Here is a 42,317-nt window from a genome sequence, read left to right as displayed (position 1 = left end):
CGTCCTTTTCCAGATGCACTTCCAGAGCCGGCCTACGACAGCAGCGAAACCATCCGATGCGTCAGCTCAACAAAGGGCTATGTCAGTTTCAAGGGCAAAGCCTGGCGGGTGCCGAACGCCTTCCGGAACGAACGTCTCGCCATACGATCCCTCAACCAGACCGGCCTCTATGGCGTCTTCTTCGGCGCAACTCAGGTCGCAGAAATAAACCTCGAAAACCCATGAAAACTGTCAGGGATGTCTCCGAACATCTGTCAGGGACGTCTCCGGTCTTTACAACAAGCCCGAGGATGACGTCGAGAGTGGGTGACTGTCGGCCGTGATCTGGTTGCAGTAGCGATCCGGCCAATATTGTCTCCCCCTCAAGCGGCGCGCCCATATTCCGCCTGCCGCCGGGTGGCCGTGGCGAGCTGGAACTGCGCGAGCAGCTCGTTGAGCGCCGCCGCTTCCGAGGCGAGCCCGTGGCTTGCGGCCGTCTGCTCCTCGACCATGGCGGCATTCTGCTGCGTGCCCTGATCGATGGTGTTGATGGCGGTGTTGATTTCCTGAAGTCCGGTCGACTGTTCGCGCGACGACGTCACGATGGCGTCGATGTGGCGATTGATCTCCTGCACTTCGCGAACGATGGTTTCCAGCGCCTTGCCGGCATTGCCGACGAGATCGACGCCGGACTGCACCTGCGACGTTGAGGCGTTGATCAGCGTCTTGATCTCCTTCGCCGCATTGGCGGAGCGCTGGGCAAGCTCGCGCACTTCCTGGGCGACGACGGCAAAACCCTTGCCGGCCTCACCGGCGCGGGCGGCTTCAACGCCGGCATTCAGCGCCAGAAGGTTGGTCTGGAAGGCGATTTCGTCGATCACGCCGATGATGTTGCTGATCTCGGACGACGATTTTTCGATGCCCTCCATTGCGCGCACCGCATCTTCGACGATGACGCCGGACTGTTCGGCATTGTTGCGGGCGCGGTCGACCAGACGACCCACTTCTTCCGCACGGCGGGCGGAGTCCTTGACCGTGGTGGTGATTTCCTCAAGCGCCGCCGCGGTCTCTTCCACTGAAGCGGCCTGCTGCTCGGTGCGTCGCGCTAGATCGTCGGCGGACTGGCGGATTTCGCCGGCCCCGGCGTCGATGGCGCGGGCGTTCTGGCCGACGGTGCTGAGCGCTGCGTTCAGCTTGGCGACGGAATTGTTGAAATCGTCGCGCAGGCGGTCGATACGGGTCACGAAAGGTGTGTCGATGCGGTAGTTGAGGTCGCCATCGGAAAGATGCGCCAGTCCCCGGGCAAGCGAATCAACCGCGAACTGGATGTCGGCGGCGTCCTTTGCCGCCAGTCTTTCGCGCTCGCTGCGCTCCCGTTCGGAAAGCGTGCGGTTTTCTTCGGCATCGCCCTCGAGGCGCAGGCGTTCCATGGCGTTCGACCGGAACACGGCGACGGCTGCGGCCATGGAGCCGATCTGGTCGGTGCGCTCCTGACCCGGAATCGCGACCTCGAGATTGCCGGATGCGAGGCCTTCCATGGCTGACGTCATCTGCGTCACCGGGCGAACGATGAAGCGGGACAGCACGGTGGCCAAAAGACCGATCATGATCGCGGCGGCGAGAATTGTGGCGATGGTCGCCGCCAGGCGGAACTGGCCAATGGCGCCATAGGCAACATCGGAATCAACGACAAAGCCGAGATACCAGTCGACCGAGGGCAGGCCGGCAACCGGAATGAAGCTGGCGATCTTGCCCTTGCCGTCGATTTCCGTCTGCGAAATGGCGGAGGAAATGGCCGGCGCATTGACCTTGAAGAGATCGGTCAGCGGCTTGTCGACGAATTTCGGATCGGGGTGAATAAGGATCTTGCCGTCCTTGCTGACGAGGAACGCATATCCGTCCGTGCCGGCATCCACCGACTTGATCATGTTGACCAGCGAATTGAGCGAGAAGTCGCTGCCCGTCACGCCGGCCAGCTTGCCGTCGATGGAGACGGGAATGGCGGCGGTGATGATGAGCCCGCCGGTTGAGGCGTCGTTATAGGGTTCGGTCAGAACCGTCTTGCCGGCCTTGACCGCATCCAGATACCACGGACGCTTGCGCGGGTCATATCCTTCCGGCAGCGGCGTTTTGGGGAAGGTGGTGAAGCTTCCCGTTTCGGCATTGCCGAAATAGGTCGACATGAACTGCGCGGTCAGAACGTCGTTTTCCAGAAACCGCAGCTTCGCCTCTTCCTCGGGAAGCTTGGCAAGCGTCTTTGCCACTGTTTCCGTCAGCATGATGCGGCCATTCAGCCAGTTGGCGATGCTTTGCGCGGCCTGCTTGCCGGAAGAATCGATATTTTCCGCCACCGCTTCCGTCGTGACGCGGTGCTGAAGGCTGTCGATGTAGAAGGAAAATCCCGCAAAGGCGGCGACGACAAGCGAAGACGCCGCAAAGAGGATGCGTGTCATGAGGTTGGTTTTTTTGGGCAAGCTACACGTCCTTGGAACAGGATGTACCGTTCGGCTCATCTTGTGAAATGGTGGGAAAGACATGCCAGAAAGGCGGGAATATTCTGCATCATGCAGCTTGTGATTTAAAAGAACTACGCGATGTTCTAATGAATAAAGCGGAATGGTAAAATTCAGCTAAATTTATCTTATGTCATGTCGTTTACGCCAAGGCCGGCGCGGGGCCATTCCTTTGCGTAAATTTTGATCACTCATCCGCAAAGGTTGCGTGCAGGAAGGGAATATTTTATTCATCACCATGCTGCCGTTGCGCAATTCGCGGGCAACGGCCAAAGTTCAGGTGAATTACAATGTCTTCGTCGGTTGTTGCAGAAACCGTTCCGTCCGGATCGGGGTCGTGGTTTTCGCATTTTCAGGCTACGCTTGCGCTGGGAATTCCGCTCATCGGTGCGCAGCTCGCACAGCTTGGCATCCATACAACGGATATGGTCATCGTCGGACAGCTTGGCGCTGAAAAGCTGGCGGCCATGGTGCTGGCCGGGCAGTTCTTCTTCGTCGTCTTCATTTTCGGCTCCGGCTTTTCCGTGGCCGTGGTGCCAATGGTAGCGCAGGCCTACGGGCAGGGAGACGCGACGGCGGCCCGTCGCTCGCTGCGCATGGGCATGTGGGTGGCAATCGCCTATTGGGTGCTCGCCCTGCCGATCTTCTTCAATGCCGAGCGCATTCTCATTTCTCTTGGGCAGAACCCCAATGTGGCGGCGCTGACCGGTCATTATCTCGCCATCGCCAAGTTCGGCCTTTTGCCGGCGCTGCTGTTTTATGTCCTGCGCGGGCTCGTCAGCGCCATCGGGCGCGCCGGCATCATTCTTTATGTCACCATCATCATGCTGGTGATGAACGGCGTGCTCGCCTATGCGCTGGTGTTCGGCCATTTCGGATTGCCGGCCATGGGCATGAACGGTGCTGCCGTCGTTGCCGTCATCGTCAATGCCTTCAGCTTCATCTTCATCGTCGCCTATGTGCAGACGCGGGAGGAAACCAGGAAATACGAGCTGTTCGTGCGTTTCTGGCGGCCGGACTGGCATGCGCTCTTCGAAGTGCTGCGCCTCGGTCTGCCGATCAGCATCACCATCCTTGCCGAAGTGACGCTGTTTGCCGCCGCTTCGATCCTGATGGGGCAGATCGGCACCGTGCAGCTTGCGGCGCACGGCATCGCCCTGCAGCTCGCCTCCATCGCCTTCATGATTCCGCTCGGCCTCTCGCAAGCGGCGACCGTGCGGGTGGGCATCGCCCGCGGTCAGGGGGACTTCAAGAACCTCATCCGCGCCTCCATCATGGTCTATGCGATTGCCTGCGGCATTGCCATTTGCGGCGGCATTCTGTTTGCGGCCGTGCCGGAATTTCTGGCGAAATGGTTCCTGGATGCGAAATTGCCAGAGGCGGCGGAAGTGCTTGCCTACGCCAGCAGCCTGGTGGTGATTGCCGGCATCTTCCAGCTTGTCGACGGCATTCAGGCCGTCACGGCGGGCCTGCTGCGCGGATTGAAGGATGCGCGCATTCCGGCGATGCTGGCGCTGATTTCCTATTGGCCGATCGGGCTGGCGCTTGCCTGGACCATGGCCTTTCCGCTTGGCTTTGGCGGGCGCGGCGTCTGGTTCGGCTTCGTGATCGGCCTTTCGACGGCTGCCGTTCTGCTCACCATCCGCTTCGTCATTCTGGTGAAGCGTGAAATGCAAACGGCCCGCTGAAAAGCGGGCCGCATAATCTTTCCTGATTTTACGAGGTATCAGCGCTCGGCGAGCGCTGCCTCGCCTTGTCTCTCGCGCAGCAGGTTGACGAAGCGGCGGAAGAGATAGTGGCTGTCCTGCGGGCCGGGCGATGCTTCCGGGTGGTGCTGGACGGAGAAGACCGGCTTGCCGACGATGCGCAGGCCGCAATTGGTGCCATCGAACAGCGAGATATGGGTCTCTTCGACGCCTTCGGGCAGCGACTTGGTGTCGACCGCAAAGCCATGGTTCATGGAGACGATTTCAACCTTGCCGGTGGTGAAGTCCTTGACCGGGTGGTTGGCGCCGTGGTGGCCCTGGTGCATCTTCTCGGTCTTTGCGCCGACGGCGAGACCGAGCATCTGGTGGCCGAGGCAGATGCCGAAGATCGGCAGCTCGCTCTTGATGAGGTTCTGGATGACCGGCACGGCATATTCGCCCGTCGCGGCCGGGTCTCCCGGGCCGTTGGACAGGAACACGCCATCCGGCTTCAGCGCCAGAATGTCTTCGGCCGACGTCTGGGCCGGAACGACCGTGACCTTGCAATCCAGACCGGCAAAGAGGCGCAGGATGTTGCGCTTGACGCCGAAATCCACGCAGACGACGTGGTACTTGGCATCGGCTTCGCCGAGCGTGCCGTAACCCTTGTTCCAGACCCACGGCGTTTCCGTCCAGGTGGAGGACTGGCCGGAGGTCGCTTCGATGGCGAGATCGAGACCGACGAGGCCGCTCCAGGCCTTGGCTTCTGCCTTCAGCGCTTCGATGTCGAAGACGCCGTTCGGGTCATGGGCGATGACCGCGTTCGGCGCGCCGTTTTCGCGGATCCATGCGGTGAGCGCGCGGGTGTCGATGCCGCAAAGGCCGATGACGCCGCGGGCCTTCAGCCAGGCATCGAGATGCTTGGCGGCGCGGAAGTTCGACGGATCGGTGATATCGGCCTTGAAGATGACGCCGACGGCGCCGCGACGGGCGGCGGGCGTCAGGTCTTCGATGTCTTCCTCATTGGTGCCGACATTGCCGATATGCGGGAAGGTGAAGGTAACGATCTGGCCGAGATAGGAAGGGTCCGTCAGGATTTCCTCGTAACCGGTCAGCGCCGTGTTGAAGCAGACTTCGGCCTGAACCTTGCCGGTTGCGCCGATGCCCGTTCCTTCAATCACCGTGCCATCGGCAAGAACAAGCATTGCGGTCGGTTTGCGGGTAGTCCAGGGCGCTGTCTCGGTCATCTCGTTCCGTTTCTGCCGCTTCGCACCCCGCCTCTTGAAAGGCAGGGGGTAAGGGGCCATTTTTGTCGCAGGCTTCGTGACATAAAGGGGCGCGCGATAAAGCTCGCGTTCCGACCCTTCGTTAAAATCTCGTGCAGGTGCCGGAAAATAACGAAAGCAGCCCAAGCGGTCAACCGCAGGGCCAAGATTTACGTGGAATTAAACCACCGTATTTTCAAGGCCTTATGCATTTGATTTGCTTGAGCGTGTCTGCTCGTTTATGTCGTTTCGCAAAATGAGGTGGAAAGTTTCCGTATCGAGAAGCTGCGGAAAGCGCTTTCCCAAGGAGAAGAAAAATGATGCGCGACACGTTCGCAAACGCTTTGAAGGACGCATTGAAGGCTCGTGATGCACGCCGCACCTCGACCGTGCGCCTCATCCAGACCGCCATCAAGGATCGCGATATCGCCAATCGCGGCGTGGGCAAGGACCCCGTCAGCGATGAGGATATCATGCAGATCCTGACGAAGATGGTGAAGCAGCGGGAAGAATCCGCCACCATCTATGAAGGCGCCGGCCGCCCCGAGCTTGCCGCTCAGGAGCGCGAGGAAATCGTCATCATCAAGGAATTCATGCCGGAAGAAATCCCGGCCGAGAAGGTGCGCGAACTCTGCCAGGCCGTCATCACCGAGACCGGCGCCTCGGGCCTGCGCGACATGGGCAAGTGCATGAATGCGCTGAAGGAGCGTTATCCCGGTCAGATCGACTTCGCCAAGGCTTCCGGCGTCGTCAAGGATTTGCTGAAGTAAGTTCGGGCATCCTTAAAAAGTAAAGGCAGGGCAGATGTGGGCTGCCCTGCCTTTTTTCTGTCGACGAAAACGCATTCCGGCGGATCAAAATGCGATCCTTCACAGGCTTTTTTCGGGGGACGTGCCTGCGGGCGTCGGCAGATTATACGGAGGTCAATTGCTGCCTTCGCTGATGTTTTTACATCGCCGCTTCGGCTTGCTCAAATTACAAAAACATAATTTTTGGTGATGCTGCGGTGCCATAAATTTGCCCGAAGCAGGCGCAATGGCGATTTGCTGTCTTCAACCCTGCCGCTTTTTCTGTTCATGCACATAATGGCGCAGAACGGCGTTCATACGTGTCTGATATCCTTTGCCGGTGGACTTGAAAAAGTCCACGACGTCCTGATCGACACGGATGGAAATGGATTGTTTGGCTGTGGGGAAAACCACCTCAGCCTTTGACCAGTCGATATCCTCAAAGCCCGCCCAGTCCGGGTCGTCACGTGTGGCGCGTTCGATGTCCTCGTCGGTCATGGCGTCGACGCGCGCCCAGTCGGTTCCATCTTCGCCCTTGGCGATCTTTTTGCGGATTTCATCCGGAGAATATCTGACGATACGTTCTTCGCTCATTTTTCCTCGTCGCCCTTGCTGATATGATCCGGCAAACCTCGCCCCGCATCGTATAAATGATGGCGATGAGATCGTCTGTATCCGGGCATATCGCCAGAATACGACTTTCCCCGTTTTGATCGGAGCGACTTTCCAGATGGGGTTGCGAAAGCGCCCGCGCCGCCCGTGGAAAGTCGATGCCGTGCTTCTGAATATTAATCTGCCGCTTGTTTTCATCCCATTCAAAGGAAATGAAATCTTTCGTCACAATGTCCATGAGCAGCCTGAAACGGGTTCCACTTCAAAGGCCCTCATGCGCCACTTTTGTATGTTCATCTGTATATACATCAATGTCAACACCGCCTGTGAATAGTGGGTATTATTTACCTGCCCGTTTTGTATTGCGGCTTTTCTGCGCTTATATGAAAGACTGGCCTCGAATAGGTAACCCATGCGCTTTTCCAATTCTTTCCTCGATGAGATACGCGACCGCGTGAACATCTCCGATGTGATCGGCCGACGTGTGTCCTGGGACAAGAAGAAGACCAACACGTCGCGCGGGGATTATTGGGCCTGCTGCCCTTTCCATGGCGAGAAAAGCCCGAGCTTTCACTGCGAGGACCGCAAGGGGCGCTATCATTGCTTCGGTTGCGGCGTTTCCGGCGATCACTTTCGCTTTCTGACCGAGCTTGAGGGCCTGAGTTTTCCGGAGGCCGTGCAGCAGATTGCCGATATGGCCGGCATTTCCATGCCGCAGCCCGATCCGCAGGCGGAAAGGCGCGAGCGTGAGCGCACCTCGCTTCAGGACGTCATGGAAATGGCGACGCTGTTCTTTCAGGACCAGTTACAGACCGCGCTCGGTGCGCGGGCGCGGGCTTATCTGCGCGATCGCGGGTTGACCGGGCGCACCATCGAGACTTTCCGACTGGGTTATGCGCCCGATAGCCGCAATGCGCTGAAAGAGCATCTGGCGAGCAAGGGCGTGACGAAGGAACAGATGGAGGCCTGCGGGCTGGTGGTGCATGAGAATGTGCCGGTCTCCTACGACCGCTTCCGCGACCGCATCATGTTCCCGATCCTGTCGTCGCGGGAAAAGGTGATCGCTTTCGGCGGCCGTGCGATGGCCGCGGATGCGGTGGCGAAATATCTGAACTCCAACGAAACGGAGCTCTTTCACAAGGGCAATGTTCTCTACAATTTCGCCCGCGCCCGGCGCGCCTCGCAGGCGGCCGGCGGTTCGGTCATCGCCGTCGAAGGTTATATGGATGTCATCGCGCTCTATCAGGCGGGTGTGGAAAATGCCGTCGCGCCGCTCGGCACGGCGCTGACGGAAAGCCAGCTCGACCTTCTCTGGAAAATGTCGCCGCAGCCGGTTCTCTGCTTCGATGGCGATGGCGCCGGCATTCGCGCCGCCAACCGTGCGGCCGATCTTGCCCTGCCGCATATCAAGCCGGATCGTTCTGTCAGCTTCGCGCTTCTGCCTGACGGAAAGGACCCGGACGATCTCGTGCGGTTGGAGGGACGTGCACCTTTCGACCGGGTGCTGTCTGAAGCCAAGCCGCTGGCCGCGATGATCTGGAGCCGCGAGACCTCCGGCGTCACTTTCGATACGCCGGAAAAACGCGCGCAGCTTGAAAGCCGGTTGCGGCAGATCGTGGCCGTGATCGGCGACGAGACGGTGCGCCGTTTTTACCAGCAGGATATGCGCGACAGGCTGAACGGCTTTTTCCAGCCGCGTTTTCAGCAAAGCGGGGCTCAGAACGGCAATTTCCGCCGCAACGGCGCGCAGCCGGCGGGACGCGGCTTCCAGCGCAATGTGCCGGGACGGGGCGGGGCGATGGCCGCGCCGGCCAGCAGCATTTCAGACCGGCTGGTGCAGTCTGGCCTTGTCAGGGGCTATCAGACAAAGCCTTCTCTCCGGGAAAGCGTTCTTGCCATCACTATCGTCAACCATCCCGAATTGCTGCTCGAGGAATATGACGAGATTGCCGCCATCGACTACGAGAACCGCGATCTGCAGCGCCTGTGGTCGACGGTGCTGACCTATGCGGCGGAAAGTGCGGCGGAGATTTCGCGGGCAGGGCTGATCGAGCGCCTGTCGCAGCAGGGTTTCGAGGTGCTTTTGAAGGCCATGGATCAGCAGGTTCGCAATGCCCGCCTGTGGACGGCGACGGAGCAGGCGGCGATGGAGGATGCGCGCGAGGGTTACGTGCAGGCGCTTTCCCTGCATAAGAGGACGAAATCCCTGCTCTGGCAGAAAAAGGAACTCGAGCGGGAAATCGCCGAGGCGACGGATGACGAACGCGGTACATTGCTGGTGCGGGCGCTGGCCGAAGTGCAGCTGGAAATCGGCCGTATGGAAAATCAGGAGGCGATAATCGATGGTTTCGGGGTCATGTCCGGCCGGGTGAAGGGGCCGGCCGTCGGCCATGGCTGAGGGCGGTCGGCAGAATTGAAAGGTGTTTGGGGTTGCCTTTTGCGGCAGGCGTCCTAAATAGGGGATAGTCTGGTGATAACCCGCAAAATGCGGCTCTTTTTAAGAATTTCCTTGGCTGTCTCGCCCTCAAAGGCTTGACGGGGCGGGAAATAGCGGGAATCACCATTTCAGGAAAAGTAAGGTGGAATGAGCCTTGGCGGATAGAAATTGCATGAGCAAGCATTTCCGGGTGCACTGTCTTTGCATTCTGCCTGAGGCTGCCGTGGTTAATCGGCAATTAAAGATCACTCCGTTAGGTGTCTGACAGTGATTCGCGGCAATGCGCCGGATGCTCAAGGGGCGGACGGCGATGCTGCGGAACAGGTGTTAGCGTCAGGGAAAGCGACGAGATAGATGGCAACCAAAGTCAAAGAAAACGAAGAAGCAGAAAACGAACGCGACGGTGCGACGGACGGCCCGCTTCTCGACCTTTCGGATGACGCGGTCAAGAAAATGATCAAGGCCGCCAAGAAGCGCGGCTATGTGACGATGGACGAGCTGAATTCCGTCCTGCCGTCCGAAGAGGTGACCTCCGAGCAGATCGAAGACACGATGGCGATGCTGTCCGACATGGGCATCAACGTCATCGAGGACGAAGACGCCGAGGAAGCGACCGCGAGCGACGACGACAGCGATTCCGACGGCGAAGAGTCCGAAGGCGGCGAACTTGCGCCTTCCGGCGGAACTGCGCTTGCAACCGCCAAGAAGAAAGAACCGACCGACCGTACCGACGACCCGGTGCGCATGTATCTGCGCGAAATGGGTTCCGTGGAGCTTCTGTCGCGCGAAGGCGAAATCGCCATCGCCAAGCGCATCGAGGCCGGCCGCGAAACGATGATTTCCGGCCTGTGCGAAAGCCCGCTGACGTTCCAGGCGCTGATCATCTGGCGCGACGAACTGAACGAAGGCACGACGCTGCTGCGCGAGATCATCGATCTCGAAACCACCTATTCCGGTCCTGAAGCCAAGGCGGCTCCCCAGTTCCAGAGCCCGGAAAAGATCGAGGCGGACCGCAAGGCCGCCGAAGAGAAGGAAAAGACCCGCAAGCTGCGCGCGCCGACCGGCGATGAGGATGTGACGGACGTCGGCGGCGATGGCCTTCCCCCGGAAGAGGAAGAAGAGGACGACGACGAGTCCAATCTTTCGCTTGCCGCGATGGAAGCCGAACTGCGCCCGCAGGTCATGGAAACGCTCGACACCATTGCCGACACCTACAAGAAGCTGCGCAAGCTTCAGGATCAGCAGGTTGAGGCGCGCCTTGCCTGCACCGGCACCCTGTCTTCCGGTCAGGAACGCCGTTACAAGGAATTGAAGGATCAGCTGATCACGGCCGTCAAGTCGCTGTCGCTGAACCAGAACCGTATCGACAGCCTCGTCGAGCAGCTCTACGACATTTCCAAGCGCCTGATGCAGAATGAAGGCCGCCTGCTGCGCCTTGCCGAATCCTATGGCGTCAAGCGCGACAGCTTCCTTGAGCAGTATCACGGTGCGGAACTCGATCCGAACTGGATGAAGTCGATTGCCAATCTGGCCGCCCGCGGCTGGAAGGAATTCGCTCGCGAGGAAAGCAACACGATCCGGGAAATCCGTCAGGAAATCCAGAACCTCTCCACGGAAACCGGCATTTCCATCGCCGAATTCCGCCGCATCGTTTCGATGGTGCAGAAGGGCGAGCGCGAAGCGCGCATCGCCAAGAAGGAGATGGTCGAGGCCAACCTGCGTCTGGTGATCTCGATTGCGAAGAAATACACCAACCGTGGCCTGCAGTTCCTCGATCTCATTCAGGAAGGCAATATCGGCCTGATGAAGGCGGTCGACAAGTTCGAGTACCGTCGCGGTTACAAGTTCTCGACCTATGCGACCTGGTGGATCAGGCAGGCAATCACCCGTTCGATTGCCGACCAGGCCCGCACGATCCGTATTCCGGTGCATATGATCGAAACGATCAACAAGATCGTTCGCACCTCGCGCCAGATGCTGCACGAGATCGGCCGCGAGCCGACCCCGGAAGAGCTGGCCGAGAAGCTGGCCATGCCGCTGGAAAAGGTGCGCAAGGTTCTGAAGATCGCCAAGGAGCCGATTTCGCTCGAAACCCCCGTGGGCGACGAAGAGGATTCGCATCTCGGCGACTTCATCGAGGACAAGAATGCGCTGCTGCCGATCGACGCCGCCATTCAGGCGAACCTGCGCGAGACGACAACCCGCGTTCTGGCTTCGCTGACGCCGCGTGAAGAGCGCGTTCTGCGCATGCGCTTCGGCATCGGCATGAACACGGACCATACGCTGGAAGAAGTCGGCCAGCAGTTCTCGGTCACGCGCGAACGTATTCGTCAGATCGAAGCGAAGGCGCTGCGCAAGCTGAAGCATCCGAGCCGGTCGCGAAAGCTCCGCAGCTTCCTCGACAGCTAAGCGTTCCGCTTCCTTTAAAATTGAACCCGGTCAGTCAGCGCTGGCCGGGTTTTTTGTTTCCCGCACTGGCGAACTCTGCGACAAGCCTTATGTGTGAAAACGGGCGTTCCGCTTTTGCTGGATAAGCCCGGGTTCGATTTGGTTCGATGAGATGCAACAGATTTCGGCAGGCAAATGGCGGAGGGGAGGATGGGCTGTGCCCGTCTCCGTGCTGCTGCATCTTGCCGTCGTCGCGCTTTTCTTTTTCGAGCTGCCGGAGCGGATAGCCGAGCCGCAGGAGCCGGAAAGCATCAGCGTCGATCTCGTGTCGCCACCCGAGGAGAAAAAGGCGGAGGAGGCCCCGCCGCCGGGTGAAGAGAAGGCGAAAGAGGAAAAGCCGCAACCCCCACCGCCGCCGCCCGCTCCTCCGGCGGAAGAGGCAAAACCTTTGCCGCAGCCGCAGGCGACGTTGCCTGCCATCGCCATGAGGCCGGAGGAAACGCAGGCGGACCCCGAGGACAAGCCGGGCAAGACGGAGGAAGCGGAAAAGACCGAGCCTTCCGAGGAGCCTGCAAGCCAGCCTGAAAAAACGGCTGAGGAAAAGCCCGCAGCTCCTGCCGCCAACAGCGATCTTCAGGCTTCCGCCGCACAGGGGGAGATCGCGGTTTCACCCGTGAAGGAAGAAGCGCAACCGGATCAGCCGCCCGTGCCGCAGGCAAAACCGGCTGAGGAAAAACCCGCGGACGTAGCTGAAGAGAAGCCCGCGAAACTTCCGGCGGCCAAAAGCTTATTGTCGTCCGCTGTGTTAACGCCAGCTCAGCGACGCCAGATTTTTGGCGATCTACCGCCCCGTCGTCGTATTGTGCAGCTTTGCCAGGCGGAAGCATTGGCCCAAATAAGGGAAGTTTATACGGCCACCCGAGGCATGTACGGCTTTTCCGACACCGGTGGACGCATATCCGGCAATGTACTTGACGCTACCGGCGGTGCATTCAACGTCGGCGACGTCTGGCGCGATGTCACGTTTCAATGTGAGGTGGATGTCGAGAATTATGCGGTGACGGCCTTCAGATTTAAAATAGGTGATGTCATCACGGCGGCTGAAGCAAAGAAACGAGGTTTTACGGGGCGGTAGCAGACCATGGTCCCTCGCGGGGCAAGTGAAACAACGGTTCCTTTCGTCGATTCCATCCCTTCTCCCTCATTCCTGTGCTTGTCACAGGAATCCAGCCGGCGCGCGTCCGCGCGGCGAAGAGAGTCCTTTCAGCCCAAGGACTTGGGCTGGCTGGATCTCTGTGACAAGCACAGAGATGAGGGAAGGGAAGCGCGCTGGAAACCCATACACCAGCCGGGAAGCATCGTGTCGCACTCCATGTGGCTGCAAGGGGCTTCATGCTTAGAGAGCTACCTCACACCCGCTCCGCATCCCCCACCAGTAGCCCAATCCCCGCCATAAGCGCATCCTCATCATAGGGCTTCCTGATCACCGGTACGGTACCGAATTCATCCGGCACCATGCTGCCATCCGCATAACCGGTGGCGAAGAGGAAGGGGACGCCGCGGCGGTGGAGTTCCCGGGCGACGGGGATCGAGGTATCGGAGCCGAGATTGATGTCGAGAATGGCGACATCCGGCACATAGGTCTTCAATTTTTCAATGGCCATTGCCGACGAGGTTGCCGTTTCGATTGCCTTGATGCCGTTGTCTTCCAGCATGTTCTCGACATCCATGGCGATCAGCATCTGGTCTTCGACGAGTAATACTTTCAACGGCTCCTCCCGGTTATAGCGTCTGGGCTGCGGCGCGGTTTCATCTTCGGTTTGCGTGTCGGCGACTGCCGTGGCCGAAGAAACGTGACGGGAGGGCAGGAGAATTTCCGCCTCCAGCCCATCAGGCAAATAGCGTAACGTGCTGCGTCCGCCGAGATCGTATGGGATGCTGCGGCTGATGAGTGCTGTGCCGAAGCCCGCGCGCGATGGTGGGGGCAGTTTGGTGGGCAGGATTTCGCGCCACTCAATCTCGCAATCGCGGTTCTCGTTGATGGTCCAGCGCACATGCAATTGCCCGCCATTTTGCGAAAGCGCGCCATATTTGGCGGCGTTTGTCGCCAGCTCATGCAGAACAAGAGCCATGACGGAAAAAGCGCGCGAATCGAGCGTCACCTGCGGGCCGGTCAGTTTCACAACCGTTTCCGGCGAGCGATGCGGCGACAGTTCGGCATCCAGAAGATCGCGAAGCGCGCCGCCGCCTTCACCGCGAATGATCTGGTCATGGGCAAAGGACAATGCCTGAATGCGGCCCTTCAGCGCTGTCACATATTCCTGCAGGGTCTTGCCCTCCTGCGAGGGATTGCCGACCAGCGATTTGATGATGGCCAGAACATTCTTGACGCGGTGGTTTAGCTCCTCGTTCAACATGCGCTGGCGCACTTCCGCGCGTTCTCTTTCGCCCGCCATCAGCTCACTGTGGTGGAATGCCACCTCGACCAGCGCGATCCTCGCCGCTTCCGCGATCTCCCGGTCGGCTTCCGACCAGGGCTGCGCCTGCAGGCGGACCGTCTCTTTCCAGATGGCGAAGCTCTTGCGCGGGGTAAGGCGGTCGCCCATCGGGCCGGTCTCGTAGGATTTTTCCGGATTGCCAGCCCAGTTCAGGTTTTGCACGATCTCCTTGCGGAAAAACAGCAGGTAGTCGTTTTTCACCTGCGACAGCGGGATGGCGAGCATTCCGGCTGCCGTGCCGGCATAGATTTCGGCCTCCGGTATGGCCTGCGACAGCGCGTGCGTCGCCCAGACCTTACCTTCCGACGTTGAGGCGACGAAGCGCGCCAGCCTTGGAATGGCGTCATGCGGCGGCGTTGCGCCATGGCCGTGCCAGTTGTTTCCCACCCACAGGCCGACGCCATCGCAGGGCATCAGATCGGCAAAATCCTGAAAGCTGTCGATCAGCAGTTCTTCGATGTTGGCGTGATGGGCGGCAAGCCGAAGGAAGCGGTCAAGCGCGGCATGGGCATGGTGGACAGTATCGAGCCTGCGCTTCTGTTTCAGAACCTGCAAATGCATGGAGAAAAACTCTCCGAACATTTCAGCGGCGATCCGGACCGGCATCGTCAGCACGCGCGGGGAATAATGATGGCAGGCGATCAGGCCCCAGAGCGCCCCGTCGACAATCACCGAAATCGACATGGAAGCCGCAACACCCATGTTGCGAAGATATTCGCAATGGATGGGCGAGACGCTGCGCAGATGGGCAAAGGACATATCGAGAGGTTCGCCCGATGCGTCGAGCGCCGGCAGGACGGAGACCCGGGCGCCACTGGCATCGGAGATGATGCGCAATGTGTTCTTGAGATAGAGCGCGCGGGCCTGCTGGGGTATGTCGCTGGCGGGGAAATATTGACCGAGAAAGCTTTCCAGCTCCGGCTGCTTCGCTTCCGACACGACCTTGCCGGCGCCGTCTTCCTCGAAACGATAGATCATCACCCGGTCGTAACCGAGCGTCGCCTTTATCAGCCGTGTCGTTCTGGAGATCAGGCTTTCGACACTGTCCGCCTCGCGGATGCGGTCCACCATCTTGCGCGCCGTGCCGAGCGGCTGCGTTTCGTTACGGGAGGGTTCGAATTCAATGATCGTGGTGGATTTGTAGCGGTGCAGGGAAATATCGAAACTGCGGCCGTCGCTCATTTCCATGGCGGGCAGCATGGCGGGGCGCGTGGTTCTGCCGGTGACGGTGAGCGCATTGCGAAGATCGTGGACGAGCTTTTTGCCGAGCACCTCCTCGGCGGTCCTGCCATTGATATCGCCCTCGACGCCGAGCAATTCGCGGCAGTTTTCAGAATGCCGCAGCACCATGCGCATGGCGTTGTCGCAGGCGATGAGACAGCCGTGCGGTTGAATATAGCCTGGGATGTGGATGGGTTCGCGGTCGCAATTGGTCAGGTCGACATGATAGTCACTGGGGGCCATGAATAAGTCTTTCGCACCCTGTGCCTGTCTTGTACGGGGAGTGTTTTGTTCGTCGAGGAACGGGTAAGCTTGAATAATTCATTCTGATAGTGCCAACCCTTCCCCGTTTTTTGCAACTGTGACGCCGGTTTTCCGTTCTGCTTTTATAAGCCGTTGTCACGCAATTGTCGTATCCCTTACGTCATCGGATACAATTTGACATGCTGAAACGTTGGCAGCGCCGATTTTGTTCCAACGCGTTGAAGGAAAAAATGTGCCGCAGAGAAAAATGATCGTCGCTACCCGTGGGCAGGGTCTTTATGAATTCACATCCGAGGCCAAGGCATTCGTCAGCCACGCCGGCGTGGAAGAAGGCCTGCTGACGATCTTCGTCCGGCACACATCCTGCTCGCTGCTTATCCAGGAAAATGCCGATCCCGATGTGCGGCGCGATCTCACGGTGTTTTTCTCCCGTCTCGTGCCGCCTTCCGACGATCCTTCCATGCGCTGGATCACCCACACTCTCGAGGGCCCCGACGATATGCCCGCCCATATCAAGTCGGCGCTCACCACGGTTTCCATCGGCGTGCCGATCAGCGACGGCAGGCTCGTGCTCGGCACCTGGCAGGGCCTTTATCTTTTCGAACACCGCGATGAGCCGCATCGGCGCGAAATCGTGCTGCATATCTCGCCGTGATAGCTGGATCCGGATTGAGGCGTTCCGCGTTAACCTCCCTGAACGCCTGCTGAACATTCGGTTCTGCTGATATTCAGGCGGGCGGGTCTAGGGTCTCGTCAATCGCCGGGGGATGTTCCCCTGTCGGCAAAGCAACAAACGGAGTGAGTTCATGTTCAGCACCTTCGCAAAAGCCGGCCTGGCTGCCCTCATCGCCCTCGGTGGAATTTCCTTTACTGCTCCGGCGGCTTCCGCAGGCTCGGACGTTCAGTTCAGAGTTCAGGTTCAGGATGGCTATGGCCATCGCCCCGGCTGGGGCCGCCCGGATCGCCCGCGCCGTGGCTGCGCGCCCTGGCTTGCGGAAGAAAAAGCGAGCCGCATGGGCCTTCGCCGCGCCCGCGTCGTTGATGTATCGCCGCGCCGTGTCGTGGTTGCAGGCTTCGACCGTCGCGGCCGTGACCGCGTCGTTTTCGCCAATGAGCGCGGCTGCCCGGTCATCCGCCGCTAATATGTCATCCGCCGCTAACAGCGGCGACCTTATCGATCTGCCGATATCCCCGTACGGTAGATGGATCAAAAATGCCCCTCGCTTGTCCGGAAAGGCAGGCGAGGGGCATTTCATTTCGGGTTATGCGACGGGTGAACGCAAGATGGGGCAGGAGCGGCGCCTGGGCGCCGCCCGCCGTCGATCTTATTGCTCGAGAGCGAAGGTGACGTTGACCACCACGCTGTAGTTGTTCTCACCCGAAGCGATCGGAACGCTGTCGGCTTCCTTCATCATCGAAGCGCGCATCATGCCCGCCGGTACCGGCATCGGGCGTTGCGAGTTTTCGCTGATCTGAATGACCCGGCCAAGCTTCACGCCTGCCGCTTCCGTCAGCGTTTTCGCCTTGGCCAGAGCATCGGCAACGGCCAGCTTGCGGGCTTCGGTCACCGTCGCTTCGGGCTTGTCATTGGTGAAGGTAATGTCGCCGCCCTGGTTGATGCCGAGCTTGACGGATGTATCGAGGATCGTGCCGAGCTTCTTCAGGTCGCGCACCCGCACGGTCAGGCCGTTGGACACCTGATAGCCGGTGATCTCGGGCGCGACATAGACGCCATCCTTGGGTTCATAGTGCTTGTAGAGCGGCTGCACCGAGAAATTGCTGGTCTGCAGGTCGCGGTCCTCGATGGCGGCCTCTTTCAGCGCCTTCAGAACATCGGCAAGCGCCTTGGAGTTTTCGGTAAGCGCCGCAGCCGCGGTCTCCGCCTGCTTGACGACGCTGAAGGACAGGATCGCCATGTCGGGGGCAATGGCCGACTGGCCTTCACCGGAAACACTGATGGTGGCTTCGCGCGGGGTAGCCTCCTGCGCAGACACCTGGGCCGCGAGCGGCATCATGGCTGCTGCGGTCATTGCGGTGAGTGCGAAAAGGCGGGCCGTTTTTGTCTTCATGGTGTTTCCTCGTTGATTGAGTCCCTTTGAAGGGTATTGCCTTAGATTGTGTAGCTAATACGGCGGCACTGCTTTGCGAAAGCATCATTGGCTTGTCGGGCTCAAAAAATTACGTTAGAGCGTGACCCACCGGATTCGAGCCATTGCGAAATCGGTGTTTCGGACTGGTTTTTCCGAAAAGGGCCTGTAGCTCAATGGTTAGAGCCGGCGGCTCATAACCGCTTGGTTGGGGGTTCGAGTCCCTCCGGGCCCACCATTTTCTTTCAAGATCAATTGCTTGGGATGTTTTGTGGCTCTTCGCGAGCGCGCCTCTGTCACGTCTGAGGCGTGATCTCTGCTATGCCGATGGCAAGTTCCGGCTGCGGAATGAATGCGTCGGAGCCGATCCGGCGTGCCGATGGGGCAAGCCGGATCGAGAAAGCTTTAATGTCAGTTACAAACCCGCATACTTTCCGTATGCCAGCCGCCGTCATAGGAATTGGGAACGCGGCGGTCTTCGAACCAGCAGCGCGGGCGGGGCGGCGGTGGCGGCTCGTAGTAGCGCGGGCCGTTATTGCTGTTGGCGATGGCGCCGCCGATCAGGCCGCCGATGACGCCTGCGGCGAGGCCGCCGGCAATCGCTGCGCCGTCATTGTGGCGGCGGTGCTCGCGGTAGGGCGGCGGGGGTGGGCCGCCCCGGTCGTAGCCACGGTCATAGCGCGGGCGATAGGGATAGTCCTGCGCGGCAGCGGTGCCATAGGATGCAAAAATGCTGCCGGTGGCGACCAGCGCGGCAATAGTGGAAAGAATTATCTTTTTCATCGGGGCTACTCCATAAGCCTGCTTCGGGAGATAGAGGCTCATTATGCCCGGATCATGGCACGGGACGGGTGAACGGCCTGTGAATATTCCATTTCAGCACAGTTCATATTTTTCTGATTTCAGAATGTAAGAATTCAAGCCGGTTCAGGCTTTCAGTAACGGAAAAGCCCGGCGTATGGCCGGGCTTTTTGTCGAAATCGGATTGGTCGCGATCAGAACTTCACGCCGAGACCAACCTTCACAGTGTGCTGGTCGACATCGGTGTTGATGCCGAAGATGTCCTTGTCGCTATAATCGTTGTAGCGATATTCCAGCCTGCCGAACACATTGTCGGTGAAGGCATAGTCCAGACCCGCGCCAACGGTATAGCCGTTGAAGGTGGTGCTGTCCTTGCCGGCGCCGGGCGTTTCGATGAAGCCGCGTGTCGCGGTCCAGCCGGCGGTGGCATAGAGCAGGGCATGGTCGAAGGCATAACCGACGCGGCCGCGAACGGAGCCCTGCCAGTCGGTGCCGATTTCGGTGCCCGCATAGTCATTGTCGTTCCAGTTATAATCGACATCGCCTTCGATGCCGAGGACCAGATTATTGTCGAACTGGTAATTGTAACCCACGAAGGCACCCAGAATACCGCCGTCGAAATTATCCGAGGCGACCGGACCGCCCGCCGAAAAATCGCCATTCGCCCAGCCCGCGCCGCCTTGAATACCAAGATAGGGGCCAGACCAGGTGAAGACGGGCAGGGTTTCCTGCGCGACCGGAGGTGCGGGCGTTTCGTATACGGCATCCGCGGCCATTGCGGTGCTGGCCGACAGGGCCAGGAGTGACGTTACGATCAGCGTTTTCATCGTTTTTCTCCCTGAGCTGACTGACATCCATAGCATAGATTAGCTGCTTTTAATATGGGTTAGGGTTCGGCGGTTCCAAGAGGCGCTCGTGTCCTCCCGGCTTTGCTGGCCGTCTTGCCCCGGATCGCGGCTTTTTATCGCCCCGCCATGCTGTTCTGATGCGGCGAACGTCTTTGGCCGTGTTTGGTTCCCTTCGCCGTTTCGTCAAAAGTCCGGCAGGGCGGCCGGCCGACGTCACGCTTGGTTGTCTTGACAGCACAGGGCGCGACCATAGAGTTGTGATAGACTATGGCGGTGCCGATGCTTTTCGCTGCATTGCCGGCGGCATGAGCTGCGGTTGAGACTACACCGTTGCGACTTCCCGGTGAGGGGGATCGTTGCGGGCGGAAAGGGCATGGGAGGATGAGATCGCATGAGGCTTTATTTTAGCGGAGGAGGGGCGACGTGATTGTCGGAGCCGTTCTCAGCGCCATTCTTCTTCTCACCCTCATTGCATTTCCGCGGCATCTCAAATCCGTTGTCATCTGCCTGTTGCTGATCTGGACGACCACCGCCGCCTTTGTGATTTATGACTGGTGGCGCGGCAACCAGCGGCTTGACCATATCGTCGCGAGTGCCGGATTCGATGCAGCCTGCCCGGATGCGGCATTGCCGATCCGTGTCAGCTTCCGCAACGACAATGATGTCGCCGTACAGCGGCTGACCTATACGCTCGAAGGGTTCGAACCGGCCTTCCGTGCCTCCGTTTCCTTCGATCCCTATCAGGTGAGCGAAAGACGGATCGAGGCCGGGGAGACTTTCTCGGCCTGCCGGGCGTTCCGGATGCGCAACAATGAAAGGGTGGAGCCGCAACGGCTGGAATGGCGTGTCACCGTCATTTCCGCGGAATTCGACTGAGCGGTTCGTGCGGCTGCCGGTTATCACGGCATTTTGAAAATTTTCGCGCCGGTGAGGGGCGGCCGAAAAATCCCTGCATCACAGAGGTTTCAGGCGGATGGGTGAATTGCCATCGTCCGCAACGGAACCGGCTCGGCCAGTCGCTGACTTGTTTTCGTCCATTTGCGATGCCATTTCCCCCTCCATTCGATGAATGTCGCGGGTTGATGTTTTGCGTATTGTTCTGAAGTTTCTGAAAATAACCGCCATCGGCCTTGTCGCCCTGCCGGTTCTGGCGGGTGCGCATATGGGCATCGGTCAACTGACCGGAAATTTTCACGAAGTCATTCCCGGAGAGCTTTATCGTTCGGCCCAGCCGAGCGGCAAGGACATCGCGGCCTATGCCAAGGCTTATGGCATCAAGACGATCATCAACCTGCGCGATGAAAAGCGTGAAGGCTGGTATGATGCCGAAAGCCTTGCGGCCAAGAACAATGGCATCCGGCTTGTCGATTATCCGCTGAGTTCAAGCGAAAAGGTCTCGGTGGAAGATTCGGAAACGCTGGCGGCCGTGCTGCGCAATGCGGAAAAACCGATCCTCATCCATTGCGAACATGGCGCGAACCGCACCGGGCTCGCCTCCGCCATCTATGTGGCCGCCGTGGCCGGCAAGAGCGAGGCGGCCGCAGAATTTCAGCTTTCGCCCTATTACGGGCATGTGCCGATCCCCGGTATCGGGCGTTATGAAATGTACCAGTCCTGGGACGATTTCGAGGAAACCATCGGGTTTTGAGGATTGCTTTATACGCGGCGTCATCCTCGGCCCTGTGCCGAGGATCCAACCACGTTGCGTTCAGCGGATAGGTTGCAGATGCTCGGGACAAGCCCGAGCATGACGGCGGAGGGGCTATTGGCCGCAGCGAGCCTCAATAATCCCCGCCGCTTTCCCTGATCACCTTCGTCAGGCTTCCCGTCGCCGGGAAAAGCGGGATGAGGCAGGCCTGCAGCGCGTGGTAGATATCGCCCTTGCCGGGGAACAGCGTGTGGGCGGGAACCAGATCTTCCGTCAATTCCTCGTGCCAGCCGCCATTCTCATGGTCGATGAAGTTGTTGGCGATGGTGCTCCAGATGCGGCGATAGCTGTCTTCATAGAAGTTGTCCGCCGGCAGGTTCTCGTTGAGGAAGTGGGCAGCGCCCGCCGCCTCGGACATGGGCCACCAGAGCTTAGCCCGCTTGTCGGGATTGTCGTCCCAGTCGAGCGTATAAAAGAAGCCGCCCTTTTCCCGATCCCAGCCGAGCGCCATGGATTGCACGAACAGCGATTTCGCGGCCACCGGCATCCAGTCGTGTCGGCGCTCTCCCAGCACCCACAATTGCAGGATGAGGCGCGCCCATTCCAGCCAGTGGCCGGGGGTGGAGCCGGAGGGGCGGAACATTTCGTTGCCGCGATACTCCCTGTCGAGCGTCCAGTTCTCGTCGAAATGCTCCGGCACGCGGAAGTCCAGCTCTCCGGCGCGGCGGCGGATGACGAGATCGGCGATGCGCTCCGCCTTGCTGAGGTAGCTGTTGTCGCCGGTGACCTCATAGGCTGCCATCAGCGCCTCGGTCAGGTGCATATTGGAGTTCTGGCCGCGATAATTCTCGATGGGCGACCAGTCGCGATGGAATTCCTCGGCGATGGCGCCGTGTTTTTCTTCCCAGAAGCGGGTTTCCAAAACCTCGGTAATATCGGCCAGCATCCTGTCGGCCAGCGGGTGGCCGACGGTCTTGGCGGAAGAGGCGGCCAGAAGCACGAAGGCATGGCCATAACCCTGCTTGGTGGCGTCCACCGGGCCGGCATCGTTCACCTGCCAGAAATAACCGCCATGCTCGCCGTCGCGGTGCCTGTTCCAGAGATAGGTCATGCCGTGATCGACGATATCGCCGCAGCCCGGACGCCCGAGCAGGTGGCCGATGGAGAAGCAATGCACCATGCGGGCCGAAGCATGGATGCCGCGCACGGGGTCGTTTGGCTGCAGCGGTGCGCCCGTGGCATCGAGATCGAAGAAGCCGCCGGCGGGGTTGACGGCGCGATACTGGAAGAAATCGAAAAGTCCCTCGGCCTGTTTTACCAGCCATTGGCGATGCCAGGGCAGGGTGTTCCAGTTGCGGCTGTTGTGATCGTCCTCGGGCATTCTCGTCCTCCATGCGGTTTGCTGCTTCGGCTTATATCCTTGCCGTATAAACCTGTCATCTGTCAGCGATATTTCGTAACGTGCCGCAACTGCGCAAAGCCATGCCTGTCCCTTGAAGATATATTGACATAAACATATCTTTATGTGACTTGACGGCTTGCGATCTTGCAAATCGAAATGAGGAGTGTGCCCGTGTTTGACGATCTGTTCGGCCCTGAAGGGGCAAAGCGTGACGGCGCGGAAATTTTCAAGGCGTTGCGCGAAGCCGCCAGCGAACGCATCCTCATTCTCGACGGCGCCATGGGCACGCAGATCCAGGGGCTGGGTTTTGACGAAGACCATTTTCGTGGCGATCGTTTTATCGGCTGTGCCTGTCACCAGAAGGGCAATAACGACCTTCTGATCCTGACCCAGCCTGATGCCATCGAAGACATCCACTATCGCTACGCCATGGCGGGTGCGGATATTCTCGAAACCAACACGTTTTCGTCCACGCGCATCGCGCAGGCCGATTACGAGATGGAAAACGCCGTCTACGATCTCAACCGCGAGGGTGCAGCGATTGTCCGCCGTGCCGCTCAGCGCGCCGAGCGGGAAGATGGCCGCCGCCGTTTCGTGGCGGGCGCCATCGGCCCGACCAACCGCACGGCCTCGATTTCGCCTGACGTCAACAACCCCGGTTTTCGCGCCGTCAGCTTCGACGATCTGCGCATCGCCTATGGCGAGCAGATCGATGGCCTGATCGACGGCGGCGCCGATATCATCCTGATCGAAACGATTTTCGATACGCTGAACGCCAAGGCAGCGATCTTCGCCTGCGAGGAGCGTTTCGAGGCAAAGGGCATCCGCCTGCCGGTGATGATCTCCGGCACGATTACCGACCTTTCCGGCCGCACGCTTTCCGGCCAGACGCCTTCGGCGTTCTGGAACTCGGTGCGCCACGCCAACCCCTTCACCATCGGCCTGAACTGCGCGCTGGGTGCCGACGCCATGCGTCCGCATCTTCAGGAGCTTTCGGATGTGGCCGATACCTTCGTCTGCGCCTATCCGAATGCCGGCCTGCCGAATGAATTCGGCCAATACGACGAAACGCCGGAGATGATGGCGCGTCAGGTCGAGGGCTTTGTCCGCGACGGGCTCGTCAATATCGTCGGTGGCTGCTGCGGTTCGACGCCGGAGCATATCCGGGCGATTGCGGAGGCTGTCAAAGGTTACAAGCCGCGCGAAATTCCCGAGCACAAGCCCTTCATGTCGCTTTCGGGCCTCGAGCCTTTCGTGCTGACCAAGGATATTCCCTTCGTCAATGTCGGCGAACGCACCAACGTCACCGGCTCGGCCCGCTTCCGCAAGCTCATCACCGCCGGCGATTACACGGCGGCGCTGGCGGTTGCCCGCGATCAGGTGGAAAACGGTGCGCAGATCATCGACATCAACATGGATGAGGGTCTGATCGATTCCGAAAAGGCGATGGTGGAATTCCTGAACCTCATCGCCGCCGAGCCGGATATCGCCCGTGTGCCTGTGATGATCGACTCATCCAAGTTCGAGATCATCGAGGCCGGCCTGAAATGCGTTCAGGGCAAGTCGATCGTCAATTCGATTTCGCTGAAGGAAGGCGAGGAGAAGTTTCTCCAGCAGGCGCGGCTCGTCCATAATTACGGGGCGGCGGTCGTGGTCATGGCCTTCGATGAGGTCGGGCAGGCCGATACCTATGAGCGCAAGGTCGAGATCTGCTCGCGCGCCTACAAGCTCCTGACCGAGAAGGCGGGCCTGTCGCCGGAAGACATCATCTTCGATCCCAACGTCTTTGCCGTCGCGACCGGTATCGAGGAACACAATAATTACGGCGTGGATTTCATTCAGGCCACCAGAACCATCCGCGAAACCATGCCGCTGACGCATATTTCCGGCGGCGTTTCCAATCTGTCCTTCTCCTTCCGCGGCAATGAGCCGGTGCGTGAGGCGATGCATGCCGTGTTCCTCTACCACGCCATTCAGGTCGGCATGGATATGGGCATCGTCAATGCCGGGCAGCTTGCGGTTTACGACAATATCGACCCGGAACTGCGTGAGGCCTGCGAGGACGTGGTGCTGAACCGTCGCGACGACGCGACCGAGCGTTTGCTGGAGGTCGCTGAGCGTTTCCGTGGCACGGGCGCCAAGGATACCAAGGTTCAGGACCTTTCCTGGCGCGAACTGCCCGTCGAGAAGCGGCTGGAACATGCGCTGGTCAACGGCATTACCGACTATATCGAGGCCGATACGGAAGAGGCGCGCCAGAAGGCGGAGCGCCCATTGCACGTCATCGAAGGGCCGCTGATGGCCGGCATGAATGTGGTCGGCGATCTCTTCGGTTCCGGCAAGATGTTCCTGCCGCAGGTGGTGAAATCCGCCCGTGTGATGAAGCAGGCCGTGGCCGTGCTGCTTCCTTACATGGAAGAGGAAAAGCGCCTGAATGGCGGGTCTGAGCGTAGTGCCGCCGGCAAGGTGCTGATGGCCACCGTGAAGGGCGATGTGCATGATATCGGCAAGAACATTGTCGGTGTCGTTCTCGCCTGCAACAATTATGAGATCATCGATCTCGGCGTCATGGTGCCGACGACGAAAATCCTTGAAACGGCGATTGCGGAAAAGGTGGATGTGATCGGCCTTTCCGGCCTCATCACCCCGTCGCTCGACGAGATGGTGCATGTGGCGGCCGAGATGGAGCGGCAGGGTTTCGACATTCCGCTCCTGATCGGCGGCGCAACGACCAGCCGCGTGCATACGGCGGTGAAAATTCATCCGCGTTACGAGGCGGGGCAGGCAATCTATGTCACCGACGCCTCGCGCGCGGTGGGCGTCGTGTCTGCGCTTCTCTCCGCCGAGCAGAAGCCCGCTTATATTGACGGTATTCGCAGCGAATATGCCAAGGTGGCGGAGGCGCACGCCCGCAATGAGCGCGAGAAGCAGCGCCTGCCGCTTTCCCGCGCCCGCGAGAATGCGCACAAGATCGACTGGTCGGCCTATAGCGCCGTCAAGCCGCAATTCTTCGGCACCAGGGTGTTCGAAACTTATGATCTGGAAGAGCTTTCCCGTTACATCGACTGGACGCCCTTCTTCCAGACATGGGAATTGAAAGGCCGCTTCCCGGCCATTCTCGATGACGAAAAGCAGGGCGAGGCGGCGCGGCAGCTTTACAGCGATGCGCAGGCGATGCTGAAAAAGATCATCGAGGAAAACTGGTTCCGGCCGCGCGCGGTGATCGGCTTCTGGCCGGCCAACGCCGTGGGCGACGATATCCGGCTGTTCACGGATGAAAGCCGTAAGGAAGAGCTGGCGACTTTCTTCACGCTGCGCCAGCAGCTTTCCAAGCGCGATGGTCGCCCGAATGTGGCGCTGTCGGATTTCGTGGCGCCTGTTGATAGCGGCGTTGCCGATTATGTCGGTGGTTTCGTGGTGACGGCGGGCATCGAGGAAGTGGCGATTGCCGAGCGTTTCGAGCGGGCGAATGACGATTATTCGTCAATCCTCGTCAAGGCGCTGGCCGACCGTTTCGCGGAAGCCTTTGCCGAGCGCATGCATGAGCGGGTGCGCAAGGAGTTCTGGGGTTATGCACCGCAGGAAAACTTCAACGGCGATGAGCTGATTGGCGAGGCCTATGCCGGCATTCGCCCAGCGCCCGGCTATCCGGCCCAGCCAGATCATACTGAAAAGAAGACGCTCTTCGCCTTGCTCGATGCCACCAATGCGGCGGGTGTGGAACTGACGGAAAGCTACGCCATGTGGCCCGGCTCCTCCGTCTCCGGCATCTATATCGGCCATCCCGAAAGCTATTATTTCGGTGTCGCCAAGGTGGAGCGCGATCAGGTTCTCGATTATGCGCGCCGCAAGGATATGCCGGTGGAAGAGGTGGAGCGCTGGCTCGGTCCTGTCCTCAATTACGTGCCGACGAACGGCGCGGAGGAAATCGACAGCGCGGCGTGATGTTTCGGTGTGCTGCCGTTCAATAAAAAGCGCGGGTAAGCCCCGCGCTTTTTGCATTCATTCAATTGTTTAAGACCGTAACGCCGCCAGTTCCTCGATGCCGACATGGCTCTCCACCTCGCTGCCGCGCAGATAGAGATAGAGGCCAATGCAAAAGGCGAGGACGGCGATGAAGACCAGATACCAGGCATGGGCCATGGGGTTGACGGCGAGCGCCGTGGTCACGCCAATCGGCGTCAGCCCGCCGAAGACGGCATAGGAGACGTTATAGGCGAAGGAGAGGCCCGAGAAGCGCACCGAGGCTGGGAAGGCGCGCACCATGACGTATGGCACCGCACCCGCCATGCCGACCGAAAGGCCCATGACGCCGTAAAGCACGAACATGGTTTGAAGCGATGTGCCGGCATAGCTGTAGAAGGTGAAGGTGGCGATGCCGAAGAAGATGCTGGCGCCCATGAAGAAGATGCCGGAGCCGACGCGGTCGATCAGCGCGCCGGCGATGATGACGCCGAAGATCAGGAACAGCGTGCCGAAGCTGGTGCCTGCCAGCGCCTGTGTCGGGGTATAACCGTAAAGCTTCTGCAGGAAGGTGGCCGTCATCAGCGTCGTGACGACGATGGCGGCCGAGAGAACCCAGGTCAGCAGGGCGGAAATGACCACGCCGCGCATATGGTGCTTCAGCACCAGCCCGAGCGGCAGCTTGTCCGTCAGCGATTTCGACTTCTTCATCTCGGTGAATATCGGCGTTTCTTCCAGCCAGCGGCGTAGATAAACGGCGATGAGGCCGAAAATGCCGCCGAGCAGGAAGGGGATGCGCCAGGCGTAACCGGCAACGTCCTCCGGTGTGAAGAGCGAGTTGATGGCGAAGGCGATCAGCGAACCCAGCATGATGCCGAAGGAAAGGCCCGATGTGAGGAAGCCGCAGGCGAGGCCGACGCGGCGGAAGGGCACGTGTTCGGCAACGAAGGTCCATGCGCCCGGCACTTCACCGCCGATGGCGGCACCCTGCAGCATGCGCAGGATGATGAGCAGGATGGGGGCGGCCACGCCGATGGTGGCATAGGTCGGCATCAGCGCCATGCCGAGGGTCGAGAGCGCCATCAGCAGGATGGAGAAGGCGAAGACGCGCTTGCGGCCGTAACGGTCGCCATAATGCGCCAGCACGATGCCGCCCAGCGGCCGTACCAGATAACCCGCGGCGAAGATGCCGAAAGTCTGGATCATCACCAGCCAGTCCGGCATTTCCGGCGGGAAGAACAGATGGCCGATGACGGTGGCGAAAAATACGAAGATGATGAAATCGTAAAATTCCAGCGCGCCGCCGAGGGCCGACAGGCCAAGAGTTCTGTAATCCTGACCGTTGAGGGGCCGGGCTGCCGCCGGTGTGGTGGTGGGAGACATGAGGCTGCTTCTTTTCTAAATTACCTATTACTTATGGGCATGCGGCAAGCGCGGCGCGATTTCAAGCCTAATCGACGCTCAATCGCTCAGGTATTTCGAGGGACGATCAAGAAAGCGGCGCAGGAAATTGATGTTTTCCAGCTCGTCATAGAGGCGCTCGGTGATGCCGTCCGCGTCGAAATGATAGATGGTCGCCTCGGGAATGGCCAAAAGCACCGGCGAATGGGTGGCGATGATCAATTGCCCGCCACCATCGGCGGCGTCACGGATAAGGGCCGCCAGTTCGAGCTGCTTTTGCGGCGAAAGCGGGCTTTCCGGTTCGTCGAGAAAATAGAGGCCGGCGCCATGCAGCCGCTGTTGCATGATATCGAGAAATCCTTCGCCATGCGAACGCCGGTCGATGACATTGTTCCTGACGATCCTGCGAAACGTATCCGGGGTTTCTTCCGGAAAGTCTTCGCCCTTCTTGAGGGCCTTTTCCCGCTCCCAGCGAAAATCGTCCAGCGCATCCTCGTTCTGCCGGCGGATATAACCAAGCACGTCTTCCGCGCGCATGAACATGCGGATTTTCGGATATTTCTTGCGGGCGAAATAGAAGGACTTCGCCACGGTTTCGGCATGCTGAAGGTAGAGGTCGCCGGCAACCTCGCCGTGATTGCCGATGGCATAGGCCGTCATTCCCGCCGCCAGCCCTTCCAGCAGCGTCGATTTGCCGGAGCCGTTATTGCCGGCAAAAAAGGTGATCGGCGTCTTGAACTCGAGGCGTTCCAGATGGCGCAGCGCCGGAACCGAGAAAGGATATTCATCCCGTCCGCCCGGGGTTTCTTTCATGGTTACGCTATCGAGAAACAGCATGTCGCGTTCCTTGTATCTCATCCGTCATGTTCGCCGACGTTGCGCTCTGTCGCATCATCGCGGCGCTATGCTCAAAGCAATTGCGTGTGATTGCGGCTTAACGTGGGGCGCTGTTCGCACCAATGGTTTATAGCGTTGGCGGAGATACGTCATGTCGCATCGTTAGAAGTCCATTTTATTATAAATTAGTGGGTCTAATTATAAGTAATAAATCGATCTACATTAGATATATGCAATATATATCTTAAATTTAAGATGTTATCGTAAGTATATACTTCAAATTAATTCAGTAATGCCAGTTGTCATCATTCTCGTTGTTTTTGGAGAGAGTGAATGAAGCATATTGCGCTTTTTTCGGTCGCGTTTCTATTTTCCGCGATATTCGTGAGCGAAGCTGAGGCGCGGAAGTCCCGTTTTTTTGTCATCCCCGGATTCGGCGGCGGCGAGACCGTCGATCTCGTTTATGATCTGCCGGACAACGAGCCTTTTCTTCGCGACGGGGAAGCATTCGACGTTGGTTATCTCAACAGCGGGGATAGGAGCGGTTATGTGCTGTATCGTGGCGAGCGGTACAGCAGGCTCAGCGATGCGGATATCGCCAGGCTGAAGGCGACGCTTGGTTTTGATCCGACGACAAAAGACCGCATGGAGCGGGCGGCGAGGGACAGCGACGCGCCCTGGAACCTTGTGATTATCATAGCGGTCGCAATTATTGGTATCTTTGTGCTTGTTCACAAGGGCATGCAGCTAGTGCGGTGGATTTCGCGACTGGCGACGATCTCCGCAGTTGCGGGAAGTCAGCGGCAGGAGGAGGAGGACACTCCCGACCCCCTGGAGGTCCGCAAGAAGCAGTTGATGAACCGTCAATGGAGCGATAGCCAGACGGATCACGCGGCGCGTATCCCGGCAGCATCGTCGGTCCACGCGTCTGCCCCGGGAGCCGCTCCGGTCCGGACATTCGGACGCAGGAGCGCCTGATCGGTGCGGAATCCTTAAACCTCAGACGGTCTCAGGAGCCTGCACTATTCGAACCGGTCGATGATGCTGATGCCGCTTTCCCTGAAGCTGTCCATGGCGGGCAGGGCGGTTGCTGCCTCAGTCAGTGAGATGTGGCGGCCGATCAGCTTTTCCGGCGCGAGCCTGCCGCTTTCGATCATCGCCAGCATGTCCTCGTAACGCCACGCCTGCATGCCGTGGCTGCCATAGATCTCCAGCTCATGCGCGATCACCCGCGCCATGGGAATGGCGGGCATGGCGTGGTCTGCCAGCATCAGCCCCACCTGCACATGGCGGCCGCGCCGACGCAGATTGCTGATGGAGTTGCAGCAGGTCTGCGGGTGGCCGAGCGCATCGACAGAGACATGTGCACCACCACCCGTCACCTCGCGAACCGCCTCGGCAACATCGGCAACCGCGCGGCTGTTGATGGTGGCGCTTGCTCCAAGCTGCCGCGCAAGTTCGAGCTTGTCTTCGGCAATGTCGATGGCGACGACCTGCGCGCCGAGGCCAGCGCCGATCATGATGGCGGAAAGACCGACGCCGCCGCAGCCATGCACCGCCAGCCATTCGCCGCCCTTCAGGCGTCCCTGATCGGTTACGGCCCGGAAGGAGGTGGCGAAACGGCAACCGAGGCCGGCAGCGGTGGCGTAGCTCATCGTATCCGGCAGATGCACGAGGTTCTGATCGGCATAATCGATGGCGACATATTCGGCGAAGGAGCCCCAATGGGTGAAGCCGGGCTGGAACTGCGCCTCGCAAACCTGCTGGTTGCCGGAACGGCACTCATGGCAATGGCCGCAGCCGGAAACGAAGGGCACGGTGACGCGGTCGCCGGTCTTGAAGCGGGTGACGTTTTTGCCGACAGCGGCGATCACGCCGGCGAATTCGTGGCCGGGAACGTGCGGCAGGCGAATATCCGGGTCATGCCCCATCCAGCCGTGCCAGTCGCTGCGGCAGAGACCCGTCGCCTTTACCTCGATGACCACGCCGCCATCGGTCGGTTCCGGATCGGGCAGAGACGCGACAACCGGGGTCTCGCCGAACAGTTCGTAATAAAGCGCGCGCATCATGGCCTCACATGGTTGGTATGCAGGTTCGAAGTCATACCTGCTCTACCATTTCCCGCAAATGGGCGAAGGGGTTTTGTGGCTGGAAAAGCGCTTCAGTCCTTGATGAGCATCAGGTCGCCGGCTGCAAATTTCAGCGTCACCTGCTCACCGACGGCGGGCGGTGCTGTGCCGGGATCGTTGAACATGTCGAAAGACAGGGTGGAACCGCCAAGATCGAGGCGGGTGCGGATGACGGAGCCGAGGAACTGGCTGGAAGTGACGAGGCCGGAAATGGCGACATCGCCTTTCGCATCGCCGCCGAGCGCGCCCGCTTCCGGTCGCAGGGCAAGGGTGATTTTTTCGCCGTTCGCCGCATTGACCGGCTTGTGCAGGGTGATCTGCTGCTCTCCGACACGGATGGTGTTGGATGAGGAATCGACCACAGTGGCGTCGATGAGGTTCAGCGTGCCGACGAAAGAGGCGACGAAGCGGGTCGCGGGCTTGTTGTAGATATCGAAAGGGGAGCCGATCTGGTCGGCGCGGCCGCCATTCATGACGACGATGCGGTCGGAAATCGACAGGGCCTCTTCCTGATCGTGGGTCACGAAAATGGTGGTAATGCCGAGTTTCTGCTGGATCTGGCGGATTTCCTCGCGCAGCGAGACGCGGATTTTCGCGTCGAGCGCGGAGAGCGGTTCGTCCAGCAGAAGCACTTCCGGTTTCGGCGCGAGCGCGCGGGCGAGCGCCACGCGCTGCTGCTGGCCGCCCGACATCTGGTAGGGGTAACGATCCGCGAGATGCTCCAGATGGATGAGCTGGAGCATTTCCTTCACGCGTGCATCGATCTCAGCTTTCGGTTTGCCGGCGACTTTCAGGCCGAAGGCGACGTTTTCATAAACATTCATGTTGGGGAACAGCGCATAGGCCTGGAACACCATGCCGATATTGCGCTGGTTCGGTCTGAGCGCCGTCTGGTCCTTGCCGTTGATGACGATGGATCCGCCGCTCGGGGTTTCGAAACCGGCGATCATGCGCAGCACGGTGGTCTTGCCGCAGCCCGATGGCCCGAGGAAGGAGACAAACTCGCCCTTTTCGATGGCCATGTTGAAATCATGCACGACCTGCACGGAGCCGAAGGATTTCTTGATGTTGCTAAGTGTCAAAAAGCTCATGAAATATTGTCCTCAGGCCTTGGGAGGCGCGCCCTTCTGGTAGCGTGAAACGAGTTGGATCAGACCCAGGCAACCCCAGGTGATGCCGAAGGAAATCACGGCAAGTGCGGCCGGTTCATAGGCGCGGTTGGCGCCAAGCAGCTGCATGTAGGGGCCGAAGGCCGGGCGGTTCAAAAGGGCTGCCATGGTGAATTCACCGATGACGATGGCGAAGGTCAGGAACGCACCGGACAGCACGGCGACCAGAACATTGGGCAGGATGATGCGCGAGAGGATGGTCGTCCAGCCCGCGCCAAGGCTCTGAGCCGCTTCCGTGAGCGTCGCCACATCGATGGTTCGGAGGCCGGTATCGACGGCGCGGTACATATAGGGCAAGGCCAGTGTGGCATAACCGAACATCAACAGCAGGTTGGTGCCGAAGCTCGTGCCGGTCAGCGGCAGCCAGCTCGACGTGTTGTAAAGCCGGATGTAACCGAAGACGATGACGATGGCCGGAATGACCAGCGGCAAAAGCGTGATGAACTCGATATAGGGGCGCAGGCCTGGCAGTTTCAGGCGCACCCAATAGGCGGTGGGCACCACCAGCAGAACCCCGAAGACGATGGTGAACAGCGCCATCACCACGGAATAGCTGAAGGTTTCCTGAAAGCGCGGATCGGTCAGCACCTTGGCATAGGCGTCGAAGGAATATTCGCCGCGCCGCATTTTCAGCGAGAAGTTGGTCATGCCGATCAGCGGCAGGGCGAAATAGAGCAGGCCGAAGATCAGCGCGCCCCAGGCGAAAAACCGCTTCATTTCAGCCACCTTTCGCTGCGGGCGCGCAGCCAGATATATAGCGCATTGGCAATGCCGGTGACGACGATCATGCCGAAGGCGAGCGCGTAGCCGAGATGCGGGTTGCCGAGAACGTCGCCGCGAATCTGCGCGAAAAGCAGGATGGGCACGATGTTGAGCGAGGAGCCGGTGAGCGCGATTGCGGTCGCCACCGCGCCGAAGGCGTTGGCGAAGAGCAGCGACATGGTGCCAAGCAGCGACGGCAGCAGGATGGGGAAGGCCACCATGCGCCAATATTGCAGGCCGGTTGCGCCGAGGATTTCCGCAGCCTCGCGCCATTCGCGTTTCAGCCCGTCCAGCGCCGGCGTGATGATGAGGATCATCAACGGTATCTGGAAGAACAGATAGGTGACGGTGAGACCCCAGAAGGACAGGATGTTGAAGCCGAGGAGCCTGAGATCGATGCCGACCTGGGTCTTCAGAAAGACGGTCAGGAGGCCGACCGGGCCGAGCGTGGCGATGAAGGCGAAGGCGAGCGGCACGCCGGCGAATTGCGAGGCAACGCCGGAAAAGGTCAGAAGCGGTCCGCGAATGCGCTGCGGCAATCCGCCAAGCACCACGGCGGCGGCGACGGCAAAACCGATCAGGCAGCCCAGCGCCGCCGAAGCGAGGCTGATCTTGATCGAAATCCAGTAGGCCGCAAGGATGGAGGAGGTGAAAAGCCCGGCGATATTTTCCAGCGTGAAGCTGCCATCCGTCTGCTGAAACGCGCCGATGACGATCTTCATCGTCGGCAGAATCAGAAACAGCAGAACAAAAACGGCAAAAGGTACGATCCCTATCCAGTGAAGAGGCAGTTTTCTGCCAGCGTCGGAAGGTCCGCCGGTGTTGGTCGATGACATGCCTTGTCCCCAAACGCCGCTTTCAAAACGGTCTGTCTATTAAGGTATTCATTATAAAAGAAGCACCCCGGCTTTTTGATCGGCCGGGGTGCGTTTTCAACAGTTTACTTCACGTTCGCGCCGACAACGCTGTCCCAGCCGCCGGTGACGGCAGCCTTGTTGGCGTCGACTTCCTCGAGCGTCGGGAAGATCGCCTTTTCATAGGCTGCGGCCGGCGGCAGGCTGTCGATCAGTTCCTGCGGAACCTTGCCGGCCTTGACCATGGCGTTGAAGCGGATCGGGTGGCAATAACCCTTCAGCCAGCCGAGCTGACCGTCGTCGGAATAGAGGTGCTCCATCCACAGCTTGGCGGCGTTCGGGTGTGGCGCGTAGGCGGAAATGCCCTGCACGTAAACGCCGGCGAGAACGCCCTTCTCAGGGACGACGACTTCCGTCGGCGGGTTGTCGTTCAGCGTCTTCTTCCAGGAAAGGGCGTTATAGTCCCAGGCGATGATGATCGGGGTCGCGCCCTGTGCCAGCGTACCGGCCTTGCCGATGACCGGCAGGAAGTTACCGGCCTTGTTGAGGTCGGCGAAATATTTCAGGCCGGCTTCACCGGCTTCCTTGCCAGACTTTGCACCGGTGGAAAGACCGGCGGCGAGAACGCCGAGGATCGCCTGGTTGGAGGCGCGCGGATCGCCGGCAAGCGCTACCTGACCGGAATATTCCGGCTTCTGCAGGTCGGCCCAGTCCTTCGGCGTATTCTTGACGAGGTCCTTGTTCACGAACATCGACATGACGCCGTAATAGTCGCCGTACCAGTAACCTTCCGGATCCTTGACGTTGTCGGGGATTTCGTCCCAGGTGGAGACCTTGTAAGGCTGCAGCAGGCCTTCGGCCTTCATCTGCGGGCCGAAGGCGAGACCGACGTCTACGACGTCAGGAGCCTGCGGGCCCTTGTTGTCCTTGTTCGCCTTGATGGCTTCGACTTCATCGGCGGAGCCGGCGTCCGGGTTCAGTTCGTTGACGGTGATTTCCGGGTACTTCGCCTTGAAAGCGGCGATAACGTCGCCGTAACCGCACCAGTCGTGCGGCAGCGCGACCGTGGTCAGCATGCCTTCCTTCTTGGCGGCAGCGATCAGTTCGGCGCTCGGCTCAGCGGCGGCGATCGCGGTGGAAGCGATGACCAGTGCAGTGGTCGTAGCAAGCAGTCGGCGGCAGTGAGAGATCACTTTTTTCTCCTCTTCGTGTTCTCATATTGCGGACGCTGATACGGATTCTCGATGAAGCTAATGTGACGGCTGGATTGCAATTTATTTATCCGGATTCCGCCACTTTACACTCGTTTTCCGCCATTATCAGGCTTGTGTGCCTGCAATTGCGGGAGTTGCCCGTTGTCGTCCGTTAGATCAGATGCGTTCCCCAGCTTGGTGTTTTCCCCTGCTTTATCGTGCTGGCGGCGATCGCAGGTATCCAATCAGCGTGCGGCATCCGCGTCAAGTCGTATGCCGGCTATGCAAATTCATGTTCTTTGCGGCCTGCGGAACAGCCGCGTCTGTTCGAACAGGCCTTCCAGTGCATTCATGCGTTCCCTGGTTTCATCCCAGGTGCCGCTCTGCACCGCTTCGATCAGGGCTTCGACCACGAACAGGGTGACAACGGAGGAATCCCATGCCGAGGGAGCCTCGATCCTGACGCGGAAAATGTGCAGCGCGTGGCGCGCCACCGGCGATGTCCATTGATCGGTGAAGAGAATGATCTGCACGCCGTTGGCTTTCGCCACTTCGGCCAGCGTCGTCATGTCGTGCTCGTAGCGGCGGATGTCGAAGATAACGAGCACGTCGCCGGCGCTCATGTTCAGCATATATTGCGGCCAGGCGCTGGAATTCGACGACATCAGCGTCGTCTTCGGCCGGATCACCTGCATATGGGTGAAGAAATATTCGGCAATCGCACCGGTGATGCGCCCGCCGACGAAATAGATGCTGCGCTTGCGGTCGGAAAGCAGCGCTGCGGCATTGTCGAAGACGGCGGTGTCGAGATCGCTCAGCGTATCGCGCAGATTGCCGGTGATGGCATCTGCGAAGCGGTTGAGAATGTGCAGGCCGGGCGCATTGGTTGCCCAGCGGTCATGTTTGGCGATGGGGCCGGAGATCGTCGCTTCCAGTTCCTGGTGCAGATGCGCCTGAAATTCCGGATAGCCCTTGTAGCCGAGCTTCTGCACCATGCGCGCCACCGTCGGCGTCGAAACGCCGGCATTTTCCGCAATGGTGGTGATGCTGCCGAGGCCGGAGACGGGGTAGTTGCCGAGCAGGCTCTCCGCCAGCCGTTTTTCCGAACGGGTCAGCGCATCATAGTGGGCATGGATGACATCCGACACGGTCGCCGTCGTGCTGCGCAAATTTTTCCCCTTCCGGTCTTCTGCCGGTGCATGGCTAAAATAAACATCTGTGCCAGCTATCGAGTCAATGGGAAAATGAAGAGAAAATTTCAAAATTCCATTTGACACTCGCAATAATGTGAAGAATTCTTTTCGGCATTGACGGAGCGACGGGGTTTCCGGGCGGGGTTCGTGCATGACGGTGCGGTCACGGTTTTTCACAGAAGCGGAAGGGCAGGCCGTCGGCATCGAGAATGCTGGGGCAAAGGGCGTCGTCCTTCTCGTCTGCGAACATGCCTCCGCCACCATCCCGCAGAAATTCGGTACACTGGGTCTTTCGCCGGAGGTGCTTTCGAGCCATGCGGCGTGGGATCCGGGCGCTCTGGCCGTTGCCCGGCTGCTTTCGGAAAAGTTTGACGCCACGCTCGTCTACCAGCGGTTTTCGCGCCTTGTCTACGATTGCAACCGGCCGCCCGAATCGCCTTCCGCCATGCCGGTGAAAAGCGAGATTTACGATATTCCCGGCAATTTCGATCTCAGCGAAGCGGAGCGGTTCGCCCGCACCTCAGCACTTTATGTGCCGTTTCATGACCGGGTGAGCGAGATCATTGCCGCGCGGCAGGCGGATGGCCGCAACGTGGTGGTGGTGACCATCCACAGTTTCACGCCGGTTTATCACGGCCGGTTCCGAAAGGTTGAGATCGGCATCCTGCACGATACCGACAGCCGTCTCGCGGATGCGATGCTGGCGGGCGCCGAAGGGTCCTCGCTTACGGTCAACCGTAACGATCCCTATGGCCCGGAAGACGGCGTGACGCATACGCTGCGGCTTCATGCGCTGCCGGACGGGCTTTTGAACGTCATGATCGAGATCCGCAACGATCTCATCACCAATGAAGGAGAGCAGGCGGCAATCGCCGGTTTTCTCCACGAGCTTATGGGGAAGGCGCTCTCATCTATCGATGAGTGAGGGAGCTATGGCCGGCCGATGGTGAAAACACCGGGGCCGGCTGCCAGATGAGACTGCCGCCATTTTATAAAAACCGGCCATGCAGCCGGAAAAACACGAAGCGGCAAGGGAACAGCAAGTGCGTGCGGCCAATCGCGGGAACTCCCGGGTGAAGCCGGAAACTGGGGCACAATCGGCCAATAACGGCTGACTGGCTTGTTTTTTTCTTATTCAGGAGAGAAGGGCATGGACAGTTCATCGTCAGGCGTCAGCTACAAGAAAGCTGATGCATCCTATTTCGAAAAACGCGGACTATCCCGTTATGCGGGCGTGTGGTCGCTCTGGTCGCTCGGCGTCGGCGCGGTCATTTCCGGGCATTTTTCCGGATGGAATTTCGGCTTTTCCACCGGCGGCTGGGGCGGCATGCTGGTGGCGGGCATCATCATCGCCATCATGTATCTCGGGCTGACATTCTCGATTGCGGAAATGAGCCCGGCCTTGCCGCATACGGGTGCGGCCTATTCCTTCGCCCGCACGGCCATGGGCCCATGGGGCGGCTTCATCACCGGACTTTGCGAGAATGTCGAATATGTGCTGACGCCGGCGGTCGTCGTCACCTTCATCACGGCCTATGTGAACTCCATTCTCGGACTCGATCCGGCCTATTCACCCTTCGTATGGATAGCGTTTTACGCGATATTCCTTGCGCTCAATGTCTTCGGGCTTGAGCTTTCCTTCAAGGTGACGCTGGTTATCACGCTGATTTCGCTTGCCGTTCTGGTGTTCTTCTGGATCAGCGCCATTCCCAACATCGATTTTTCGCGTTTCGCGCTCAATATCGGTGTCGGACCTGACGGCAAGGCGGTGGAGCTGCCGGAGGGCGGCGGTTCCTTCTTCCCCTTCGGGTTCTCGGGCGTTCTCGCCACGCTGCCTTTCGCGGTCTGGCTGTTCCTCGCCATCGAGCAACTGCCGCTGGCGGCGGAAGAATCGGTCGATCCCAAGCGCGACATGCCGAAGGGCATCATCCTCGGCATGGTGACGCTGATGGTTTCGGCCTTCATGATCGTGCTGCTCAACCCGTCTTTGCCGGGCGTCGGCGCCTTCCATCTCAGCTCCTCGCTCGAGCCGCTGCTCGATGGTTTCAAGGCGATCTATGGCGATGGCGGTGTGGTGGTGCTGGGTCTCGTTGCCTTGACCGGCCTGATCGCCAGCTTCCATACGATCCTCTATGCACAGGGCCGGCAGATCTATTCGCTGTCGCGTGCGGGTTACTTCCCGACCGTGCTGTCGATCACCCATTCCAAATACCGCACGCCATACGTTGCCAACATCACCGGCGCGATTGTCGGCTTGGCGGTCATGCTCGTCATCTGGTTCGCGCTGGGTGCGGAACAGGGCGGCAGCATCATCGGCAGCGTGCTTTTGAACATGGCCGTGTTCGGTGCGATGTTCTCCTACATCATGCAGGCGATTTCCTTCATTCTGCTCCGAAAGAACCTGCCACATATCGAGCGGCCGTTCCGTTCGCCCTTCGGCATTCCGGGCGCGGTGCTGACGGTCATCATCGCCATCGTGACATTGCTTTACCAGATCCAGGATCCGAACTTCACCAAGGGCGTGCTCTGGGTGGCGGTCTGGTTTGCCGTGGCGATTGCCTATTTCGCCTTTGTCGGACGCCACCGCCTCATCCTGTCGCCGGAAGAGGAATTCGCGCTGGAGCACAAGCAGGCTGCGGTTGCCGCAGCGGCTGCAAAGGCCTGATGCTCAAACGAAACGGGCGGCCGCATCCCGGCCGCCCGGTCGCCACAATAAAAGGGAACGGACAAAATGACGAGCTACACATTCGACGCGCTTAAAATGGATGTCGCCGAGGGGCGCATCGACACGGTTCTGGCCTGCCTTGTCGACATGCAGGGGCGTCTGATGGGCAAACGGTTTCAGGCGGAATTCTTCGTTGAAAGCGCCTTTGAGGAAACCCATAGCTGCAATTATGTGCTTGCCACCGACATGGAGATGGAGACCGTTCCCGGCTATAAATCCTCCAGCTGGGAAAAGGGTTATGGCGACTATGTGCTGAAACCCGATCTTTCGACGCTGCGGCGCGTGCCGTGGCTGGAAGGCACGGCGCTGGTGCTATGCGACGTGCTTGACCATCACACCCATGAAGAGGTGCCGCATTCGCCGCGTGCGCTGCTGAAAAAGCAGGTGGCGCGGCTGGAGGCCATGGGGCTGAAAGCCTTTATGGCGACCGAGCTGGAATTTTTCTTGTTCGACCAGACTTTCGATGCGGCGCGCGCCAGCGGCTACAAGGGGCTGAACCTCGCCAGCGGCTATAATGAGGATTACCATATCTTCCAGACCACCAAGGAAGAGGATGTCATGCGGGCGCTGCGCAAGGGCCTGCAGGGCGCCGGCATTCCGGTTGAAAACTCGAAGGGTGAGGCGTCTCCCGGCCAGGCGGAAATCAACGTTCGTTATGCCGAAGCGCTGACCATGGCCGACCGGCACGCCATCATCAAGAACGCTACCAAGGAAATCGCCTGGTCCAAGGGCAAGGCGGTGACGTTCCTTGCCAAGTGGAACTATAACGCCGCCGGCAGTTCCTCGCATATTCACCAGTCGCTGTGGAGCCTCGATGGCAAGACACCGGCCTTCCTCGACAAGGACGCCAAACACGGCATGTCGGAGCTGATGCGGCATTATGTTGCCGGGCTTCTCGCCCATGCCAGCGAAATAACCTATTTTCTGGCGCCCTATATCAATTCCTATAAGCGGTTCATGGCCGGCACGTTTGCGCCGACCAAGGCGATCTGGAGCCTCGACAACCGCACGGCCGGATATCGCCTGTGCGGCGAGGGCACGAAGGGCATCCGCATCGAATGCCGCGTCGGCGGATCCGATCTCAATCCCTATCTCGCAATGGCTGCTCTTCTTGCGGCGGGCATTGACGGCATCGAAAATAAACTTGAACTTGAGCCCGCCTTTGTCGGTGACGCCTATGGCGGCAAGGATGTGCGCGAGATACCCAAGACCCTGCGTGACGCCACTGCCTTTCTGGACGGATCGAAAATGCTGCGCAACGCTTTCGGCGACGATGTGATCGATCATTATGTCCATGCCGGACGGTGGGAACAGGAAGAATACGACCGCCGCGTGACCGACTGGGAAGTGGCGCGCGGTTTCGAACGGGCCTAATCATTACGGGAAAATATCATGACCATGATCCAGAATATCTCGCCCATCGATGGCTCGGTTTATGCCGAGCGGGAGGCGATGTCGCTGGAGGCGGCGCGGGCCGCCGTTTCGAAAGCGCGCAAGGCGCAGAAAGACTGGGCTCGACGTCCGCTGGAGGACCGCGTTCAGCTGGTTCTCAAAGGTGTGACGCGCCTCAATGAAATGGTGGCGGACGTTGTGCCGGAACTGGCGCATATGATGGGCCGTCCGGTGCGTTATGGCGGCGAGTTCAAGGGTTTCAACGAACGCTCCAACTATGTCGCGTCGATTGCCGCCGATGCGCTGGCGCCGCTCGTCATCGAGGAAAGCGGCAATTTCGAACGTCGCATCGAGCGCGAGGCGCATGGCGTGGTCTTCGTCATCGCGCCGTGGAACTATCCCTACATGACGGCGATCAACACCGTCGCGCCCGCCTTGATGGCTGGCAATACGGTGGTCATCAAACATGCGGCGCAAACGTTGCTGGTCGGCGAGCGCATGGTGCGGGCTTTTGTCGAGGCTGGCGTGCCTGACGATGTCTTCATCAACGTCTTCCTCGACCATGGAACGACTTCTGCGCTGATTTCCGAGGGCCTGTTCAACTTCGTCAACTTCACCGGTTCGGTGGAAGGCGGCCGTGCCATCGAGCGCGCCGCTGCCGGCACTTTCACCGGCCTCGGGCTTGAACTCGGCGGCAAGGACCCCGGTTATGTGATGGAGGATGCCGATCTCGACGCCGCCGTCGATACGCTGATGGATGGCGGCACCTATAATTCCGGGCAATGCTGCTGCGGTATCGAGCGCATCTACGTCAATGAAAACCTTTACGACGAATTCGTCGAGAAGTCCGTGGCGTGGGTTTCGAACTACAAGCTCGGCAATCCGCTTGAGCAGGAAACCACGCTCGGGCCGATGGCCAACAAGCGGTTTGCCAAGGTGGTGCGGGCGCAGATTGCCGACGCCGTTGCCAAGGGCGCCAGGGCGCTGGTCGATCAGAAGCTTTTCCCGGCCGATGATGGCGAGAGTGCTTATGTCGCACCGCAGATCCTCGTCAATGTCGATCATTCCATGGAATTCATGACCGAAGAGACTTTCGGTCCCGCCATCGGCATCATGAAGGTCAAGAACGACGATGAAGCCATCGCGCTGATGAATGACAGCAAATACGGCCTCACGGCTTCGCTCTGGACGCAGGATGCGACACGGGCAGCAAGGATCGGCCGCGAGATCGAGACCGGAACCGTGTTCATGAACCGCGCCGATTATCTGGATCCGGCGCTTTGCTGGACCGGTGTGAAGGAAACCGGCCGTGGCGGTTCACTTTCTGTCCTCGGTTTCCAGAACCTGACCCGCCCGAAATCCTACCATCTGAAGAAAGTCACGAAATGAATATCGTCGCCAACTGGAGCTACCCCACCGCCGTCAAGCTTGGCCGTGGCCGGATCAAGGAACTGGCGGAAGCCTGCAAGACGCTCGGCATCAAGAAGCCGCTGCTCGTGACGGATCGCGGCCTTGCCAATATGGCGATCACCGCGCATGCGCTCGAAGTGCTGGAAGAGGCGGGCCTCGGCCGGGCGATCTTCGCCGAGGTCGATCCGAACCCGAACGAAATCAACATGGAAGCCGGCGTGAAAGCCTATCGCGATGGCGGTCATGACGGTGTCGTAGCCTTCGGCGGCGGCTCGGGTCTCGATCTCGGCAAGACCATCGCCTTTATGGCAGGACAGACGCGTCCGGTCTGGGATTTCGAGGATATCGGTGACTGGTGGACCCGGGCGGATGCTTCCAAGATCGCGCCCATTGTCGCTGTCCCGACAACCGCTGGCACGGGTTCGGAAGTCGGCCGCGCCAGCGTCATCACCAATTCGCAGACCCATGTGAAGAAGATCATCTTCCATCCGAAGCTGTTGCCCGGCGTCGTCATCTGCGATCCGGAACTGACGGTCGGCATGCCGAAGGTCATCACGGCCGGCACGGGCATGGATGCTTTCGCCCATTGCCTCGAGGCTTATTCGTCGCCGTTCTTCCATCCGATGAGCGCCGGCGTGGCGCTGGAGGGCCTGCGTCTCGTCAAGGAATTCCTGCCGCGCGCCTACAAGGACGGCACGGATATCGAAGCGCGCACCAATATGATGGCAGCGGCGGCGATGGGGGCGGTGGCGTTCCAGAAGGGTCTCGGGGCCATTCACTCGCTCTCGCATCCGATCGGCGCTGTCTACAACACCCATCACGGCATGACCAATGCCGTCGTCATGCCGGCAGT

33 protein-coding genes, 1 tRNA gene and 1 pseudogene (1 of these 35 cut by a window edge) are annotated in these 42,317 nt (G+C 59.7%); 18 read left to right on the top strand and 17 right to left on the bottom strand.

Going from position 1 to position 42,317, the window contains the following annotated elements; genetic code table 11:
• A pseudogene (locus EM858_RS16720) lies at positions 1-323 on the top strand (hypothetical protein); the annotation flags it as partial.
• A 39-nt stretch (positions 324-362) separates the two neighbouring features.
• On the opposite strand, the gene EM858_RS16715 reads toward EM858_RS16720, so the two are convergent.
• A complete protein-coding gene (locus EM858_RS16715; protein ID WP_127757305.1) occupies positions 363-2,453 on the bottom strand; it encodes a methyl-accepting chemotaxis protein in 2,091 nt (696 codons plus the stop codon).
• Positions 2,454-2,782: 329 nt separating this feature from the next.
• On the opposite strand from EM858_RS16715, the gene EM858_RS16710 reads away from it, so the two are divergent.
• Positions 2,783-4,180, top strand: coding sequence for an MATE family efflux transporter (locus tag EM858_RS16710; RefSeq protein ID WP_127757304.1), 1,398 nt, complete (start codon positions 2,783-2,785; stop codon positions 4,178-4,180).
• Positions 4,181-4,218: 38 nt separating this feature from the next.
• Here the strand turns inward: EM858_RS16710 and carA are convergent, their stop codons facing one another.
• On the bottom strand, positions 4,219-5,424 hold the full coding sequence (gene carA, locus EM858_RS16705) for a glutamine-hydrolyzing carbamoyl-phosphate synthase small subunit (protein ID WP_003522834.1): 1,206 nt from the start codon (positions 5,422-5,424) through the stop codon (positions 4,219-4,221).
• 338 nt (positions 5,425-5,762) lie between these two features.
• On the opposite strand from carA, the gene EM858_RS16700 reads away from it, so the two are divergent.
• Positions 5,763-6,212: a GatB/YqeY domain-containing protein gene (locus EM858_RS16700; protein ID WP_174025440.1), complete on the top strand. Its 450-nt coding sequence runs from the start codon at positions 5,763-5,765 to the stop codon at positions 6,210-6,212.
• Between the two features lie 282 nt (positions 6,213-6,494).
• Here the strand turns inward: EM858_RS16700 and EM858_RS16695 are convergent, their stop codons facing one another.
• Positions 6,495-6,824 (bottom strand): BrnA antitoxin family protein, encoded by a 330-nt coding sequence (locus tag EM858_RS16695; protein WP_127757302.1) that lies wholly within the window; start codon positions 6,822-6,824, stop codon positions 6,495-6,497.
• Positions 6,787-7,080 (bottom strand): BrnT family toxin, encoded by a 294-nt coding sequence (locus EM858_RS16690; RefSeq protein ID WP_127757301.1) that lies wholly within the window; start codon positions 7,078-7,080, stop codon positions 6,787-6,789. The genes EM858_RS16695 and EM858_RS16690 overlap by 38 nt, the downstream gene beginning before the upstream one ends.
• A 174-nt stretch (positions 7,081-7,254) precedes the next feature.
• On the opposite strand from EM858_RS16690, the gene dnaG reads away from it, so the two are divergent.
• The 3 genes from dnaG (at position 7,255) to EM858_RS16675 (ending at position 12,802) form a co-directional block, all read left to right on the top strand.
• Positions 7,255-9,240 (top strand): DNA primase, encoded by a 1,986-nt coding sequence (gene dnaG, locus EM858_RS16685; protein WP_127757300.1) that lies wholly within the window; start codon positions 7,255-7,257, stop codon positions 9,238-9,240.
• A 393-nt stretch (positions 9,241-9,633) separates the two neighbouring features.
• Positions 9,634-11,688, top strand: coding sequence for an RNA polymerase sigma factor RpoD (gene rpoD, locus EM858_RS16680; protein ID WP_003494761.1), 2,055 nt, complete (start codon positions 9,634-9,636; stop codon positions 11,686-11,688).
• A gap of 196 nt (positions 11,689-11,884) precedes the next feature.
• Complete coding sequence (locus EM858_RS16675) at positions 11,885-12,802, top strand: DUF930 domain-containing protein (RefSeq protein ID WP_164865456.1); 918 nt, start codon at positions 11,885-11,887, stop codon at positions 12,800-12,802.
• Between the two features lie 274 nt (positions 12,803-13,076).
• On the opposite strand, the gene EM858_RS16665 is transcribed toward EM858_RS16675, so the two are convergent.
• Positions 13,077-15,629 carry an HWE histidine kinase domain-containing protein gene (locus EM858_RS16665; RefSeq protein WP_127757297.1) on the bottom strand — a complete coding sequence of 851 codons (2,553 nt, stop codon included), beginning with the start codon at positions 15,627-15,629 and terminating at the stop codon, positions 13,077-13,079.
• 253 nt (positions 15,630-15,882) lie between these two features.
• Here EM858_RS16665 and EM858_RS16660 point away from each other — a divergent pair, with 253 nt between their 5' ends.
• Both EM858_RS16660 and EM858_RS16655 read left to right on the top strand, forming a co-directional pair.
• Positions 15,883-16,305, top strand: a complete 423-nt coding sequence (locus EM858_RS16660; RefSeq protein WP_080816363.1) for a secondary thiamine-phosphate synthase enzyme YjbQ — start codon at positions 15,883-15,885, stop codon at positions 16,303-16,305.
• 151 nt (positions 16,306-16,456) lie between these two features.
• Entirely contained in the window at positions 16,457-16,792 is a 336-nt protein-coding gene (locus EM858_RS16655) for a hypothetical protein (RefSeq protein ID WP_003522828.1), read from the top strand.
• Between the two features lie 183 nt (positions 16,793-16,975).
• On the opposite strand, the gene EM858_RS16650 is transcribed toward EM858_RS16655, so the two are convergent.
• Positions 16,976-17,719: an SIMPL domain-containing protein gene (locus EM858_RS16650; protein WP_127757296.1), complete on the bottom strand. Its 744-nt coding sequence runs from the start codon at positions 17,717-17,719 to the stop codon at positions 16,976-16,978.
• Between the two features lie 180 nt (positions 17,720-17,899).
• Here EM858_RS16650 and EM858_RS16645 point away from each other — a divergent pair.
• Positions 17,900-17,975: transfer RNA gene (locus EM858_RS16645), tRNA-Ile, on the top strand.
• A 173-nt stretch (positions 17,976-18,148) separates the two neighbouring features.
• On the opposite strand, the gene EM858_RS16640 is transcribed toward EM858_RS16645, so the two are convergent.
• Together EM858_RS16640 and EM858_RS16635 are read right to left on the bottom strand one after the other, a co-directional pair.
• Entirely contained in the window at positions 18,149-18,520 is a 372-nt protein-coding gene (locus EM858_RS16640; protein ID WP_035261012.1) for a hypothetical protein, read from the bottom strand.
• A 212-nt stretch (positions 18,521-18,732) separates the two neighbouring features.
• Positions 18,733-19,365, bottom strand: a complete 633-nt coding sequence (locus EM858_RS16635) for an outer membrane protein (RefSeq protein WP_003522825.1) — start codon at positions 19,363-19,365, stop codon at positions 18,733-18,735.
• Between the two features lie 444 nt (positions 19,366-19,809).
• On the opposite strand from EM858_RS16635, the gene EM858_RS16630 reads away from it, so the two are divergent.
• Entirely contained in the window at positions 19,810-20,262 is a 453-nt protein-coding gene (locus EM858_RS16630) for a hypothetical protein (RefSeq protein ID WP_127757295.1), read from the top strand.
• Positions 20,263-20,473: 211 nt separating this feature from the next.
• Positions 20,474-21,034 carry a dual specificity protein phosphatase family protein gene (locus EM858_RS16625; RefSeq protein WP_003522823.1) on the top strand — a complete coding sequence of 187 codons (561 nt, stop codon included), beginning with the start codon at positions 20,474-20,476 and terminating at the stop codon, positions 21,032-21,034.
• Positions 21,035-21,167: 133 nt separating this feature from the next.
• On the opposite strand, the gene EM858_RS16620 is transcribed toward EM858_RS16625, so the two are convergent.
• Complete coding sequence (locus EM858_RS16620) at positions 21,168-22,415, bottom strand: AGE family epimerase/isomerase (RefSeq protein WP_127757294.1); 1,248 nt, start codon at positions 22,413-22,415, stop codon at positions 21,168-21,170.
• A 192-nt stretch (positions 22,416-22,607) separates the two neighbouring features.
• On the opposite strand from EM858_RS16620, the gene metH reads away from it, so the two are divergent.
• Complete coding sequence (gene metH, locus EM858_RS16615; RefSeq protein WP_127757293.1) at positions 22,608-26,381, top strand: methionine synthase; 3,774 nt, start codon at positions 22,608-22,610, stop codon at positions 26,379-26,381.
• A gap of 69 nt (positions 26,382-26,450) precedes the next feature.
• Here metH and EM858_RS16610 read toward each other — a convergent pair whose 3' ends face one another.
• Together EM858_RS16610 and EM858_RS16605 are read right to left on the bottom strand one after the other, a co-directional pair.
• The gene (locus tag EM858_RS16610) at positions 26,451-27,782 is read right to left on the bottom strand and encodes an MFS transporter (protein WP_127757292.1); all 1,332 of its coding nucleotides are present in this window, start codon (positions 27,780-27,782) and stop codon (positions 26,451-26,453) included.
• 78 nt (positions 27,783-27,860) lie between these two features.
• The gene (locus EM858_RS16605) at positions 27,861-28,637 is read right to left on the bottom strand and encodes an AAA family ATPase (protein ID WP_127757314.1); all 777 of its coding nucleotides are present in this window, start codon (positions 28,635-28,637) and stop codon (positions 27,861-27,863) included.
• 333 nt (positions 28,638-28,970) lie between these two features.
• Here EM858_RS16605 and EM858_RS16600 point away from each other — a divergent pair, with 333 nt between their 5' ends.
• Entirely contained in the window at positions 28,971-29,615 is a 645-nt protein-coding gene (locus EM858_RS16600; RefSeq protein ID WP_127757291.1) for a hypothetical protein, read from the top strand.
• A 44-nt stretch (positions 29,616-29,659) separates the two neighbouring features.
• Here the strand turns inward: EM858_RS16600 and EM858_RS16595 are convergent, their stop codons facing one another.
• From EM858_RS16595 to EM858_RS16565, 6 genes are all read right to left on the bottom strand, one after another.
• Entirely contained in the window at positions 29,660-30,703 is a 1,044-nt protein-coding gene (locus tag EM858_RS16595) for a zinc-dependent alcohol dehydrogenase family protein (protein WP_127757313.1), read from the bottom strand.
• Between the two features lie 95 nt (positions 30,704-30,798).
• On the bottom strand, positions 30,799-31,857 hold the full coding sequence (locus EM858_RS16590) for an ABC transporter ATP-binding protein (protein WP_127757290.1): 1,059 nt from the start codon (positions 31,855-31,857) through the stop codon (positions 30,799-30,801).
• Between the two features lie 12 nt (positions 31,858-31,869).
• On the bottom strand, positions 31,870-32,652 hold the full coding sequence (locus EM858_RS16585) for an ABC transporter permease (RefSeq protein ID WP_127757289.1): 783 nt from the start codon (positions 32,650-32,652) through the stop codon (positions 31,870-31,872).
• The gene (locus EM858_RS16580; protein WP_020009253.1) at positions 32,649-33,533 is read right to left on the bottom strand and encodes an ABC transporter permease subunit; all 885 of its coding nucleotides are present in this window, start codon (positions 33,531-33,533) and stop codon (positions 32,649-32,651) included. Before EM858_RS16580 ends, EM858_RS16585 begins: the two co-directional genes overlap by 4 nt.
• 104 nt (positions 33,534-33,637) lie before the next feature.
• A complete protein-coding gene (locus EM858_RS16575) occupies positions 33,638-34,744 on the bottom strand; it encodes an ABC transporter substrate-binding protein (protein ID WP_020009254.1) in 1,107 nt (368 codons plus the stop codon).
• Positions 34,745-35,034: 290 nt separating this feature from the next.
• Positions 35,035-35,913, bottom strand: coding sequence for a MurR/RpiR family transcriptional regulator (locus EM858_RS16565; protein ID WP_080816423.1), 879 nt, complete (start codon positions 35,911-35,913; stop codon positions 35,035-35,037).
• 175 nt (positions 35,914-36,088) lie between these two features.
• Between EM858_RS16565 and EM858_RS16560 the strand changes: the two genes are divergently transcribed.
• The 5 genes from EM858_RS16560 to EM858_RS16540 all read left to right on the top strand — a co-directional run.
• Positions 36,089-36,862, top strand: coding sequence for an N-formylglutamate amidohydrolase (locus EM858_RS16560; protein ID WP_127757288.1), 774 nt, complete (start codon positions 36,089-36,091; stop codon positions 36,860-36,862).
• Between the two features lie 225 nt (positions 36,863-37,087).
• A complete protein-coding gene (locus EM858_RS16555) occupies positions 37,088-38,602 on the top strand; it encodes an amino acid permease (RefSeq protein WP_003522809.1) in 1,515 nt (504 codons plus the stop codon).
• Between the two features lie 66 nt (positions 38,603-38,668).
• Complete coding sequence (locus tag EM858_RS16550) at positions 38,669-40,036, top strand: glutamine synthetase family protein (RefSeq protein ID WP_080818662.1); 1,368 nt, start codon at positions 38,669-38,671, stop codon at positions 40,034-40,036.
• 18 nt (positions 40,037-40,054) lie between these two features.
• Positions 40,055-41,443, top strand: a complete 1,389-nt coding sequence (locus EM858_RS16545; protein ID WP_127757287.1) for an aldehyde dehydrogenase family protein — start codon at positions 40,055-40,057, stop codon at positions 41,441-41,443.
• On the top strand, positions 41,440-42,317 hold the 5' portion of the coding sequence (locus tag EM858_RS16540; RefSeq protein ID WP_127757286.1) for an iron-containing alcohol dehydrogenase. The gene runs 268 nt beyond the window's last position; only the first 878 of its 1,146 coding nucleotides appear in the window; it begins with the start codon at positions 41,440-41,442; the stop codon falls past the right edge of the window. Before EM858_RS16545 ends, EM858_RS16540 begins: the two co-directional genes overlap by 4 nt.

This window comes from Agrobacterium sp. CNPSo 2736, assembly GCF_004005385.1.
GTDB lineage: Bacteria > Pseudomonadota > Alphaproteobacteria > Rhizobiales > Rhizobiaceae > Agrobacterium > Agrobacterium leguminum.
The sequence above is the reverse complement of the archived record's forward strand: the minus strand, read 5'-3'. Positions and strand labels throughout refer to the sequence as shown.

Bases quoted from the DNA above. Each gene is read 5' to 3' on its own strand.
- carA (WP_003522834.1), bottom strand. From the start codon at position 5,424: ATGACCGAGACAGCGCCCTGGACTACCCGCAAACCGACCGCAATGCTT.
- EM858_RS16655 (WP_003522828.1), top strand. From the start codon at position 16,457: ATGTTCAGCACCTTCGCAAAAGCCGGCCTGGCTGCCCTCATCGCCCTC.
- EM858_RS16635 (WP_003522825.1), bottom strand. From the start codon at position 19,365: ATGAAAACGCTGATCGTAACGTCACTCCTGGCCCTGTCGGCCAGCACC.
- EM858_RS16585 (WP_127757289.1), bottom strand. From the start codon at position 32,652: ATGAAGCGGTTTTTCGCCTGGGGCGCGCTGATCTTCGGCCTGCTCTAT.
- dnaG (WP_127757300.1), top strand. From the start codon at position 7,255: ATGCGCTTTTCCAATTCTTTCCTCGATGAGATACGCGACCGCGTGAAC.
- EM858_RS16640 (WP_035261012.1), bottom strand. From the start codon at position 18,520: ATGAAAAAGATAATTCTTTCCACTATTGCCGCGCTGGTCGCCACCGGC.
- EM858_RS16700 (WP_174025440.1), top strand. From the start codon at position 5,763: ATGCGCGACACGTTCGCAAACGCTTTGAAGGACGCATTGAAGGCTCGT.
- EM858_RS16690 (WP_127757301.1), bottom strand. From the start codon at position 7,080: ATGGACATTGTGACGAAAGATTTCATTTCCTTTGAATGGGATGAAAAC.
- EM858_RS16605 (WP_127757314.1), bottom strand. From the start codon at position 28,637: ATGCTGTTTCTCGATAGCGTAACCATGAAAGAAACCCCGGGCGGACGG.
- EM858_RS16555 (WP_003522809.1), top strand. From the start codon at position 37,088: ATGGACAGTTCATCGTCAGGCGTCAGCTACAAGAAAGCTGATGCATCC.
- rpoD (WP_003494761.1), top strand. From the start codon at position 9,634: ATGGCAACCAAAGTCAAAGAAAACGAAGAAGCAGAAAACGAACGCGAC.
- EM858_RS16600 (WP_127757291.1), top strand. From the start codon at position 28,971: ATGAAGCATATTGCGCTTTTTTCGGTCGCGTTTCTATTTTCCGCGATA.
- EM858_RS16560 (WP_127757288.1), top strand. From the start codon at position 36,089: ATGACGGTGCGGTCACGGTTTTTCACAGAAGCGGAAGGGCAGGCCGTC.
- EM858_RS16665 (WP_127757297.1), bottom strand. From the start codon at position 15,629: ATGGCCCCCAGTGACTATCATGTCGACCTGACCAATTGCGACCGCGAA.
- EM858_RS16550 (WP_080818662.1), top strand. From the start codon at position 38,669: ATGACGAGCTACACATTCGACGCGCTTAAAATGGATGTCGCCGAGGGG.
- EM858_RS16610 (WP_127757292.1), bottom strand. From the start codon at position 27,782: ATGTCTCCCACCACCACACCGGCGGCAGCCCGGCCCCTCAACGGTCAG.
- EM858_RS16545 (WP_127757287.1), top strand. From the start codon at position 40,055: ATGACCATGATCCAGAATATCTCGCCCATCGATGGCTCGGTTTATGCC.
- EM858_RS16580 (WP_020009253.1), bottom strand. From the start codon at position 33,533: ATGTCATCGACCAACACCGGCGGACCTTCCGACGCTGGCAGAAAACTG.
- EM858_RS16595 (WP_127757313.1), bottom strand. From the start codon at position 30,703: ATGCGCGCGCTTTATTACGAACTGTTCGGCGAGACCCCGGTTGTCGCG.
- EM858_RS16710 (WP_127757304.1), top strand. From the start codon at position 2,783: ATGTCTTCGTCGGTTGTTGCAGAAACCGTTCCGTCCGGATCGGGGTCG.
- EM858_RS16695 (WP_127757302.1), bottom strand. From the start codon at position 6,824: ATGAGCGAAGAACGTATCGTCAGATATTCTCCGGATGAAATCCGCAAA.
- EM858_RS16590 (WP_127757290.1), bottom strand. From the start codon at position 31,857: ATGAGCTTTTTGACACTTAGCAACATCAAGAAATCCTTCGGCTCCGTG.
- EM858_RS16620 (WP_127757294.1), bottom strand. From the start codon at position 22,415: ATGCCCGAGGACGATCACAACAGCCGCAACTGGAACACCCTGCCCTGG.
- EM858_RS16650 (WP_127757296.1), bottom strand. From the start codon at position 17,719: ATGAAGACAAAAACGGCCCGCCTTTTCGCACTCACCGCAATGACCGCA.